We start from the raw sequence: 44,772 nt of genomic DNA on the forward strand, positions 1-44,772 counted from the left end.
GTTCCGGCCTTCTGCAATAGGCCGGAACGACGCTTTTCGCGAAGCCGGTAGCTGTCACCGCGGATGGTGATCACTGTCGAATGATGAAGCAGGCGATCAAGGATCGCGGTCGCGACCACGGGATCGCCAAACACGCTGCCCCATTCGCCACCGAGCGGTTGGAGGTGATCAGGATCGATCCCCGCTCATAACGCCGCGACACCAGCTGGAAGAACAGATGCGCGGCGTTGGCTTCGAACGGGAGATAGCCGAGCTCGTCGATGATCAACAGTTTCGGCCGCGACAGGGTCGTCAGCTGCTTTTCGAGTGAACCGTCGTCATGGGCCTTGGCCAGCATCGCCACCAGCGTGGCCGCCGTGACGAACTGGACGCTATGGTTCTGCCGGATCGCCTCGCGCCCGAGAGCCACCGCCAGATGTGTCTTGCCCGTACCCGGAGGTCCAAGGAACAGGACCGTGTCGCCATGCGCAATCCAGCGGCAGGTCGCCAGCTCCCGGACTTGGCGCTGATCCAGCGAAGGCTGCGCGTCGAAGTCGAAGCCATCGAGTTCGCGCACAAACGGGAACTGCGCGATCTTGCCTGCCATGGAGATGCGCCGCTCGTCGCGCCGCGCGATCTCGCGCGTCACCAGGAAGGCCAAAGCCTCGCGCAAGGTCATTTGCGAACGCGCCGCTTCGTCCAGCAGCGTATCGAGCTGATCCCGGATCGCGGTCAGCTTCAGCCGGTCGAGCTGAGCCACCAGCATCTCGTGATCGACCGTCGTCATCACCAGCTGCCTCCCACCAGTGCCTCATATTCGGCCAGCGGCCGCAACAGAGCGGAAGGCGCAACGATCTCCGCCGGCGCCGATCGCACCGGCGCAGCAGCGCCGACCACGCCGGCAAGATGCGCCCGCTCGACAATCCGTTGGCGACGCCCGCGGCACAAGGCATGATCCGCCACCACCTCGCCCGCATGACGCACGATAACGCGGCCGCCCAGCACCACGACTTGGACGCTCTCCCCGATCAGCCGCCAGGGAACCGAGTAACTGTTCGTGTCCAGGTCGATTGCGCAGTCCGCCTGGACCTTGCGCACGAGATCGCGCAGCTGCCCAAACGGTGCCCGTCCGCCCAGAGGGCGAAGCGCCATGGCTTCTTCGGCAAAGCGCTCCGCAGGAGCCACGCCGGTCGTGCCATGCACACGACAATCTCGCGTGTCCACCGGTCCAGATGCGCCTCGAACGCCGCCCAGTTCTCGAACCGGCGGCCGGCAATCGCATTGCGCTTGACATAGCCGACCCCGCGTTCGTCCTTCCCCTTCGTACGCGCCCGGTAGGGCGCACAAGCCCGCGGCGTAAATCCCCAGTAGCGGGCAAAGGTGTGCAGCCTCACATTGAACCGCACCTCCCGCGTCGTCGCATCGTGATGTTCGACCAGCGCCTTCGGATTGTCGAACAGTACTTCCGTTGGAACCCCGCCGAAGCGAAGGAAGGCTCCTTCCATCCCCTCGAACCAGTCCGCCTGGCGCTCCCGAAGCGAGGGACGGATATGCAGCCGACGCGAGTAACCCAGCGTTGCTACAAACAGGTGCACCCGAACACGCTCGCCGCCGACCCACGCCCGCGTGTCGCCAAAGTCGATCTGCATCTGATGTCCCGGCGCCGTCTCAAACCGAACCGTCGCGCGCTTCTGCGCCCTCAACTCCCGACGCCAACCCTGCACCCGAAGCTCCACCGACCGAAGCCCTATAACGATCCCATGTTCGCTCTCCAGTTCCTGGCGCACCACATCGGCGTTGCCGCCATGGCGGAAGAAGCGCTCCCGCAGCCAATCGTCCAGCCCGTCAAACGCGGTCCGCCGCACAGGCTTGCGAAACGGAAAAGTCCCGCCCTCGCGCAGATACCGACGCACCGTGTTGCGCGCGCATCCGAATTCCTTCGCAAGTCGCTTCGCTCCCCAGCCAAGCTCATGCAGCCGCAGCATCGCTGCCACTTCTTCAGGCTGAAGCATCTCCTCCCCCCGCATCGTTCTCGACAATGCAGGAATCGCCGAAATCTCAACCGTCATCCATGCCTCCTCTCATAACCGAGGGGTCAGTTCTTCATTTCGTCAGGGGGTCAGTTTCTCAATTCGGCCGACAGCCTTCAACCTTGACAGGGAACATGAGAGACTAAGACGCTTCACGTACCCGGCTTCAATTAGCAGATCCCCATGAGGTGACGGACGATCTGAGCGACGAAGACCGGCTACGCGTATGGATCTGCATTCACCGCCAGCGGAAAAAGCGGGGACCTTGCCCGGCCTGATAGCCCCGGGCGAGCCTGCAAACATTCTTGGCCCCACCCTCCGCGAACTCGACAAACTGGTTGACGGATTTGAGGTCTCGATCACACCAGCAAGCTGCGTTCGAACGGACGTATGCAACTGGTCCCTGTGATTGCTGGGTCTGAGGGCGGCCCATCACCTGATATGCAACGGTACGAGGGTTAAGCCGGCTGGCCGGCGCAGAGCCTCGTGCATAGGACACGGGCCACATGGACCGTATCAGATGGAAGGGCGGTGTTCAGCGAGCCGGATCCGGGCAGCCGGCACGGGGGATGATGTTAGGTACGATGCGGCCGCGGCCGAGCCGCCGCCGGCAGTCGGGCGAAGAACAACTGAGCTACTGACAATCGGAATTTCAAATTCTGCCCCAGAAACCGTATATTGCGCACAACCAGCGTTCACGATCGCGATCGTGCACAAGCTTCCAACCAGACCCGCGCAATGACAGCCCGTCGCCTGAAGATAGTCGGCGAGGGCCGCCAAATCGCTCGCAAGCGTATCCTCCGTCACATGCGCGCCGTCTGCGCCGACAATGCAGACGCTTGTCTCGTCGAGAGATACATCCAGCCAGTGTGCTCCTTCAGGATTGCGTGTTTGCTCGGGTACGGAGCCGCCCCTCAGTTCCCGATCGAGGAGCGATCCTACAATTCACCTATTTGGAGATCGCTCGCTAGGTTACCCGGTCTGTGAACCCTGCAAACCGATGCTTCAGATGCCGCCCATGCAGAGATATTTCATTTCGAGGTAGTCCTCGAGGCCATGGCGGGATCCCTCCCGCCCGATGCCGGACTGTTTTATCCCACCGAACGGCGCTGCTTCCGAAGACATCCGGCCGGTATTTACCCCGACCATTCCATATTCCAAGGCCTCGGCCACACGCCAGACACGCTTCAGGTTGGAGGCATAGAAGTAGGCCGCGAGGCCGTAGATCGTGTCATTGGCCTCACGCACGGCCTGATCCGCATCTTTGAAGCGAATAATCGGTGCCAACGGCCCGAATGTCTCTTCTTGCGCGACGGTCATCTCGCTGGAGACACCGGGTCAGGACCGTCGGTTGGAAAAACGTGCCATTCGTGCCGATGCGTTTGCCCCCGCATCGAATTGCGCCGCCTTTGGCGACCACATCGGCAATATGGGATTCGATCTTGGCCAAAGCGTGCTTGTCGATGAGCGGTCCGATGTCCACTCCGGGAGCGAAACCGTCACCGACTTGAAGTTGGCGAGCCCGTTCCACGAATTTCTCGACGAACTCGTCGCGAACGCCCGACTGGACGTAAAGGCGGTTCGCCGAAACGCAGGTCTGGCCGGCATTGCGGAACTTCGCCTGGATCGCACCGTCAACCGCGGCATCGATATCGGCATCATCGAAGACGATGAAAGGTGCATTGCCGCCGAGCTCAAGGCTGACTTTTTTGATCTGGTCCGAGCACTGGCGCATGAGAAGGCGCCCGATCTCAGTCGACCCGGTGAAGCTGATCTTGCGGACCTTGGGATTGGTGCAAAGTTCGCGGCCGACCGCGTCACCTTCGGACGCATAGATCAGGTTGACGACGCCTTCGGGAAAGCCAGCCTGATGGGCGAGGGCGAACATTGCGCCCGCCACGAGCGGCGTCTGTTCAGCGGGCTTGAGGACGATCGTGCAGCCCGCCGCCAAGGCTGGCGAGATTTTGCGCGCCACCATCGAGGCCGGGAAATTCCACGGCGTTATCGTGCCGACGACCCCGATGGGCTGCTTGATCACCAGCATTCGGCGGTCCGTCGATGGTGCGGAGATCGTCTCGCCATAGACGCGATTGGCCTCCTCGGCGTACCATTGCAGATACGCCGCAGCATGCGATATCTCCGATTTGGCTTCGGCAAGCGGCTTGCCCATCTCCGCGGTGAGAATTGCGGCGAGATCGTCGGCGTGGTCGATGATCAACTGATGCCATCGCCATAGAACGTCGCTGCGCTCACGTGCGGTCAACCCTGCCCATCCAGGCTGCGCGACATAGGCCTTGTCGATCGCAGCGCATGTCTCCTCGACACCCATGTCGGGTAGTTCTGCCAGCACTTCGCCAGTCGACGGGTTGAGGATCTCGAATGCCCGCTCGCTAATCCGCGTGCCAAGTGCCGGCAGGCGATCAATGGGTCCAAACAGGTCGGGGGATCTCAGGTGACGGATCATCGGCAGGCACAGGGGCAATACCGGATTCCTCCTCAACGCAGCAGGTGTATATAGCAGGTGCGGTGTGTACTCCGCGACGTCCAGGTTCCTTATAGGGCCTCGGCCAGACAGCTAGTAGACCACGGTACCCAACTGGAAGGGAGAATACCTGATTTCGCTAGAAGATGCCTCGCGGTTCTACTAGTCGAACGATTGAACAACGGACATCGGCTTCGCCATCCGCGCGGAGTGGATGCTGGGGGCCTGCGCCTACAATCTGCGGACCACGATCGGCGTCCTCTATCCACTCGAAGAGAGGCTGGCCTGAGGAGGAGCGCACCCCAATAATCGACCGCCTGAACCGGCAAATGCCTGGCAAGGCCCGCGAAAACCGCTCCTCGCGCCTTTAAACAGATCCGTTTGCCCCACGGAACCGATTTCGTCCCCTAATGAGAAGGCGTCACAAGGGGAGAAGGAAGGTCGAAAAGGGGTCTTGGGCTTATCCTTTGCCCCCCAGCGGCGGGCCAACGTAATGGCGGGCTCGGCGAAAGCAGCTTCTTCGCCGCTGCCTTGACCTGGTCGAGCGTCACCTGATCGATGAGGGCGGCGCGGCGCTGGATGTAGTCGATGCCGAGATTGTCGAGCTGCAAATCGACCAGCGTGGCTGCGATCGAGCTGGAGGCATCCAGATGTTTGATGGGTATGCGCCGATCAGATATTTCTTGCTCGCCTCGAGCTCGGCCTCCGTCGGCCCCTTCTCCGCCATATCCTTCCTGACGTACGATGCTCAGGGTCTTGGCGGCGCGGTCCGAGCGTGTCGTGTCGTAAGCAGCAGCGCACGAGAATGCTCGTTATCGACCAGATAAGAGCGGAGGCCATAGGCAAGGCCGCGCTTTTCCCGCACCTCATCAAATAGCCGCGAGGTGAAGGCGCTGCCACCGAGAATCTCGTTCATCAGCTTCGCGGCGAAGAAGTCGGGCGCACTCCGCTTGACGCCTGGAAAAGCCAATCGCAGCGAGGTCTGCGGAAGATCGTAATTCACCTCCACCTGCTGTCCGAGTTTTGCGGAGACATCGGCAATGGGGGAAAGCGTCTGCTTCTCGCGCAAATGGCCGAACGCCTGGTCGAGCTTGTCGCTTACCGTCTTGGCGTCCATGTCGGCAACCACTGCAACATGGAGCCCGTAGCGAGCGAAAGTCGCCTGGTGGAAGGCGCCGAGATCGGCCGGCGTTATGCCGGCCGAGGCTCGCTTTGGTACCTTCGTCCGGCCTCGAATAAGGGTGCGTGCCGTAGATCGCGCGCCGCCATTTGCGCTGGGCGATCGTCTCGGGGTCGCGCTCATTGGCGATGATGCCGCAGAAAATTGGGCGCGGATAGGGTCGACCGCCTCCTGGTCGAAGCGCGGTCTGTTGACCGCGAGCCTTAGCAGATCGATAGCAGCATCCTGTTGTTCGGAAAGCATGCGCATCGACCCATTGATGCCGTCGCGTTGCGCGCCGAAGCTCATCTCGACGCCGGCATGGTCGAGCTTGACCTGGAAGGCGTCGCTGTCGAGATCGCCGGCGCCCTCGTTGAACAGGCCGGTCATTAAATTGGCGAGGCCTTCCTTGCCGCCGGGTCCTGCGCGGTGCCGCCGTCGAAGACGAAGCGGATGGCGATGATCGGCACCGTATGATCCTCGACCAGCCAGGCGGTGGTGCCCTTTGCCGATTGACTTCCTGGATATTCATCGCGGGGGCGGCGAGCGCCGGCACGATGAGGAAGAGGATGGAGAGGAAGAGGGTGGCGAAGGCGCGCCGAGGGAAGACCGGCCGGCGCATTTGCATGGGGATGGAGCTCATGATCAATTCCCCGCCTGTTGCTGCGGCAAAAGATAGCCTGTCGTCGAATGGTCGAGCACCAGATAACGCGCGGCGACCGCCTTGACCTCGTCGGTGGTGACCTTGCGGACGCGGTCCGGCCTCTCGAGCACGTCCTTCACATTGCCACCGGTGGTGAGCGTCTTGCCATAAATGTTGGCAATGTGGTCCAGCTCGTCGTGCGCAAAAATCACCGAGCGGATATAGCGGTCTTTGGCCTTGTCCAGCTCGTCGCTGGTGACGCCATCCTTGGCGATCCGGGCGACTTCGGCAACGGCTGCCGCTTCGAGATCGACGAGCTTTGCATCGCCGCGCGGCGAGCCGGAGATGGTGAAATTGGTGTCGTCTAGCATCGTGCCCTGGAAGGAGGCGCCGGCCGCCGAAGCTATGCCTTGCTTGGCGACAAGCTCCTGATATAGCCGGCTGCGGTTACCGCCGCCGAGGATCTCGGCCAGCAGGTCGAGCGCCTCGGCCTCGCCGGGCTCTGCCGTATGATAGGACGGCACCACCCATTGAGTGGAAAAGCTCGGCACCGAAACGCGCGCATCGGTCAGCGTCACTGTGCGCCTGGTGTTCTGCTCCGGCTCGACCGGGCGGTTGCGCGGGGGCAGGTCCGGCCCGCGCACAACCTTGCCATAGGTCTTCTCGGCCAGCGCCTTCACCGTCTCAGGCTCTACGTCGCCGGCCACCACCAGCACGGCGTTGTTCGGTCGGTAGTATTTGTTGTAGATGGTGAATGCGTCGGTGCCGTTCAGCTTCTCCATCTCCTGCATCCAGCCGATGACCGGAATGCGGTAGGGCTGGTTTTGCCGCAACGTCGCGTTGACCTCCTCGTCCAGCAGAGCATGCGGGTTCGTCTCTCTGTGCCAACGGCGCTCCTCCAGGATCACGTCGCGCTCGGTCTTGATATCATCGTCGTTGAGGATGAGGTTGAACATGCGATCGGCCTCGAAGCCCATCATCTCACCCAACGCCGAGGGCGCCACCGTCTCGAGGAAGGTGGTGTAGTCATAGGCGGTGAAGGCGTTGTTGTAGCCGCCGATGGCTGAGACGGCTCGGTCGAACTCGCCGGCGGCGTGGTTGGTCGTCGCCTTGAACATCAGATGCTTGAGGAAATGGGCAAGGCCGGATTTGCCGGGTGGCTCGTCGGCGCTGCCGATCTTGTACCAGATCATATGAGTGACGATCGGTGCGCGGTGATCGGGGATGACCACCACTTCCATGCCGTTGTCGAGCAGGAAATCCGTCACCTTGCCGCCGTCGGTGGCGGCCAGAGCCGGAGCGGTCGTCACCAGGGCCAGCGCGGTGGCAATGAACGCCCTGCGCAGCAAGGGGGACGATCGATGGCTGCGGTTGTGGTGGCTGGTCGAAAGGCAAGGTTCGAGGCAAAGTGATTTGTTCCTCATTTTGATGAAGGCGCTGCGTCCCAGTCTCCCCGCGTGGGAGGATCGGCGGGCAGCGCCGAGCCAGATGAATAAGCTCTTCAGGGGACCAAGCCCTACTCGAGCCTCATCTTTGGATGGACCCAGGAGACCTGCGGCGGTATTTCTTGGTGAGGTGATCATGGGACGGATTCTCCTTGGTCCGCGACGCCTTGCGGATGACCAAGCATGCACCGTGCCAGATCAGAAAACCGTTCGAGGCAGTGGACAAATCGGGCTCTGCCATGTTGCGCATCCGACATTGTCGGACATCGGACAGGGCCGAACGCGACGCGCGCGCGGCTGAGAATATCTTCTTCGTGCGGAAGACGATTGGGCGGGCTGCCGGGGAGGGGTATAGGATGCGCTTCGAATGGCCGCTGCACTGACGGTGAGAATGGAGATGTTGGTCACCCCAGCGGAACCCTGTCCTCGACAGCCAGACCGGGTCGATGCTGAAGGGCAGAGGCGTGAGCACCCCAGGCCAACTCGAGCGCGGAGCCTGCTCGCGCGCTAGGACGGATCTGATCCAAAAAACGAAGATCGTAGGCCTCGGGCGGGAAAGAAGGATGGGGTGGCGCGCTTCTGGCGTAATGCGCCTGCCGCGAGGCCGTCGAGCCTGATGAGTTGCTGCGGGAAAGGGGAGTGTTTGCGCGGGACCTTGGTCAAACGTAAGAAACAACCGTCGAGCTCGCCGTGGATGGGGTCATGCAGGCACGTTTGTCGCTGGAGGACAGCTGCACGGAAGCTGTCCGCGCTTGCCGTCGTCGCTGGGTACCACACAGGAGAATTTGGCGGTCGCGATCGAATTCATTTGCGTAAATACCGCCTGGCTGTGCTCGGTTTGCCGGCGAATAGATTTTGCCTTCTTTGCGGCTGCAAACGCATCCCTGGCGGCGTGGTCCCTAAGGTCAAGAGCATCGGGTGAGTAACAGCCTGATCCTGCTCAATCTGATGCGCGCCAACCGCCTCGCCGGATTGTGGAACCGCTCGCGGGTAGCTTCTACCACAAACAGCAAGGTCATGAAATCAAGTAGGAAGTCGTCGATCGCTTGGGCGATTGTTTCTGAGTTGCCCTTGAACTGGTCCAGCAAAACGCGCGCTTTATCGATCGCTTCCACGCTGGTGGCTTCGATCAACCCCTCGACCCTCTTGAAACAATCCAATTCGAAACTCCTTCAAGCGCTTGCCAAGCCGTTATGCACGAAGGTAGCTCCGTGAACTACCCGGCTTTTGACCTGGCGGCACGAGCAGCGGTCGGCCTTACGTGCCGTGCCTCCAAGCTCCAGCGATAGACGTGGAGCTGAGGGGCGTTGGAAGGATCGGGCGCTTCCGGCCATGCTCGAGCGGTAGTGTAGGACAGTGCTTGCTGGCGACTACGGCCAAAATGGAGTGCGCCAGCTGATCGGGGCTTAACAATTTTTCGCTTTCTGCTGCGCCCAAGTCTCGGCTATGAGTCGGGGGGGGGGAGTGGCGGGCCCACGTTGCAATTGTTAAGGAGGAACACGTATATGCCGACTGGAACGGTAAAGTGGTTCAACAGCACCAAGGGGTTTGGATTTATCCAGCCCGACAATGGCGGTCCGGATGTTTTCGTCCACATTTCCGCTGTCGAACGCGCGGGCCTCTCGACCCTCGCTGACGGCCAGAAGATCAACTATGAGATCGAGCAGGATCGCCGCACTGGCAAATCCTTCGCTGGCAGCCTGAGCAAAGCTGGTTGAAATTTTCTCCTGCGTCCTGGCAAGAGTCAGCGCGTAGGTCGGGAGGTCCTCACGGCCGCTCGATAGGAGCGAGCAAAAACTGAGGGCAGCAGATTGCTGCAGGCGTCGCGAATTCCTCATGAAACAAAGTTGTTTGAAAGGAAGGCGGGGTTGGCCCCGCCTTTTTATATGACGCGCAGATTAAGCCGATGGCTGCAACGCTCCAGAACGAATCTCGATTGCCGAAATCAAGCCGCGACCTTCTTGCGGGTTCGCTTCGTCGGCGCCGGCTCCGGCGCTTCCGGCGCTTTCGGTTTGCGGCCGAGCCCCATTGTCTTGGCCAATGACGAGCGCGCCGCGGCGTAGTTCGGCGCGACCATGGGATAATCCGCCGGCAGGCCCCATTTGGCCCGATATCCATCCGGCGTCAGCCCATAGTGGGTCGACAGATGGCGCTTTAACGATTTGAATTTCTTCCCGTCTTCAAGGGAGATGATGTAGTCCGGTGTCACCGACTTCCTGATCGGGACTGCAGGCGTAAGGGCAACCGGCTCTTTTGCAGAGACACCTTCCGCCGTCCCTTTCAGAGCCGCGTGCACTTGGCCGATGAGGGCAGGGAGATCCCCCACCGGGATCGGATTGTTGGAGACATAGGCTGAGACGACATCGGCCGTGAGCTCGATGAGGGTGTCGATGTTTTTTTCGGCTTCTTCTGTCATGAAACTCTCCAGGCGGCGTGAAACACAGTCGGCGAAGCGTCGCTTCATAGTGGCGGTCGCCGCTGAAAGCAACCAAGGTCTCGACAGGATTATTGCGATGCTCGTCCAGCAGCGAGATCTATAGCGCGGTATCGCGCCGTCATGACCGTTGATGCGTTCCGTTGTTGGCGACCTGCCGCGGTGCTTGCGCATTTTCAGGCGCGTCTCGGCCGTAAGCTTTGCGCCAGACGACCAGTAATCTCGAAACGAAGCGGGCTGTTTCTGTTCGCCATCCTCTCTTTGGCTGTGAAGTCGGTGGCAGAGCAGTGGCCGCTTCCTGGTGGCGCGTGGAGGAACTATCAAGCGTTGATTCGCAATGGTCGAAACGATGTAGATTCATCCGGTGAGCCGCTCTCGCAGCAGGATGTTAGGGATTGGCCCGCTGGTAAACCGAGGACATCACGCCGCTGCTTTGCTATTGAACCGCTATCGTTGTGACAACACATTCCGCAATGGTGGGCGGGTGTAGAGGAGGCGCCTGTTCACGCAAAATAGCGGTTCAGCAGGTCGGGAGGAACGAATGAGCTCAGGAACTTTCAGCAGCCCACTTTCGTAAGGCGTGCAGCGCACATCGTGCAAGAGATTGCCCGTCCTGCGGATGCTATCGATTTTCTCAACGAATGGCCAGAAGATCGCAGAGACCGGATCTACGAAGCCGCTCTCAGGGCGTGCTTTGATGCATACAACGGACGAATACCTGCGAGCGCAGCGCGCAAGACTTTTTTCCGCTTTGGGGAACAGGTCGCCATATTGGAAGATGCAACCTCCGCGATGCAATGGCTCGCTGCCTGCATGTCGGGCAGTGGAAAAGCGCAAGTGTAGGCGTCGCAGTCGTATGTGAGGCTGGGGCGGGTTACGCCGACGAGGTTATTGTATCGAGATTTCGCCGGCATCTGGAGCGTACTATAGCGAACAAACAATATTTTGCGCGCTATGGCGATGTTAATCATGTTGTTGTAAACCAGCTTCTCGCGACAGGACTGCAACGCTTCCGGTGTGAAAATCACTGCGTGGGACTTGGTTCTCTCGAATTCATGACGGTAAATTGCCCTGTAATTATAGCAAAGCAGTTGGCCCATTGAAGCTGATAAACGAAGCCAAAATTGTGCTCCGTCGCCTGCCAATATTCGCTCGATGGAGGCTATAGGCCTCACAAGCCAATCAAAACAGCTACTCGGGCGCCCTTTGAAATTCGTGTAATTTTGCTCACCCGAAACGGCCCTCTACAGTCGCAATAAGATCCTCCCGCAAAGGTGCTACAAGACACTATCGCGGATCGATTTGGGCCCACGTCGATCTGGCGAAGGCAGGCGGAAGTCGAGCAGGACCTGCTGCGGAACAGATAACCGGCCCCAAACCGAATCGGACACGGTGGCCCCGATTTCTTCATAGTTGAAGGCGCAGAGAGAACCGAAGCACGGCTCCGGTCTCCGGCGCCGCCGCTTGCCGAGCAGCGATCCTCCGCCTCCCTGAAATCCAATCGAGAAGAGCGTTCAATTCCGGGACGGTCCAAGCTCTGCCGCGAAAACAGGTGTCAGACCACCCGGTCCTCTCCCGCAACTGATCTAGCGCAGGGCGTTCATGAGCCGCATATCCCAGAGTGGCTGCGTGCACGACGCAGCGAGATCATTTATGAAAATCCTATTCAGTACGATGGCTGTCCCCTTGCTGACAGCCATCGCTTTTGCTGCGGATTCGATCCCCGCAGACCTCAGAGAAACGGCACTGGCCACTTTCAAGGCTTTGCCACCCACCACGCCGGTAGTCGCTAACAACCCGATCACCCCGGAGAAGATCGCCCTCGGCAAGGCACTGTTCTTCGATCCACGCGTCTCGGCGTCAGGCGTCTTGTCGTGCAACTCGTGCCACAACTTGGCCACCGGCGGCGACGACAATCATGAAACCTCGATCGGCCATGGTTGGCAGAAGGGACCGCGCAACGCGCCGACTGTACTGAACGCTGTCTTCAACATCGCCCAGTTCTGGGACGGTCGTGCCGAAGACCTGAAGGCTCAGGCGAAGGGACCGGTCCAAGCCGGCGTCGAAATGGCCAATACACCGGGTCAAGTCATCGCCACGCTCAAGTCGATGCCGCAATATGTCGAGTGGTTCGATGCAGCTTTTCCGGCTGAAGCCGATCGGGTCACCTTCGACAACTTCGCCAAGGCAATCGAAGCCTTCGAGGCGACACTGGTCACGCCGGCCCCCTTCGACAGCTTCCTGAATGGTGATGAGCTTGCCATGACTTCCGAACAGAAACAGGGCCTGGCGCTTTTCATGGACAAAGGCTGCTCGTCCTGCCATGCCGGCATCAACGTTGGTGGGGAAGCCTATTACCCATTCGGCCTCGTGGAACAGCCCAGCGCCGAGGTCCTGCCGGAAAAAGACAAGGGCCGATTTGCGGTCACCAATGCAGCCGACGATTCCTATGTTTTCCGCGTGGCGCCGCTGCGCAACGTTGCACTCACCGCGCCATACTTTCATTCGGGCAAGGTTTGGGATCTGAAACAGGCCGTTGCCATCATGGGAACCACCCAGCTTGGCGTGGTACTGGCGGACGAAGAAGTCGACCTGCTTGTTGCCTTCCTCAACTCGCTGACCGGAAAGGCACCCGAGGTCGCCTATCCCATCTTACCCGCCGAAACGGCGACAACACCCCGGCCTACAACGCAGATCTTAGGAAAATAAACGGCCAGCTGACTGCGGAACATCGCAATTGACAATGATTGCGACTTTTACTGGACGAGACGAGTCGCGACGTCCATGAGAACGCAAATGGCTCGTTTCCAAAGTGCAGACACTGCTTCCGTCACCAGCTCGTTGCGATGGAATCATGTTTGGGATCTGGCGTGCGACATGCCAAAGAAGGCGTCTGACGCATGAGGCTCGCGCGCTGTCGATACCGCGCGGCGGCCGGCCATCGCGCTGGCGGCCGAATTGCCGCGCGCCGAAGTGATCGGCCCCCTTAGGGCGAAGGGGCAGCCACTCCGTCCTCCATGTCCAGCGATTCTTCGACTGCTTCCGGATTCCGGGCGATGGTCCAAAGGAGAGTATTCGCCGCTGCATCCGGTTTCGAGCGACCTTGCTCCCAGTTTCGAAGCGTTGCCAGATCGAGGCCATACCTCACGGAGAATGCCTCCTGAGAGAGCTTCGTGCGATCCCGGACTTCGCGAACACTTATCGGCCGCGGCGCATGAACCTTCGCGATCACGCCTGCGGACGACAGTTCATTCTTCAGTGCCAATAGGTCGTCGACGCAAGGAACCGTCACGAACGCCTTGCCGTGATCGACCATCTCCGTGAGTATCGCGTGGGCCGTCCTGAGCGGCAGCTGTCTCTTAACGAGAATCCGGGCGGCCTCAGGAGTATTCGCGCCGTGAAGAAAACTGAGGCTCAGTCGGACGGGAGAGCCTGACGACACCGGGACGACGTCCCGGGTTCGCACCCGTTGTCCGTACCGCTCCATGAATTTCGATTTAGTCGACATTAAGCTTCTCCGCGATCACTCGACCGAGCTTGCGCAATTTGGACCATCCCCACTGGAGGCATCGCGATAAAAGTACGCCAAACAACGCTAAGGGAGAACAAGCAGTGATCTGATTTCGTTCGACGCTCGTTTTCGAGAGCCGTTCTGTGCGGCGCGGCGATCAGGATGAGATTCTCTCCCAGATCGCCGCGCTATAGTTCTGGGTCGTTCGCAATCAACACATGGGATGCTCTTTTCTCATGGGGAGGCTTTGCGCTGCGGGTGGTTCGGGAAATGTTTCAAGAAAGGTGCTTGGCGAGCGTCCAGATCTTCTGGCGTCGCCATGGTGCATGCCGCACCATGCGCTGGATAATTCCATCATTCGGCGGTGGACAAGGCCTGATAGAGATCGTCGATTATGTCTTGCGGGTGCTCGAGCCCACCTCGGCCGGCAACAAGCTACGCCTCCTCCAAATCCTCCATTTCATAGGAGGCAGCGGGCGCGATATGGATGTGAAGCAGCTTTCCTTGCCGGGTCATGCATCGCTTTCGGAAATTCGTCTCGCACGAAAATCTACCGCCAAACTGGCCTGATCAACAGCATGGTATGGCGTTTTCCCAGTCCAGTAGGCTTTGCAACGAAACGCGGTTCAGCCCAAGGGTCGGTTTCCTCGCCAGCACGCCACGTCCCCGCCGTTTTAGCCACCGTGTCCCGGCAACGCGTCTTGTACCTGCCTGACAACCGCTCGCAGGACCTCAACGCCCTTCTCGATCTGCCGAATGCTCAAGGCGGCATAGCCCATGACAAGCCCCACGCGATCGATGTGGCCTTCGTCCGACTGCCGCTCGTAAAGGGGCGAGATCAGGTGTAGCCCCAGGCCCGCGCCTCGGGCGGCTTCGACCAGGGTCGTTTCCCGCGATCGCGGCAGTTCGTCGAACCAAACGACGACGTGCAGACCGGCCTCTGCTCCCTGGACAGCGATGCGATCTCCGAAGCTGCGCCGCAAGGCGCCCAACAACGTCTCCCGACGCTCGCCGTTCAGCCTGCGCACGCGCCGCACATGGCTTTCGTAGCCGCCACTCTCGATCAAAGAGGCCAGAGCCTCCTGTTCAGCTACCGGCGAATGCCGGTCCGCGAATTGTTTGGCGGTTGCGAAGACCTCCTGCAATTCCGGCGGGACGACGAGGTAGCCGATACGCAGCATCGGCGAGAGCGTTTTGGAGATCGTGCCGAGGTAGATGACAGCCCCGTGGTCCTCGAGACTGTGCAGCGGAGGGACCGGATTGATGTCGTAGCGATATTCGCTGTCGTAGTCGTCCTCGATCACATAGGCGTTGTTGTGCCGCGCCCATTCCAGAAGCTGATGGCGGCGCGCGATCGGCATGACGCCGCCCAGCGGAAACTGATGCGATGGCGTGACATAGGCCAGTCGCGCCCCGATCCCCGCCAGCAACTCCGTCTTCATCCCGTCCTCGTCGACGGTGACGGGGATGGGCAAGGCACCCGTACTGGCAAAGACCTGACGCGCCATCCTGTAGCACGGGTCCTCGATGACGAAGCGGTCGGCACGATCGAGAAGCAGGCGAGCGCACAGATCGAGGCCCTGCTGCGAACCGTTGATGATGATGATCTGCTCGAGGTCGCAGCTCAGCGTTCGGGCGCGCCAGAGATAGCCCTGGAGCGCCTGGCGCAGCCGGCGCGAGCCGCGAGGGTCGTCATAGGCAAGACGCAACGGGCGCTGCCCCATCGCCTCGTTCATCGCACGTTTCCAGACCAATGCGGGGAAGTCTGACGTCGCCAGGTCGCCATAGCGGAAATCGACCTTCAGCCCAGTCGGCAGATAATCCGGCCAGGGCGGCGTGACGCGCAGTCGGCCCCCATAGGCGGACAGAAGAACCGAGCCGACCCGTTTCGCAGGCGTGCGGCTTGTCTCAGGACCGATCAACGAAGATGCAACGCGGGGTCGTGCGCCTTGACGGACGTCGATGAAACCTTCCGCAGCCAGTTGCTCATAGGCGACCGTCACCGTCGTTCGCGAAACCCCAAGGTCATTTGCGAGGCCTCGGGATGAAGGCAGCTGACTGCCGGTTTCGTAGACACTTCCGAGGATCTGCTCGCGAAGAGCCTCGTAGATCTGGCGTGCACCCATCGCGTGCGTGCGACCTGCAGAACCGGCACTTGAAGACTGGACCATTTCATTCATCGCCAACTGGATATTTCACATTGGCCAGTTTGCCGTCAATCTTTCGGAAACCCAAGAAAGATCTTAGAGGCCGAATGACCCGCTCCTATCAATCCGAAACCGATGCTCTCACGCGGTCGCTCAACGACACCGGTCCCGGATTCGCCACTCGGGCGATCCATCATGGCTACGATCCGGCCGGCTTTTCCAATGCCGTTCAGCCGCCAGTCTTCTTGACCTCGACCTATGGATTCGAAAGCGTGGCAGCTAACGAGGCCGCCGCCGCGCTTGGCGGAAGGCTCTATGCGCGCGAATACAATCCGACGACGGAGATCCTCGAACAACGGCTTGCCAATCTGGAAGGAGCCGAGGCAGGTCTGGTCGTTGCCTCGGGGATGGCGGCTTTCGGGACGCTGATCCTGTCGCTCCTGTCCCAAGGGGATGAACTCATCGTCCACAGGACGCTTTATGCGAACACGCTTGCCATGGTCGAACAGGCGGTCCCCCGCTTCGGCATCAAGGTCGTCGCGGTCGACCTGTCCGATCCTCAAAATCTCGATGCCGCGATCACCGAGCGGACCCGGCTTGTTTTCTTCGAGACGCCGGTGAATCCGCTGAGCCGCATCCTTGATCTCGCTGCCATTGCCGAGCGCGCCCACGCGCGCGGTGTAAAGGTTGCAGTCGACAGCACCTTCGCCTCGCCCGCGCTCCAGCGGCCGCTCGAACATGGGGCCGACCTCGTGCTCCACTCCCTGACCAAATACATCAATGGGCACGGCGATGCCCTTGGCGGGGCCATTCTCGGCGACGCGCAAACGCTCCGCACGCTGCACGAAACGGGCCTGCGCTACATCACCGGCGCAGCGCTCTCGCCCATGTCAGCCTTCCTGATCCTGCGCGGTCTGAAGACGCTCACGCTGCGCATGGAACGGCACAGCGCCACTGCCCTTGCGGTGGCTCAGGCGCTCGAGGCGCACCCGGCGGTGGCATGGGTGAGTTATCCCTTCCTCGACTCGCACCCTGATCAGGTGACGGCGCGAAAGCAGATGTCCCAAGGGTCGGGCATGTTGGCCTTTGGCCTCCACGCTGGGTTCGAGGGCGCGCGGCGGATGATGGACCGGCTCAACCTGATCACCCGGGCTGTCAGCCTCGGCGATGCCGACAGCCTCATCTATCATCCGGCAAGCCTGACCCGTGCTCGTCAGCCGATCCGCAAGGATGCGCATCTGGCCGATGGAGTCGGCGAGGACCTCATGCGTCTCTCGGTGGGTCTTGAAGACGTCGATGACCTAATCGCCGACCTGCGGCGGGCTCTGGACGCCTTGTGATGACCTGTCGTCCGGCCAGTCCTGCGCTCACGCACAAACCTGGAGCCTTGCCATGGCATTCCTGAGCGGTCTTTCCGCGTTTCCCATCACGCCCGCCGATCGTGACGGCCGCGTCGATACCGTTGCTCTGCGCAAGCTGATTGCCAGGCTTTGCGCCGCTCGGGTCGATTCCATCGGTCTTCTCGGCAGCACCGGCACATACATGTATCTGACGCGCGAGGAACGGCGACGGGCGCTCGCCGAGACCTTGGACGAAACCGGGGGACAAATGCCGGTCGTGGTGGGTGTGGGCGCGCTGCGCACCGACGAAGCAGTGAGGCTCGCGCAGGACGCTAAGGCCCTTGGGGCTGCCGCGGGGTTGCTTGCCGCCGCCTCTTACACCCCGCTCACTGATGACGAGGTGTTCGAACATTTCTCGACGGTGGCGTGCGAGAGCGGCCTGCCGATCGTCGTCTACGACACTCCAGGAACGACGCATTTCCATTTCACCCCAGCACTCGTCAGCCGCCTGGCAAAGGTGCGGGGGATCGTCGCTATCAAGAATCCGACAGACAAGGGCGATGCGATCAAGAGCCATCTGGCCGACCAGAGGCGCACTGTGCCGGAAGGGTTCTCGATCGGCTACAGCGGCGACTGGAACGCCGCAGAGGCCATGATCGCTGGCGCTGACACATGGTACAGCGTCCTCGCCGGCATCCTGCCCGAGGTCTGCGTGAAGATCGTCACGGCGGCGCAGCAGGGCGATGCGGCCGAAGCGCGACGGATCGATGCCACGCTTGCGCCGCTCTGGAGCCTCTTCAAGGAGTTCTCGAGCGTTCGCGTCGTCTATGCACTTGCCGAATTGCTCGACATTTGCCGTGCCGACCCCCCGCGTCCCATCCTGCCTCTGCCCTCAGCAGCGAAGCGCCAGATCGCCGCCGCGTTGGAACGCTTACCATCGGATGTCAACCGGTGAATAGCGAACCCGGCGGCCAGTGAAAGGAACTGTCATGTATTTACCCGCGCATTTCGATGAACCGAGCCGAGAAGTCCTCTACAAACTGATCGAGAACAGTGCACTTGGCATGCTGATAACCCATGGCCGGAGCGGTCTCGACGCCAATCACATCCCCTTCGAACTCGACACGTCACAGGGAGAAAACGGTACCCTTTACTCCTGCGCGATTAATACACGTGCCGAAGGAAAGTGCACATTCTCGCTCGAGTGACTTATTTCAAAGGATGTGATCGCGTTTTGGCACATTCACGGCCGACATGCGGCAGCCGGTCACTCACCACATGGTGAGCAACCAGGAAACCCTCCGGCCTACACTTTCTACCGGAGCGCACGTGCTGCATCGACCATGTTCATGAGGGCAGGGCGGACCTCCTCCCATTTGCGTGTTTTGAGGCCACAGTCCGGGTTTACCCACAGTTGGGAATCCGACAGTCGCTCGCGGGCAAGCATGACGAGATCCGAAATCTCGCCGACTTCCGGGACGCGTGGTGAGTGAATGTCGTAGACTCCGGGACCGATTTCGTTCGGATATTTGGAGCTCGTGAAGGCGTCCAGCAGTTCCATCTTCGAGCGCGACGTCTCAATCGAAATGACATCCGCATCCATTTCAGCGATCGCGTCGATGATCTCGTTGAACTCCGAGTAGCACATGTGGGTATGGATTTGAGTCGCGTCCTTTACACCCGTTGAAGCGATCCGGAAGCATTCGACAGCCCAGTCGAGATAGTCTTTCCAGTCAGACTGGCGCAGTGGCAATCCTTCGCGAAACGCGGCCTCATCGATCTGGATCATCCTTGCGCCGGACCATTCGAGATCCGTCACCTCGTCGCGGACGGCGAGCGCGATCTGGCGGCATGCCTCGGAGCGGGGTACGTCGTCGCGAACAAAAGACCAATTGAGAATGGTCACTGGTCCCGTGAGCATTCCCTTCACAGGCTTTTCCGTAAGCGACTGGGCGAATTGCCACCAGCGCACCGTCATCGGATTGGGCCTCGATACGTCGCCGAAGATTATGGGGGGACGCACGTAGCGGGACCCATAGCTTTGCACCCAGGCATGCTGGGTGAAGGCGAAGCCGGACAGCTGCTCGCCGAAATGCTGTACCATGTCGTTTCGTTCGAACTCACCGTGCACCAGCACGTCCAGCCCGATCTCTTCCTGCCAGCGAATTGCAGCCTCGATCTCCTTCTTCAGGAAGGTCTCGTAGTCGACATAGCTCAGCTGGCCCTTCGCATGAGCGGCCCGCGCCCTGCGTACCTGCGGCGTCTGCGGGAAGGACCCGATGGTCGTCGTCGGGAACGGCGGCAGCCCGAGCGTGCCGGCCTGGACTCTGGAGCGCTCGGCAAAAGCGCTCTCTCGTCGCTTCATGCTGTCGTCAATGCTGGCGATCCGTCCCTCAACAAGCGGGTCATGGATCTTCGTGGATGTCACGCGAGTGGCGGCAGCCTCGGCAGACGCTTTCAACGCGCCTGCCACCGCATCCCTGCCTTGGGACAGGGCCCGGGCAAGCAACACCAACTCGTCGGTCTTCTGGGCCGCGAAGGCGAGCCACGACCTGATGTCCGCGTCGAGTTCCGTCTCCATGCGCAGGTCGATCGGCACATGCAGCATCGAGCAAGAAGGCGCGATCTCGACGCGGTCCAAGGGCCAGCCGGCGACGATCGGTTTGATGCGGTCGAGAATGGCGGGCAGGTTCGCACGCCAGACGTTGCGGCCATCGATCAAGCCAAGCGAGAGCACCAGATCCTTCGGTGCGAGCCGACCCACCGTTTCCAGCTGCTCGGGAGCGCGCACGAGATCAATATGCAGCCCGGCCAGGGGCAGAGAAACCGCGGTTTCGAGATTGTCTCCCAGCGGCCCGAAATAGGTAGCCAGCATGATCTTCAACTCGGGCGCGGCTTTTGACAGCTGGCCATAGGCGAATTCGAACGCAGCTCGTTCGTTCGGGTTCAGATCGAGGACAAGCGCTGGCTCATCGATCTGCACCCAGTCGGCTCCCGACAGCTTCAGCCTCTGCAGGAGTTGCTCGTAGACGGGCAGCAGCCGCGGCAGGAGCGCGATGGGATCGAAGCCTTCGGCAGACGATTTCGCCAGCTTGAGGAAGGTGATCGGTCCAAGGATGACTGGGCGTGTGTGAATGCCGAGAGCTTTAGCCTCGAGGAAGTAGTCGACCGGTTTCGTCGACGAGAGGGCGAACATCTGATCATCGTCGAGTTCCGGCACAATGTAGTGATAGTTGGTGTCAAACCACTTGGTCATTTCCATCGCGGTTACATCAGGCCGATGAGCCGCCTGGTGGTGACCAGCGTGTCCACAATCCTCCGTCTGACCCTGGTTGCCGCGCGCCATTGCGAAGTAGATGTCAAGTGGGACCTCGCCGCTATTCCAGCCGTAACGGGATGGAGCGGCGCCGACCATGGCTGCGGTGTCGAGCACATGGTCGTATAGCGAGAAGTCGTTCGACGGGATTTTCGACACGCCGCGATCGTGCTGCTCCTCCCAGCTAGCGGCACGGAGCGCCTTCGCCGTCGTGAGAAGGTCGGCGGCGGAAGATTTTCCGGACCAGTAACTTTCAAGCGCGAATTTCAGTTCTCGCCGACGACCGAAGCGCGGCACGCCGAGCGTTGCTACAGGAATTTGCTGAGAGACAGTCATGCCAGACCCCGATGGTTGGGGCGTCGGTGACAAGGAAGGCGCTAGCAGGCCGGCACGAACGCCAGGCTGCAGCGGCCACCGAGACACCCCGCCCGTGGACGTAATTCGCCGTGGCAGGTCTCCTGGCTCGCGGGGTCATAGCCTCTACCCGTCTTCCCAAGGCTATTCGCCTCAGTGACATGAGTGGGGTTGGCTCGCCGCTAACAGTTGCGGGGGCAGCGCCGGCATCGCACCGGCTTCCCTCTTAGCTCCGCTGCGGCAGCGCCGTACGGAGAACCACGACGCGGGAGACAATTACAGCAGTTCGCTTCTTTGTCAACTCCGCATAAAGAAATGTTTATGTCGTTATGTTAAATTTCCGTTGGCATGTTCCAAAGGTCGCCTCGAAAGCGAAAACTGTGGAAGCCTTGAGCGGCCGGTAAATCAAAGCAATGACGCACGGCGCCCTTGTCCAGGAGGATGGGAGTTCGTCGGCTGCCGGCAGCAAACATACCGGCAAGCGCCGTGGTGCTGCTTAGCGCATCATGCGAACCACCTCGGCGTCGAACTTCGGCTCCGAGGTTCCGACCGCTTCGTCGCTCGCGACCATATTCGGCTCAATGGCGAGGCTGTTGCCCATGTGGAAGCTGTTGGCCGTGATGCCCTCGGTGATATGACACAACGATTCCGGGGAGAGCACACCGAGGCTAGGCGCAGCGGCGTGTTGCGAAGTGATCGACGCCAATGTCTCGAACTGCTTGTTCGCAGCCCACCGGCTCAAGGTAACCCGGCTCAAACCACCGGGCCAGCTCAAGTCCTGTCCAAATGAGGCCTGAGCGGCAAATCGTCGTGCACGCGCACGGTTTGGCGTTCGATCTTGTGATGCGTCTTGGGCGGACAATCGCCACTGTGCAGCGCGCAGAAGCGGTCCCCAATTGGGAAGCCGAGGGCGGTGAGGGCAAGCCAGCGCCACAGGCGGAAGGGGACTTGGACCTGTTTGCCCTGCTGGACCACAAGTTCGCGACACAGGGCCTCAAGGAGAAGACCAAGAGTGATTATGCGCGGGACCTCGCCAAATTCATCAAAAGCAGCGGGCAGTCAAAGTTCGGCGCCGATTGACATGGAGATAGCCATCGCGGCGGACCGCCCAGGCGGACCGCAAGCCGGAATACAACCGGGTGCAGGCGGCCAAGCTCGTCCACAAGATGGCGTCGGGCACACACCGGCGATGGGAGAGCGGACCGTGGAGTGCAGGAACTTCACGCCTATCCACGCTCCCGTGGACGTGTCCTGCGGCACATCGGCAGCGATATTGAGGAGGCAGTTGAGCTTCTGGTCGAGCACTCTTACCTGCCACTACCTACGCTTAACGTCATCTCGTACTGAAAACGCACCACGCAAGGTCGAGATGTAACATGCGCCCTTCGTGGATGGTTCTAAGCTTCCTCGGGCGCGGTCAATCTGTGATAACGGTCGCTTGGAACCTCCATCACCGCGACGCGATCAAGGTTGGCGTATCGCGCTCGGTAGTAACCTTCTTCCTCCACTTCGGCGAAACTACACTGGGGAACGTCAAAGGTCGCAGCTTCCAATCCGAAGAAAGTCGTAGCGGTTTCTTCATCCAAGAAGTTCCACTCATCTTCTCCGTCGTCATATGTGACGCGAACATAGGAGGCCATGCGCACGGCTTCCTGATCACCCATCTCTGCGATGATGGCATCGCATTCTTTCTTCAGCTTTCCTGAAACCTCACCCTTATCCCAGTCATCCAAAGCCCGATAGATTTCTGGATGATAATACTCTGGCATCTCCTCTACATCGTCACCGATAAGCTCAATGGTGCGGACATATTGCGGATTTATCAAGAGTATTTTGTTGTCAAGGCTCCAACAATACAGCCATGGCCTGCTTGTGTTATTTCTACGCAGATTATGAAGTTCCTTCAACTGACGTAAAATCGATTCACGCGCCTTTTCATCGATAGGATATTGGCGGCTGCCAACAGTCGTCTTGATTCTGAGCGTGCCGTATCGCGTTTCGGCATCGGCAATTGCAAACGGGCTCGTGCGCCACTCCTCGACATCAATCTTCCAGCCCAGCAGCTCCTCGACCGTGCATTTCAACGTGAGACAAAGGTCCTTGATCTGCTCGACGTTCAACTGCGTTTTGCCTGTTTCCCAACGGGCCACAGTCTGTTGCGTCGTTGCCATCTGCTCTGCCAAATCTTTTTGAGTCATGCCCAGTCGAACCCTAAGCTCTTTCATGTTCATAACTCACCTCGCGTGTTCAACACACGCATTGTGGATGAATTAATCTAACACGTCAAGCGTGTTCAAAAATCGCAGCATGTGTTTTTAGGGCGTCTTCGAGGCTCCGGCAGCCGTTCGTGACCACTTGCGCAAGACACAGGGCTGGTACACAGCACGAATGGGCGATCAAAAATTACTGCTGCGATGCTCGTCATCAGCCAAGCTGCCGCCGCACCTTCCACTAGGGTGCCAAGGTTCGAAATGAGTGCAGCCGACCATAGCGAACGGAAGGTCTTGTGCTCAAAAGGAACGAGTGAAGATGTTCTCTTCGCCATTGTGGGAAGCCTCGGGATTGACCGCGGGGCTGGATTTGTTTCGCCTCACTCAACCATGGCCTCGCCGTACAAGCCAAGCTGCCACAGTGCGCGCCTGCTAACCCAGAAAACTTGGCGGCCTTACAGGCATGCGCAGGACGCGCGAAGCCGCTCAAATCTCCCCAGATGGGTCAGCCATCGAAGACCGGCATCACTTGCCCGTTGAGCGGCTATACGATAATGCTCCGCGCTAAGCAGGAAGCGCCAAAAATTCGAGCGGCGACTTCATTCTCCTATTCAGGAAGGAACTATGAGGCGGCAGACGCGACCATTCACCGTGGAAGTCAAACAAAAGCGCAATTATCAAAAATCCGCACGTTCCATCTGGGGCAATTTCGACATCGCCGCGGCGATGGCCGAGACAACAAAGGAAGTCGAGCTGTTAAATCGTCAGCTTGTTGACTCTACTGTAGTGGTCCTTGATGCTGAACCTTTGCACGAACCGCGAGTGGAGCATTTCATGGCCAATCCCCTGGACACCGAGTCAGCAGTAGTTAGCGAACCGGCAGACAAAACGGAAACGCCAAAACCGAAGGCGAGAGCGCGGCGGTCGAGGAAGCCAGAAGCTGAGGCGAGCTCGCCTGCCCGCAAGAACGGCGCCAAGCCGATATCCGCGGCCACTGAAGCACCGCCGTCAGCGCGAACAGGCCGAAAGAGCTACTCCGCGAAGGATCGTGCCCAGAAGCTGGCGCAGATCGAGACCTCGATCGGCGGCGGCGCTACTCTCAAGAGTGCGGTGAAGCAAGCCGGCATCTCGGAACAGACATATTATCTTTGGAAGAAGGCGGCGGCGCCGGCGGCGGACAGTGACGGGCTGAAGGATCTCGTCGCGCTCGAGGAAGAAAATAAGCGGCTAAAGAGCCTGCTTGCCGATCGTCTCCGCAAGGAGAATGCGGAACTGAAGAAAAGGCTCGGGCTGGATTAAGGAGGGTGGGCAGCTGGTTCTTGGCTCGCCACCTACAGCAATCCCGCCTGCTCGGCCTCGCGGCGCAGATTCTGCCGTGGCCTTGGGCCGATCTGCTGGATGACCAGCCCGGCCGCCAGCGAGCCGAGATCGCCGCAATCCTTCAGGCTGCGGCCTTGCGTGTAGCCGTATAGGAAGCCGGCAGCGTAGAGGTCGCCGGCGCCGGTGGTGTCGACCAGCTCGCGGATCCTGGCCGCATTGATGGTCACGGTCTCGTCGCCGCGCACGATGACCGAGCCCTTTTCCGAGCGGGTGACAATGGCGATCTTGCAATCCTTGCGGATTTGCGCCAGCGCCTCGTCGAAGGACGCGGTCTGGTAGAGCGACTTGATCTCGTGGCTGTTGGCAAAGACGATGTCGACGGTGCCGGAGCGCATCAGATCGAGGAATTCGTCGCGGTAGCGATCGACGCAGAACGAGTCCGACAATGTCATCGACACTTCGCGCCCGGCGGCGTGGGCGAGCTTAGCCGTCTGCCTGATCGCCTCCTTGGCGCGCGGCGGGTCCCACAGATAGCCCTCGAAATAGGTGACCGCGGCGCCCGACGCCTTGTCGGCCTCGACGTCCTCCGGGCCGAGCTCGACGCAGGCGCCGAGATAGGTGTTCATCGAGCGCTCGCCGTCCGGCGTGACGAAGATCATCGAGCGCGCTGTCGGCGGTTCGCCGTTAAGCGGCCTGGTGTCGAAGGCGACACCCTGGGCATGGATGTCATGCGCGTAGATTTCGCCGAGCGCGTCGTTGGAGACCTTGCCGAAGAAAGCGGCGCGACCGCCGAAGGAGGCGACGCCCGCCGCCGTGTTGCCGGCGCTGCCGCCCGAGGCTTCGATGGCCGGGCCCATGCGGCTGTAGAGCAGTTCGGCGCGCCTCGTGTCGATCAAATTCATTGCGCCCTTGATGATGCCGTTGGTCTCCAGGAACGCCTCGTCGCACTGGGCGATGATGTCGACGATGGCATTCCCGATACAAAGCACGTCATAGTCCGGCATCAATTCATGTCTCCGCCAAAAACCCACCGGCTTTCTGCCACGCCGGGCGCGGGCGGGTCTGGCCAGTGGGAATGGGCTTTCCGCTTGCCAATCCGTTCGGCGCCAGCCCTCACGGGGCGGCAAGTCCTGCCTCGCGACGCAATTCGTCGGCCCTGTCTGTCTTCTCCCAGGTGAAGTCAGGCTCTTCACGGCCGAAATGGCCATAGGTCGCGGTCTTGCGGTATATAGGGCGTAAGAGATCAAGCATCTTGATAATGCCCTTCGGTCTGAGATCAAACAACTCAAGAATGAGGCGCTCGATCCTTCTTTCCTCAACCCTCGCTGTCCCGAACGTGTTGACCATGACAGAAACCGGACTGGCCACGCCGATTGCGTAAGCAAGCTGCACCTCGCAGACGTCCGCAAGTCCGCTAGCGACGATATTCTTTGCGACATACCGGGCCGCATAGGCAGCTGAGCGGTCAACCTTGGACGGGTCCTTGCCCGAAAAAGCGCCGCCGCCGTGACGACCCATCCCACCATACGAATCGACGATGATCTTGCGTCCAGTGAGACCGCAGTCGCCGCGCGGCCCGCCGACTACGAACTTCCCCGTCGGGTTGACCAGAATTCTGATGCCTTCCGTCTCCAGGTGGGTCGGCAGGACAGGCTTTATGATTTCCTCAATGACGCCCTCGCGGACCGTCTCTTGCGAGACCTGCTCGTCATGTTGGGTCGATACGACGATGGTATCCAGGGCGACCGGGCGCAACCCCTCATAGCGCACTGAGACTTGGGATTTCATGTCAGGACGCAACCAGCCAAGCTGTCGTGCTTTCCGGACATCTGCCTGTCGTTTCGTCAAGCGATGAGCGAGCTGGATCGGCAAAGGCATCAAGGTATCGGTTTCGCGGCATGCGTAGCCGAACATGAGGCCCTGATCTCCCGCTCCCTGCTGGAGGTCCTGCCCTCGTCCCTCGTCAACGCCCTGGCTAATGTCGGGCGATTGCTCGGTGAGTGCATGAACGACGGAGCAACGCCGGCCGTCAAAGCCGACGGCCTCATCGTCGTATCCAATATCGAGAATCGTATCGCGCGCAACTTGGCTATAATCCACCCGCGCATCGCTGGTAATCTCGCCAGCCAGAACGACTATCCCTGATTTTACCAACGCTTCACAGGCGACGCGCGCCTTGGGATCGGTGCGGAGGATGGCATCGAGGATGGCATCCGAGATGTTGTCGGCCAACTTATCCGGGTGTCCCGCGCCAACCGATTCGGAAGAGAACACGAACTGCCTAGCCATGAAATGCCTCGTTTCGGGTGTTGGAGTTGTATGGGGCATTTTGCTTAGCCCACCTTGCGCTGTTGGTGATCCCCGGGACCTCGAACGCAGCGCACAAATCGGCAACGTCTCTTCGCACGCAGGCATGGAGATCTTCGTCATCAGGCCGCCGGAGGACGCAGTCAATGAAGCCAGCAATTTGCACCATTTCCACATCGCGCATGCCGATGGACGTCACTGCTGGCGACCCCAAGCGAATTCCGCTTGTGACCGCCGGATCCCGCGGGTCGCCAGGCACCATTTAAAGTTCGTAATGATGCCTGCCTGCGCTAACCGCTCGGCATAGGCCTTGCCTGATAGTGGTCGATCGCGAAGATCAAGGATCAGCATGTGATTGTCAGTGCCCCCGGTGACCAGGTCATAACCTCGGTCCAGAAGCGCGTGGGCCAGAGGCCGCCAAGCGAGACCGTCCGCAAGTGTCGGGCGGCGCGATGGCGCCGTCGGCGGAGTTGTCCATGGTGGTTTCGCGCTCCAATTGGATCTATTTCACGGTCAAGCATGCGATCCCCTTCGACGGCGCGTCTTGTGTCGCTTCGAGCCGTTGAAGGTCTCGTTTGTGATAGCCATCGCTGTGGGGCAGGAGATCAACCAACAACTGAACCAGCCCGCCGTCCTTACCTGCTGCTTTGAGATGGTACGAGCACCACGGGCGTTGTTCGTTGCAGTAAAGAAAGTCGGCTCTGGCCAGCAGCCGGACGTGTCGTACAACGTGCTCACGACGCAGACCCAGAATCTCCGCTAGCTGGCAGACAGTTAGGTCCGCGTGCGCGCAAAGACCTAGGATTCGAAGGCGATCTAAATGCGCTGCCGTCCGTAGGCGACTGACCAGTGTCAGCATTGGTCAGGACCAAGCCACTTGGAAAGCCTAGGCACTCGTCCTACTGAATTTGTCATTTCGCGTTCTCCACAGATGTTGCGGCTTTCGAACCAAATTATATGGTTGATTGTCCACCGACCGGACAATGTCGGTGGCCGTGAAGATACTGTTTTGAGCCGATATGGCTGTGTCGAACAAACAAGATGGGCGCTCTTCTTGCCATTGCCTTTAGCCGAAATTGCACGCAGTTCGGCGGGTCGGAGAATAAGCGGCGCCACGGTTTGGACCCCACTGACCTCAGACGTTGCAATAAGCCTACCATTCACAGCGAACCGGAGTTGCTAAGAGTCAATGAATTTCCTTGAAGGATCTGTTGCAACGTTTGCCCAGCCCGCTCGTGCTCCCGGTTTGCAGCGGTCAATCTCGAGCAGACTGACCGTGATGCAAAGATGACAAAGAAAGTTCACTTTCAATCCGATCTTCTTCCGGCGCCAAGGGATACGGCCTGTCCCCTTGTAGTAAAGCGTAGTGAGAAGATTCCATGTGCGGTCAGCTTGATCCTGGATTTTACGCTCGCTGGACTGCTTGATTTTGCGGGGAATGGTGACCCTATCGTCCAGCACGTCCTCCCAAACGAGCTGAGCTCAAGGAGGCTCATGCCGTCGAATGGTGAGATTTTGCGAGGCTCATCGGCTTTGAAAAATGTGTCGATCAAGTGCCGCATATCAGCCTCGTAGGCCTTCAGATCGAGGCTTTCGTTGCTGGCCAGACGCACAGTGTCCCGCGCATTCAGGTAATGCTCGACCTGTTTCTTGATGCGGGCAACGTGGGCGTTGTTGTAGCCTGCGGCATCCATTTCATCCGCGATATTAGCATACGCCCGCAGCAGCCCTGCGGTTGCCTTGTACAGGGCCGCGCGCTGAGGTTCGCGCTATTTAAGGTCTGACGCGATTTCGGTGTTGCCGCAGAAGAAGTGGATGTATTCCAGTTCTCCTTTCGGCGGCTCCACACGCTCGCAAAGCAGGACAATGCGTTCCAGGGCTTGATCGAGACATTCTTTTCCTTTTTTCAGACGGTCCTTGAGCAGCACATCCGGAGCCGGCCCGTCGTCGGAATGATCAAGTTCCGACGTATAGACCGCGATCGCATTCTCAATCTTCTTGAACAGGCCCTTGTAGGCGACGATATAACCGAAATCCTTGTCCTCCCGATTGGTCCGGCAAATCGCTTGGAACAGGCCGTGGTCCTGCATAGACGTCAGTCTATGTAGACATAGGTGCAGCGCATCGAAAGCTGTGAGCAGCTTGTCGACGACCACCAGCAGCTTCATGTTCGCCGGCTCCTTGGTGAAAAGAGCCTTGGCCGCCTCCTCGTACACCTCGGTTTTGGACAAACCGCCCTTGGCCTCAACGCCCTTCAGCAACTCGGTGTAGGTGTTGTAAATGACCTGCCGGTCGGTATCGGTGTTGGCGCCCGTCCCTTCCTTTGTGATGTCCTGCGCATTCGGATTGTACGATTTGATCAGGGCGCACTTGTTGCGGAACGGGTCTTTTGAAAAAGCTCGAAGTACTTGCAGGCTTCGTAGATGCTGGAGGCGACGAGAATTGCGTTGCCGCGTTCGCTTGACAGGCGGGGCTTCACGCTGAAATCGAAGACGATGTCGCTGACGACACGATCCATGCGGGATCGCGAGCTGAGCACGTTTTACATCGTGCCCCATTTCTTTTTTAGCTCATCCCTTTGCCAGTCATTCAGGGCCTTGGTTTTGGCATCGAACCACTGATCAATTTTGTCCTCTGAACCCAGGCGCTGTCCGGGGGCCGAGCGTCTCAGTGCCGTTTTCGCGGAAGGCTGACAGCGCCAAATCTTCCCGCCGCTCAAACAGCCCATAGAGGAACATTTCCACAGCATGCACGGTCGCTATGGCAGCAAGCCGCCGATTATTGGCGCCGCCTTCCAGCTGCAGCTCTTCTGCCTTGCGGAAGAAGTCGCGCCGCACCAAGACAAAATCCTCTGCCCACGGCTCTGCCTGCCAGCCTCCCAGCACGGTCTGACCGGAGACCAGCCAGGCATCTCCAGCCGCCAGCACGTGGGGCACGTCATCGACAAAATCGGACCGGCGAATAGCCTCCATCGCGAGTGTCGTGGCGATGACCTCGGGATCGTCGTCGCCCGCGTCGCGCGGAAGCGCGCCTGTGTCCAGGAATAACTTGTGTGATCAGCCATGACACGGCCTTCCGAATTGCGTCGTGGTAGCGGTCATCGCCAAGCCGCTGAAGGGCGACTGTCGCAAGGGCCGTGGCGCGCAGGCCGGGCCGGGGAACCCCTTCTCTAGTTTCATTCCAGTAGCCCCCACCCTCCTGGCGGCGCACGAGGCGATCAGTCAGGACCGCAATTTCCCGGCGCAGATCGCCGATAAGTTTCGGGCTTCGCGAACAGCGCCAGAGTGCGTAGCCGATATCTTCAACCGGGGCGGCAGCTTCTCCCTCGCCAGTGCCGAGCGCGATCATATGCGTTGCGCATTCGGCCAGCGCGCCGTCAAGGCGCCCTGCTTCCGTCGCGCTGCCGTAAAGGTCCAGGAACCACGCCAGCGAATAAGACCAGTCGGCAGGCAAGTCCTGCCCATTGTGATCCCTTGCGACGACGGCCACGACGGCGTTGCGGCCTTCGGGCGTGCGGGGCTCTATTCCAAGGATCGGGTATAATTCGGGTGTCGGCTGCTGAAGGATACGCGCCGGCACGAGCGACAGTGCTTTCTCCAGCGAGGGAGGAAAATCCTCCAGTTCTTCGGCCAGTTCGGCAGCTTCTCTCCTTCGTCCCTCGCGGCGCGCTTCTACATATTCTGCCGCAACCACGGCAACGGTGCGCTGAGCCCGTTCAGCGGTGCTGGTGGCAATCAGCTCGGCCGGAATGTCACCATCCTTGATCGCCCAGTGCGTACGGTGCTATTCGAACTGTTGAATGCCCAGCCGGTCCGCAATTCTCAACACCGCTGACCGGTCGAGAAAGGCATGTTTCGGATCGGGCTCGAAGGTGAAGGCCAGTTCGTGTCCGCGCCGAACGATATTGCGTATGCGGCTGTGCCGGACCACGCGCACGTGCGGGCCTCCCGCCCCGACTTCGTACATCAAAAGCGCCGGGATTTCCTCCAGCCGGCGCAATGTTTCAGGGCGCGAGGTCGATAGCCTCGGCCTCGGCGCCGCTAGATTCCTTGAACCGGTCAATGGTTGACGTGAACGGCGGCGTTTCCCACCACTCGCGTGGCCCGAGACAAGCAAGTTAAACATGGCACACCACCGACCTCACGCCGCCTTCTCCATAGACCACTTCACCCGTTCGCCGAGAAAGGCGGCGAACGTTTTCACATTCATATTGCCGCTCGCCTCCTCCAGCCCTGCGAGGTAGGCCTTCCGGTCATCGACTCTGACGACTGTCCAGGGGTAACCGCCTGAAGCCAGCATCGCGTTCATGAGGAACCGCGCCATTCGTCCGTTGCCGTCCGGATAGGGGTGCACATAGCCCACAAGCCAATGCCCCAGCACGGCACGCACGGAGGCGTCCTTCTCCGCCTCCAGCAGGTCGAACAGCTCATTCATACCATCGGCCACCGCTTCGGTACGCGGCGGCACGTGCTGCGAGCCGCGCAGGTACACAGGGTGATTGCGATATCCCGCAAGCGCGCTGGCTTTGAGGATGCCGGCGGTCACTGACGGCGCGAACAGCTCCCGGTACCACTCCCGGTGAGTGTCCCGCGTCAACGCGCCGGCTGGCTTGCCGTTGATGATCGCGGCAACAGAGTCTTTGACCTTCTGGAATGCGAGGTAGTAGCCACGCGCGGCAAGCGCATCTCGGTTCTTGCGGTCCTCTTCATCAATCTCCGGATTCCAGCTCCCCTCGCGCACCCGGTCGATGAGTTCCGGGGTGACGCTGTACCCTTCTATCGACAGCGAATGGTAGGCGTCGCTTTCGTAGATATCCTCGACGAACTTCATATAGGCGTCTTTGTCGGACGGCAGTCCGGGTGCCTTCGGGAATATCTCGATGATGGCTTCGCGCTGCGATTGCCAGATCGCGCGCAGGCGGGCGACCAACGGCGGTACGCCCGCCGCAATAGTTGTCACTCCAATTTGTCCCGCGAACGGATCGGATTCGCGCACGTCATAGCCGGCGGCTTTGAAGGCGGCCACGATTTCATCGGCAAAGGAGTCGCGTCCTACGCGACGGAAGGCCCCCGCAAGCCGTCCCGCCACGGCGGAATGGCCGCCATCAAGCAGCAGGGCCAGAACGGTTGATACGTCGCGCACCGACGCCATGGCGATCTGCATCTCGATAGGGGCGCGCCGGAAGAACGCTTCCGGCACCCGGGTAAGGGCGGCCTCGACAGTGAACACGCGCTGGCCGTTTTTCTCTGTCAGTTCGGCCGGCATCTCCTTGACCTTGAGGTCATAGAGCGAAGTGCCGAACAGCAGGTCGATTTTGTTATTCGTGCCTTTGGGGGTGTTCACCACCACCTGAGGCGGAATAGTGGGCGCTTCCGCGTGCAGAAGCAGCGACTGCTCCGGTGAGAGGAACCAGTCCTTGCCGAACCGGTCATTGCAGTAAAGGCAGCAGAACTCCCAGAAGCTCGCGTACCAAGGGGTGGTGTCTTGCTGCCGTGCCTGCGGGCCGGTCGACATGAGCCAGCCTTTGATAACATCGCGCAGGAACCCGTTCTGCAGCAGCCGCTCCCGGTGGACGCGGGTCAGCTCATCTGATTTGAATATGCGCCGCCCACCCTCCTGCAGCTCTTTGAGGACGGCCAGTGATACAGCGAGTTTTTCATGGGGATTGGCCATGGCCGTGCCTTTGCAACTTTTTTATAGCTGTGCGATTACAAGTATATAGTGCTAATAGGCGACAAGTCAATGATGCTGTGGAGTTGCAAGTTTTTTAAGTCGTGCGATAACAAGTTTTTTATGCGATAATCGGCAAATGCGATCGTTTCCATAGCCGCGCGAAGGATCGTTACCCGGATGGGCCGAGACCCAGCTCCCCCGCAGGCTACGCAGGGGCTCGGGGCGAGCCTAGAGCCTGGCCCTCCGAAGCGCTTCGAAGGAGGACGCGCCTCTTTGAAAAACTCGCCCGTTGTGCATCGTGGGTACCCGTAAACGCGAATTCTCAAAGGAAAGACGCTCCTTACCTCTCCCTCTCGCCACGATCATCACGGCCGCGCCCGCGCTCACTACGCCGCGACGCCCGCGAGATCGCTGCACGCATCTGATCGGCCACCAGACCGGGTTGCAGATGAAGGATGTCCGTGACGCTGTCGTGTGTTTGCACCATCACCGCAGTGACGGCAAGGCAGCTGCGCACGCCCATGGAGGAGAGCGTCTCGATATCGCGCGCGATTCCGGCACCCCCACTGGAGTCCGATCCGCCGACGACAAGTACATGCGATGCCTGCGTCAGCGCCCTTTCATCCGTTAGAATGAGCGTTCGAAACGCAGGATTCCGCCGACACTGCTCTTCTTGTTGGCGTTGGTCCAATTCATGTTGGAAGCGCCGTCCACCTTGCCGACGGCGAAGTTACCGTATCGGCCATAGTCGAGTTCCGCCGTAACTGTGAAATCTGGAAGAAACGCATAGGCGACGTTTGCAGCGACACCATGGTTCTTGAGCTGATCACCGGAGAGCTGAAGGTTGAACGAAGTTGTCTCGTTGAGCTTGTAAGTGGCGCCAGCCCAGAAAGCCCAGTTCCCGCCCCAACTCTTATAGAAGCCGCGACCATGAGCGTCGATGGCGTTCGTGGAGTCGTCGTTGAGCTTGCCGTTGGAACCGTAGCCGAGCATTCCGAACAGCAACAGTTCGTTGGTGACATTGATGTCGACACGGACCTTGGCGGCCACCGATTCGTAGTTGCTATCATAAGCGGCAACGCCGGTGATCGCGCCCCAGCCATGTGTGTATTTCAAGCCGCCGACTACGTGCGGTGCGTAGCTGTCGATTGTGCCGACCACGCCCGAGCCTTCTTCGAGCGAAACCACGGCCGAAAAGCCGTTCCCGGCGTCGAAGTAGTACTGAACCACATTGGTATCGAAAGCGCCGTACGGAACCGGCGTCTGGTTGAGTACGTCACCCGCGCCGCCAATAAACATGTCGAAGGCCGACCAGTCCTTACCAACTCGGAGGCCACCAAGCTGAATCCAGGCGAACGTCAAGGTGCTGTCTCCGTTGAAGGCATGGGACCGAGAACTGTCCGAAACCGAAGTGTGGCGGTTGCCGAAGTTCATGCGGGTTTCGGTGTAGGTCTTCAACGTGCCGAGTTCGGTCTCCTGGCCGGTCCAAGTTTTCAATGTGAAGCGCGTGTTGTTTTGCCATGTGCCCTGATGCTCACCAGTCCTCACATCCGAGGTTCTTGCGTGATCAACCAATCCGACATGGCCCAAGCCGACGTCGTAACGGACATAGCCGCCGATGCGCACGCAGGTCTCAGTGCCTGAAATGTAGACGTAGCCCGAGCCGTAGACGTCGCAGACTTTAACGTACTCAGTCGGGTCAGGCTCGGCAACGGCGGTCACGGCGCGAGCGTCGGAAACGGCAATCAGTGCCGCAGTTGAGCCGAGGAGGAGGCTCCTAATGTTCATTGTTGATCTCCGTTCAAAGAGTAAAAGGAATGGACGTCAGTGATGAACTCTTGCTAAGGGAACAGTCGATAACGATGCGCAGTGAGTTGAATTTGAGCAGTTTTGATGCGCTCGTCACGCCAGATATTCATCAGAAATTGAGAATATGGTTGGGTGTTATTGTTACAAATATGCGATTGTTATTACAAATATAATAATCGCCGAAACGACGCCATCCAACATTTCTGTACAAATCATCCCCGTCATCTCCGCTAGTTGTGGGCGGGCCGTCACAAAGGCTTCTACTGCAAATGACGTGCCATCCTGACGACGCAGCTGCGGCTTGAAGCTCAAGTGTGCCGGCGGACCTTGGTTCGCTCTTCCTTCCTTTTTGCCTTGCGGATCAATCCAAGCACGAACGGCAGACGTTTCGGCTACGGTTCGTCTGTTCGCTTCGCGACAGTTTCGTTCAATGGCGACAGCTTTGTTTGCTGTGAGCCCCGACGTTGAGACATCATGCGGCGGCACCGCTCGGTACGACGCCGTCATTTTGGCGAGCGCGATGATCGGTAATCACGCGCTGACGCGCAGCCTTGCCTCCACCACGGAGTCAGTAGGCGCGCCGGCCTTGGCATTGCGGCCGACCTGACGGTCGCGTCGAGCAGCCTCTCGTCCTGATAGACGGCGCGCCACAGCTAATGCTTCTTGCCAGCAATTCACACAACGAGCTCATCGAGATGCCAGAGATCACTATGGGGCTGCGCTAGCTGGCGAGCAAAGTCTGGTCCAACGCCGTGTTATCTCGTTGGATGCGGCAGCCGCGCTCAGCAGAATCTACTCGACCAGGCGCAGGCTGAAGGGAAGGGATGGTGGAACCAAACGGTGCTCGTGAGGGTCGCGGCGGGAACAGCCATGGCCAGTCGCTGACCGTCCAGCCAAGACTGAACGGCCGCTATTGCTGAGAAATACAAGTTTCGAGCCCAAAGCGGAACGGACTGACATAGCGCAAAGACACAGGCGAGCGCAGCGGTAAGGTTGGCGGTTATCAGCATGGGACGGTAACTGTTGCAGACCACAAAATATCGCGAGGCCAGCCTGCCTTGGTACACTATCTATCCGACTGTGTCAGAGTTCTCTGGGGCGGTCGGCGCCGAGGCTTATGAGGAATGGCTCAGGAACCTGCCGGCTGACGATCCGGTGTCGCTCTATTTCCACGTTCCGTTCTGCCGATCAGCTTGCTGGTATTGTGGCTTCCCCACCACCATCACCCGCCATGATGCGCCGATCCTCAACTATCTGGCGGCCCTGCGTGACGAGATCCGTTTGGTCTCGGAGCGAGCGCCGCAGACGCTGCCCGTGAGCGACATGCATTTCGGCGGCGGAACGCCGTCTCTCATAGGACCAGCCGAGTTCCTGGCTCTGATGGAGTTCCTGCGACGCCGCTTCGCTCTCACGAAAACAGCTACGGTTGCCGTCGAGATTGATCCGCGCACGTTCACGGCCGACATGGCCGAGGCCTTAGGAGCAGCCGGCGTGAACCGTGTGAGTCTCGGCGTGCAGAGCTTCGATCCCATTGTTCAAAAAGCAATCAACCGGGTTCAGAGTGAGGCGCAGACGTCGGCTGCCGTGGAAATGCTGCGCCGGAATGGAGTAAGCCGCATCAACTTCGACCTCATCTTCGGTCTCCCGCATCAAACGGTGCAGTCCTGCGTCGAGACCGCGAGGGCGGCGGTCGCAATGCGCCCCGACCGGCTTGCGGTGTTCGGCTATGCGCACATCCCGTCGCTTATAAAGAATCAGCGCCTCATCGAGGAGGCAGTTCTTCCGGGCAGCGCTGCCCGGGCCGAACAGTATGCGGCCGTGGCCGCGACGCTGATTGCCGCCGGCTACCGCGAGATCGGGCTCGACCATTTCGCCTTGCCGGACGACGAGCTCGCGCTGGCACAGAAAACGGGTCGCCTGCGGCGTAACTCGCTGGGCTACTCGGCCACCACCTGCAGAACCCTGATCGGTTTCGGCGCGTCGGCTATCGGCCGCGTCGGCGAGGGGTACGTCCAAAACGAAGTTACACGGGATTCCTACATCCAGCACATCGCAGCTGGCCGTCTGGCGACGTCAAAGGGCTATCGCCTCACCGACGACGACCGCGTGCGAGCCGCAATTATCGAGCGACTAATGTGCGATCTCGAGGCCGATGTGCAGGCAATCTGTGCCGCCCACGGATCTGATCCGATCCGTCTTCTCGATTCAGCTGAACGCTTGGCGATGCTGGCCGAGGACGGGATAGTGGACCTCGAAAACGGTTTTGTCCGCGTACGGCGGGAGCATCGCTTTGTAATTCGCGCTGTCGCTGCCGCGTTCGATGCTTTTCTCGATCGGGATGGCCGTAAGCATCGCCACAGGTGAGGGCAAGCATCCAACCGGAAGCTAAACTCGACGCCCTCGGCCGAGGCCTGTCATGAAGCGCGCGTCAAGGATGCGAAAAGCAGAGCTGATCCGCCTATTTCATCTCATCTTCAATGACATCGACCTCGTGGCTGCCACCGAGGCGTTTCCATATTGATCGCGGTAGGTGCGGGGCATCTGGGTGTTTCGCGGTCAGCGCATGAATATCCCCGCCATGTGATGGGTCAGGAAATCGCGGTGGCTGCAATCAGCCCGTCCATCGATGACAGACCGCGGCCACGCCGCTTCGCGAGGCCCGTCAGGTCGCCCCAGGCCAGGGCAACCAGTTCGTCCACGGGCAGGACTCTCGGCTCGAAGCGCTGCGGCAGGTCCCGGGCGAGCCATCCGGCCAGTGCGTCACGTTTCCGACCTTTGTCCATGAGGGCAGCGCCGCGCCGGATCTCGGCGATCGACACAACGCTGATAAATGAGCGATCTTCATCGAGCCCGTCATCCATTCCAGCACGCGCGCGTCAGGGCTCGGCCTCGTCACCTCGGAGAGGCCATTAGTGTCGAGCAAGAGCCTCACAATGGCAGACCATGCGGTTCATCGCGTAGCCGCTCGATGTCCAGTTCGGCGTTGCGCAGCGGCGATGCGCAGCGAGTGCCCAGAAAACAGCAGCCAGCTCCCCTTCCGGAAGATCGGAGCGGACGCCACGCAAAAAGCGCCAAATCCTTGGCGCCGGCGGTCTGTGTGTTTGCGCGCTGGCGGCTTTGGTGTACTCCTGTGCCGTTTCGACGAGGCTTCCAGCCGGACCGGCAGGGGAGGAGGCTTTGGCGGCGCGGCCGGCACACGGCCCACCTCGAGGACGAGATCGACGATGTCGGGCAGATCCTCGGTCGCCTCACAAATCGGTGAGGTCGTCGGGACACCGTCTTCCACTTTTGTTGATCAGCCGCCTTCCTGGCCATGTTCCGAGACAATAAGGCGCCCGTGCGCCGCCGCCTCGATTAACCCAAGACGCGCAAGGATCTTTTGCCGGAGACAACGAGGTCACCATCCTGCGGTGCCGCGTTGCGTCACAGTCGGCATGAGATGTGCAAAGTGGACCGTCGTCAAACGTCAAACAGAGGCGTTGGTGACTGGACTGAACGACCAGAACGGGCTGCTTGCGCCCTTTCGGACTTCACAAAGTTCGAAAATGGCGTCGTTTCAGGGCATAATCGCCGCTTGTCAAAATGTTTGCGACAAGTCCGGTGAAAGCCTACCGAGTATCTTGTGCTTGGGGGCGGTTAGTTCCGATAAACTAAGCGGCATACACATGCTAATCTATTTGATTTACGGGCCGACCTGCAGCGGCAAAACAGACGCGGCAATCCAAATTGCACGAGAGACCGGATGGCCGGTCATTGCGCTGGATCGTGTACAATGCTGTCCTCAAATCGCCACCGGCAGCGGGCGTCCCTCGGATTCCGAACTGCAATCTACCCAGCGGATCTACTTGGATTCGCGCCCGCTAACCGCGGGCATCATCGACGCCGAGACCGCCCATCGTAAGCTGATAATGCAAGTGGATGAGCGTAGTTCCCAGCCGGGGCTCATCCTCGAAGGCGGTTCGATCTCCCTTCTCAATTTAATGGCGCGAAGTCAGCATTGGGATGGCGCTTTTCGGTGGCATGTAAGGCGGTTGCGGCTCGGCAACTCGGACGCCTTTCTGGAGAGAGCCAAGCGTCGGGTCACAGACATGTTTGTCACGAGAGAAGGACAACCTTCATTGCTGCAGGAACTTGCGGATCAGTGGAAGGAAGATGCAGTCCGTCCCACTTTGGAAGACGTTGACGGATATCGTTGCGCCATTCATTTTGCGAGAGAGCACAGCTTGGCAATCAGCGAAATGCCGTGCCTTCGCAAAGAGCTCCAACAAGATCTTGTAGAGGCGATTGCGAGAGAATATCTCGAATATGCGCGTTGGCAAGAACGCGACTTTCCAGAATGGCAAACTGAGTGAGCAAGCCTCCCCGGACCTCGCCTGCGATGCGGGCACGGTAGCTCCTGAGAATTGCGCTAAGTGGTTTGCTGAAGCAAGCTAGTGCCAGGCGACATTAGGTCCGTGTGGCAGCGGAAGGATTGCTTTCGCCACGGTGACTGCGGAGGAGGCGACATGGCTGCACTGCTCATTTCAGGCATGGGACGGAATGTACCGATGACAAAGTGCTGCGCGCTTCGTAGCGACCGCTACCGTGGCTGACTCGCGAACTACTATCCGCCAGCCCAGTCTGTGGCGTCGTCTCGGCTTTCATCGCCACCGCCTTCGCCCAGGAAACGCCCGAGGCCGCAAGCGTCGCCGTGGCAGTGCGGCACCCGGCAAGATGGGTGGTCATCGGCCCTATCTGATCGACGGGGAGCACCGTGCTTTCGTCCTGGGCGAGGTTGAGCGAGATGCCAACATGACGCTTCATCAATTGACGGCGGCACTGGCTGAACGTGGTCTCCTGCGAGCGTCGGTCGCTTCCTGCACCGCGAGGGCAAGAGCTTCAAAAAAACCGTTCTGCTGGCCGAGCAGCTCAAGCCAAAGCTGATGCGCGGGCGTGCGCAATGGATGCGCTATCAGACCCGCATTGACCCTACGCGCCTGGTCTCCCTGGATGAAACATGGGTCAAGACCAACATGGCGCCGTTGCGCGGCTGGGGTGTGCGCGGCAAGCGGCTGATGGCCCACGCACCATATGGCCATTGGAAGACGATGACCTTCATCACCCCGCTGCGGCAGGATCGGGTGGAGGCGCCTTGGGTCATTGACGGACCCATCAATACGCAGGCCTTTCGCGTCTATGTCGAAACCGAACTCAACAAAACACTGAAGCCGGGCGACATCGTCATTCTCGACAATCCCGGTTCTCACAAGGGCCAAGCCATCCGCGAAATCGTCAGGGCTGCTGGCGCAAGGCGGGTCAAGCCCGCGAGAGCGGCAATTTTGTTCCGGCTATCACCCTCTCGTCGAGAACGGCGTGACGGAAGCGATAAAGTTGCGCCGGCCGGCCGCCGGTTTCTGCGGTTGTCTCACCGGTTTCCTCGACCAGCTCCTGCTGCTCGATTAGCCGGCGAAAGTTCGGCTTACGTACGAGCCTGCCGGCAAGCGCCTCCACGGTGCGCTGCAGCTGCAAAAGCGTGAAGACCGGCGGCATCAGTTCGAATACGACCGGCCGGTATTTGATCTTGGAGCGCAGCCGCGCAATGCCGGTCGCCAGGATGCGACGATGATCGGCGATCATCGATCTGCCCGAGACCGAGGTGGGCGCAGCGGAATGTCCGGCGCGTATTGCTTCCTCCACCAGGGCGGCTTCGTAGAGCAGCTCATAACGTTGAAGCGCGAGTTCCTCGTTCCAATGGCGGTCGTCAAAGCCGAAGGCGATCGCCGCCCGCCGTCGTCGGTCGAGGCGTGTCGTACCGTCGTCAGTGCCATCCGCCCATTCCATCAGGCGCGGCCGCAATTCGTCCAACACGACCGCCGGTGTGCCGGAGCGGTGATCCTCCCACGGGAAATAGTCGTACCAGCTTCCCCAGTGTCGCCCGGCCGGGTCGCCAGCTTCGTCTTGGTGGGTGAGCGCCAGATAGCTGATAGAGACCACGCGGTCGTCAGCGCCAACCCTGTCGCGATCGGCGAAGGTGTAGAGCTGTTCGATATAGCCGAGCGGCTGGCCGGTCTGTTGTTCCACCCATCCCCTGAGGCCCGACTGCAGCGAACGGTGAGCAAGCTCGAACGGGCCCGAGGGCAGGGCGTTTGCCTGCGGGATGGTCAGAACGCAGGGGGCGCTGCTGTCCATGGCGACCACAACGGCGATCAAGTCCGCATTGACGTCGTTGGCCTTGCCTCCAGCTCCGCCTTTCCTAATCCCTTTTGCGCGATCGTCCATGGTCTCCGACGTTGTTGAGCAGAGCCCCTGCCGCGTAGCGGCTGAACCGATTGAATTCCGTTTTTGTCTGATAATTGTCGGCGCGTCAACACCACCTGTCGTGGCGATTTTAGCTCTTCGCAGCTGCACAAAAAGTGCCAACGCGACATCCGTGCTTGGGGAAGGAGGCCCATTGAGTGCGCCGATTCAAAGCTCGTCGATCGACATTCCGACGTTGTTCTCGTCGGCGACAGCGCGGCATGGTTCTCCACGGCTTGGCGTCGACGCTGGGCGTGACGCTGGAGATGATGATCATGCACGGTCAGGCCTGCGCTCCTGGAGCCGGCGCAAATGGTCGTCGACCCGCCGTTCGGTTCCTTTTGAAGAAACCCGGAGCAGGCTTTCCGCAATGCCTGATAAAGCCCTTCCAGTGCGCCCGCGCCAGCATCATCGCACTCGCACTCCAACACAACCTATGCGAGTCAGTAAATCGACTCGCCGGCACTATTGTTTCAGGGGAAATGAATCTAGTTTCAAAGGGTTCGGCCGATAGGCCGGGCACAGCTGCGGCCTTCACGGCCTTTTTGACATAAACGCGTCGCCCGATTGAGATTATCTTGACGGTAGCGCAGTGCGCCATCCATGCCAGTCGAGATGATCATGGGCAAATATCGAGACCATCGCGAGCCACGCCGGCATCGCTATGACGATGACCCCGTTTCCTTTTCGGAACGGACTTCCGAGCCAAGCTATTTTCAGCGCCCGCCGCCCGTGACGGCAGATCCTGTCGATGCGGAGGTATTGTGGTTCACAGTCAGCAAGGGTTTTGGCTTCGTCAAACTGTCGGACGGCACGGAGGCCTATCTGCACGTGCGAGTGTTAGAGGCGGCCGGAAGCCGGGATGTTGCCGCGGGGACGCCTCTCAAGATCACGGTCGAAAAAAGTCCAAAAGGTCATCAAGTCGCGCAGGTGCTGGAGATCGGCGATCACCGCTCGAAAACTCCGTCACATACGCGCGTCGCTGGAGGGACCTTCGTTGAAACCGGTGCGCAGCTGGAGAGCGGGGGCACGGTCAAGTGGTACAAACCCGAAAAGGGCTTCGGCTTCATTGCTCCTGACAACGGTGAGAAGGACGTCTTCGTTCATGCCACCGCCCTGACGCGCTCAGGGCTCAGCGTGCTGGTGGCGGGACAGAAGGTGTTTGTCGAAGGCGGGCAAGGCAAGAAAGGCTGGGAAGTCCGGAGCATTCGCCTTGCCTAGACGGCGATGCATTGCTCGCCTCGAAGGAGATGCCGGAGAGCGTCGGGCGGCCGCCATACTGCTATCCTATTGGCCCCCATCGGGTTCCCGGATTGAGCAAGTCCGGATCCCTATTTTATGCCGCTGCCAGCGTTGTGTTCGCCATGTGCACGCGCGCTGCCGCTGCCAGCAGGTCGGTCTGGGTGATCAGCCCAATAATGCGTCGCTCGGCATCGACGATGACCACGGCATGGCTGCGGCCGTCGGTGAGCACCGGCAGCAGGCTCATGGCCGGCGTATCGGGAGAGGCGGTGCCAGCCTTCGACATCACAGCCCTCACCGCGTCGGTCGCCTTCGTCAGCTCGCGCAGGCCAACTACACCGACCAGCCCGCCCTCGGCGTCGGTCACCGGCAGCGTCCGGATGTTGTGATCGAGCAGCAAGTGACGCGCCTGGTCGGCAGGCGCATGTTCATCGACCGAAATCACATCGCGCGACATGATGTCCTCGCACAGCAGGGTCCGGTGGGAGCGCACCATCGCCTGCAACTCGACCTGCCGTAGCAGCCGCTCAAGATCGTTGCGGTCGATATCGAAGGTTTCCTCCAGCGCGCCGAGCGCGGCATCGATATCCTCGGGCTGGAAGCCGACCCGCTCCCGCGCCGGCGGATCGATGGTTCCATGCGCGCTTTTAAGGGCGGGAGCCGCCACATGCGGATAGTTGCGCCGCGACAGTTTATGGATGCCGTAGCCGAGTGCGACCAGCACGATCGAGTTCAGCGCTACCGGAACGAAGGGAAACAGCAAGCCCGAGCTGAAGACGGCCGGTCCGCCGAACACCGCAGTTAAGGCGGCGGCGCCACCCGGCGGATGCAGGCAGCGCGTGAACGACATGGCGGCGATCGCCAGCGCCACCGCAATGCCGGTAGCAAGGACGGGTTCATGCACAAAATGCGCCACGATCACCCCGACCAGCGCCGAAATCGTATTGCCACCGACAATCGACCAAGGTTGCGCCAGCGGGCTTGAAGGCACGGCAAAGAGCAGCACGGCCGATGCTCCCATTGGAGCAACCAGCAGTGCGACATGTGGGCCAGACCCGTTCGCCAGCGCACTGATCACGCCAGTCAATGCGATGCCGATCATGGCCCCGATGCAGGCGAGCAGCCGCTCGCGCAGCGTTGCACCGGCAAGGATCGGAACAAAGAGACGAAACGCCATGGCATACCCTTGGGCGAGTGGTCGGAACTCCGCGCTCCGCAATGCAGGCAAAGCCACAGATTTGGAAGTTAAGCCAATTCGGAAAGTCGGCTCACGGGGGAAAACTTTTGCGCGAAGCGGCCATTGCCAAATGGGTGCAGACATTTTGATCAGCCAGAGGAGGCGGACGGCACGCTGATCCGCTCGAGCGCAGCTAGAGGCCAAGGGCTGCCGTGCCGCGGGCAGCCGGAAATGGGGATGGTCGGAGGTCGAGCTGGGATGGACACTAAGGAATTCAGAGGCTTCGAAAAGCGTGCTGACAGTGTCGGCATGGCAAGACAAATCAGGCCCTTGTCGCTCCACTTCCGAGGCGAACTCCAGCGGAGTACGGCTTCTACGCGGTGCTTGCTCTGCCTGTCCTTGCCACCATCGGATTCGTTGGCTGCTGAAACGTCCACCTGTAGCCGCTGAGAAGACGACTGCCGCCAGTGCCGTCGTGGAACCGCCATATGACGGCGGCTTGGTTACAGAGCCGGCTCGTGTCGATCGGGCGGGGGAGCCTGATGTGACGTACATGGTCCCAGAAAGTGGCCAATGAAGGTGCTGGCATCGTCAACGTGATCAGGTCACGTAATAGCGGTAACACAACCGCGACCACGAGCCTCTCAGGCGTTCGATAAGGCGGGAAAATCCGATCGCCGGACCAAGCGCGATTCCGCCACACTGCCACACACGAAACCGATCAGGTCACGTTCCAGGCTCGCCAGAAGATTGGAGCCGAGGCCACCTCGGCTGAACTCTGCCATGCCGCGGCCGCCACCTCTTCCAGCCGCGGTAGAAAACGTGGGTCAGCAGCGCCGGCATGGGCGAGCAACTCCCAAAATCGCGAGCAGCGCCATCGGCTCCGCAAGCGGCCGCAGATGTCGGCCGATGAAGCGGAAGGGCGGCGGTGCGATGGAAGCGCCGTGCGACAGCCTATCCAGACCTGTAATCGTGATCAGGCTCATCTGGGTCTCCGGACGCCAGCGTTGCAGATGGTTTTAGGCAAGCGTGAGCAGGCCGTGGGTCCCAATCCGGTCAGGCCGACCACGATCATGGCCGAAAGAACGAGTTCCAATTGAAAGAGCTGACGACCATAGGCGATCAGGTATCGGAGCCTTTCGAACGATGCAATGAGTTCTACCGCAACCAGGGTCTGCCAGCCGTTGGCAAGGCCTTGAGCCCTGTAAAGATCGACGGCACGGCGGAAGGCAGCACGAGTTTCGACCAGCGGCTGAACGAAAGGACACGGCCAGACCCCGTCTCACGACGACGCCGTTGCGCTTCGCCGCCATCAGGCTGGGTAGAGGACTTGCACGTCTAAAGCTGTCGATCATGCTCGGCACACAAAAAAGGGCGGCATTGCTGCCGCCCTTTCCGCTGTAGGTTGATAGGGGGCTGGATTAGAAATCCATACCGCCCATGCCGCCCATGCCACCGCCGGGCATACCAGCCGGCATGCCGCCGCCAGCCGACTCCTTCTTCGGAGCCTCCGCGATCATGGCTTCGGTGGTGACCAGCAGGCCGGCGACCGAGGCCGCGTCCTGCAGAGCCGTGCGCACAACCTTGACCGGATCGACGATACCCATGGCGATCATGTCGCCATATTCGCCGGTCTGGGCGTTGTAGCCGAAGGTTGCCCCCTTGTTCTCAAGGATCTTGCCGGCAACGATCGATGCTTCCGCACCGGCGTTGGCCGCGATCTGGCGGGCCGGAGCCTGCAGCGCGCGGCGCACGATGTTGATGCCGGCGGCCTGGTCGGAGTTGGCGCCGGTTGCCTTGATGCTCAGCGAAGCGCGCAGCAGTGCGACGCCGCCGCCGGGAACGATGCCTTCTTCGACGGCCGCACGGGTCGCGTTGAGGGCGTCATCGACGCGGTCCTTCTTTTCCTTGACTTCCA

General features: G+C 60.2%; 33 protein-coding genes, 10 pseudogenes and 1 riboswitch. Of the genes and pseudogenes, 13 read left to right on the plus strand and 30 right to left on the minus strand.

All coding sequences use genetic code 11. From position 1 onward, the window contains the following. From istB to NKJ08_RS26125, 6 genes and pseudogenes are all read right to left on the minus strand, one after another. A pseudogene (gene istB, locus NKJ08_RS26100) lies at positions 1 to 766 on the minus strand (IS21-like element helper ATPase IstB); the annotation flags it as partial. Beyond that, positions 766 to 2,048 (minus strand): annotated as a pseudogene (gene istA / locus NKJ08_RS26105) (IS21 family transposase). The pseudogenes istB and istA, both read right to left, overlap by 1 nt. Before the next feature lie 966 nt (positions 2,049 to 3,014). Continuing rightward, positions 3,015 to 4,473 (minus strand): annotated as a pseudogene (locus NKJ08_RS26110) (NAD-dependent succinate-semialdehyde dehydrogenase). 478 nt (positions 4,474 to 4,951) lie between these two features. Further along, positions 4,952 to 6,293, minus strand: a pseudogene (locus tag NKJ08_RS26115) (M16 family metallopeptidase). 2 nt (positions 6,294 to 6,295) lie between these two features. After that, a complete protein-coding gene (locus NKJ08_RS26120) occupies positions 6,296 to 7,642 on the minus strand; it encodes a M16 family metallopeptidase (protein ID WP_352784033.1) in 1,347 nt (448 codons plus the stop codon). Between the two features lie 1,001 nt (positions 7,643 to 8,643). Beyond that, positions 8,644 to 8,871 carry a hypothetical protein gene (locus NKJ08_RS26125; RefSeq protein ID WP_352784036.1) on the minus strand — a complete coding sequence of 76 codons (228 nt, stop codon included), beginning with the start codon at positions 8,869 to 8,871 and terminating at the stop codon, positions 8,644 to 8,646. Between the two features lie 372 nt (positions 8,872 to 9,243). Between NKJ08_RS26125 and NKJ08_RS26130 the strand changes: the two genes are divergently transcribed. Then, entirely contained in the window at positions 9,244 to 9,456 is a 213-nt protein-coding gene (locus tag NKJ08_RS26130) for a cold-shock protein (RefSeq protein ID WP_352784038.1), read from the plus strand. 227 nt (positions 9,457 to 9,683) lie between these two features. Here the strand turns inward: NKJ08_RS26130 and NKJ08_RS26135 are convergent, their stop codons facing one another. Then, complete coding sequence (locus NKJ08_RS26135; protein WP_023679671.1) at positions 9,684 to 10,154, minus strand: Ros/MucR family transcriptional regulator; 471 nt, start codon at positions 10,152 to 10,154, stop codon at positions 9,684 to 9,686. A gap of 612 nt (positions 10,155 to 10,766) precedes the next feature. Between NKJ08_RS26135 and NKJ08_RS26140 the strand changes: the two genes are divergently transcribed. Together NKJ08_RS26140 and NKJ08_RS26145 are read left to right on the plus strand one after the other, a co-directional pair. Beyond that, on the plus strand, positions 10,767 to 11,015 hold the full coding sequence (locus NKJ08_RS26140; RefSeq protein ID WP_352784039.1) for a DUF982 domain-containing protein: 249 nt from the start codon (positions 10,767 to 10,769) through the stop codon (positions 11,013 to 11,015). A gap of 810 nt (positions 11,016 to 11,825) precedes the next feature. After that, positions 11,826 to 12,881 (plus strand): cytochrome-c peroxidase, encoded by a 1,056-nt coding sequence (locus NKJ08_RS26145; protein WP_352784085.1) that lies wholly within the window; start codon positions 11,826 to 11,828, stop codon positions 12,879 to 12,881. Between the two features lie 277 nt (positions 12,882 to 13,158). Here the strand turns inward: NKJ08_RS26145 and NKJ08_RS26150 are convergent, their stop codons facing one another. The 3 genes and pseudogenes from NKJ08_RS26150 to pdxR all read right to left on the minus strand — a co-directional run bounded on the left by NKJ08_RS26150 (position 13,159) and on the right by pdxR (position 15,854). Beyond that, positions 13,159 to 13,488 (minus strand): helix-turn-helix domain-containing protein, encoded by a 330-nt coding sequence (locus NKJ08_RS26150; RefSeq protein WP_023679674.1) that lies wholly within the window; start codon positions 13,486 to 13,488, stop codon positions 13,159 to 13,161. Positions 13,489 to 14,121: 633 nt separating this feature from the next. Next, positions 14,122 to 14,199 (minus strand): annotated as a pseudogene (locus NKJ08_RS26155) (MOSC domain-containing protein); the annotation flags it as partial. A 158-nt stretch (positions 14,200 to 14,357) separates the two neighbouring features. Then, positions 14,358 to 15,854: a MocR-like pyridoxine biosynthesis transcription factor PdxR gene (pdxR, locus tag NKJ08_RS26160; protein ID WP_502906356.1), complete on the minus strand. Its 1,497-nt coding sequence runs from the start codon at positions 15,852 to 15,854 to the stop codon at positions 14,358 to 14,360. 83 nt (positions 15,855 to 15,937) lie between these two features. Between pdxR and NKJ08_RS26165 the strand changes: the two genes are divergently transcribed. The 3 genes from NKJ08_RS26165 to NKJ08_RS26175 are packed head-to-tail and all read left to right on the plus strand — an operon-like array spanning position 15,938 to position 18,378. Further along, positions 15,938 to 17,170, plus strand: a complete 1,233-nt coding sequence (locus NKJ08_RS26165) for a trans-sulfuration enzyme family protein (RefSeq protein ID WP_352784041.1) — start codon at positions 15,938 to 15,940, stop codon at positions 17,168 to 17,170. 52 nt (positions 17,171 to 17,222) lie between these two features. After that, positions 17,223 to 18,125, plus strand: coding sequence for a dihydrodipicolinate synthase family protein (locus tag NKJ08_RS26170; protein WP_352784044.1), 903 nt, complete (start codon positions 17,223 to 17,225; stop codon positions 18,123 to 18,125). A gap of 34 nt (positions 18,126 to 18,159) precedes the next feature. After that, on the plus strand, positions 18,160 to 18,378 hold the full coding sequence (locus tag NKJ08_RS26175; protein ID WP_352784046.1) for an FMN-binding negative transcriptional regulator: 219 nt from the start codon (positions 18,160 to 18,162) through the stop codon (positions 18,376 to 18,378). Between the two features lie 107 nt (positions 18,379 to 18,485). On the opposite strand, the gene metE is transcribed toward NKJ08_RS26175, so the two are convergent. Both metE and NKJ08_RS26185 read right to left on the minus strand, forming a co-directional pair. Next, the gene (metE, locus tag NKJ08_RS26180; RefSeq protein ID WP_352784048.1) at positions 18,486 to 20,822 is read right to left on the minus strand and encodes a 5-methyltetrahydropteroyltriglutamate--homocysteine S-methyltransferase; all 2,337 of its coding nucleotides are present in this window, start codon (positions 20,820 to 20,822) and stop codon (positions 18,486 to 18,488) included. 95 nt (positions 20,823 to 20,917) lie between these two features. Then, a riboswitch (cobalamin riboswitch) is annotated at positions 20,918 to 21,118 on the minus strand. A gap of 218 nt (positions 21,119 to 21,336) precedes the next feature. Next, entirely contained in the window at positions 21,337 to 21,615 is a 279-nt protein-coding gene (locus NKJ08_RS26185; protein ID WP_352784050.1) for a hypothetical protein, read from the minus strand. Positions 21,616 to 21,665: 50 nt separating this feature from the next. On the opposite strand from NKJ08_RS26185, the gene NKJ08_RS26190 reads away from it, so the two are divergent. Then, positions 21,666 to 21,920 (plus strand): hypothetical protein, encoded by a 255-nt coding sequence (locus NKJ08_RS26190; RefSeq protein WP_352468275.1) that lies wholly within the window; start codon positions 21,666 to 21,668, stop codon positions 21,918 to 21,920. Positions 21,921 to 22,237: 317 nt separating this feature from the next. On the opposite strand, the gene NKJ08_RS26195 is transcribed toward NKJ08_RS26190, so the two are convergent. Together NKJ08_RS26195 and NKJ08_RS26200 are read right to left on the minus strand one after the other, a co-directional pair. Further along, positions 22,238 to 23,071, minus strand: coding sequence for a helix-turn-helix transcriptional regulator (locus tag NKJ08_RS26195; RefSeq protein WP_352515945.1), 834 nt, complete (start codon positions 23,069 to 23,071; stop codon positions 22,238 to 22,240). A 62-nt stretch (positions 23,072 to 23,133) separates the two neighbouring features. Next, positions 23,134 to 23,385, minus strand: a complete 252-nt coding sequence (locus NKJ08_RS26200) for an MFS transporter (RefSeq protein WP_352458261.1) — start codon at positions 23,383 to 23,385, stop codon at positions 23,134 to 23,136. 289 nt (positions 23,386 to 23,674) lie between these two features. Here NKJ08_RS26200 and NKJ08_RS26205 point away from each other — a divergent pair, with 289 nt between their 5' ends. Further along, complete coding sequence (locus NKJ08_RS26205) at positions 23,675 to 24,349, plus strand: transposase (protein ID WP_352784053.1); 675 nt, start codon at positions 23,675 to 23,677, stop codon at positions 24,347 to 24,349. A 32-nt stretch (positions 24,350 to 24,381) separates the two neighbouring features. Here NKJ08_RS26205 and NKJ08_RS26210 read toward each other — a convergent pair whose 3' ends face one another. The 11 genes and pseudogenes from NKJ08_RS26210 to NKJ08_RS26260 all read right to left on the minus strand — a co-directional run bounded on the left by NKJ08_RS26210 (position 24,382) and on the right by NKJ08_RS26260 (position 34,138). Next, positions 24,382 to 25,374, minus strand: a complete 993-nt coding sequence (locus NKJ08_RS26210) for an adenosine kinase (protein WP_352784056.1) — start codon at positions 25,372 to 25,374, stop codon at positions 24,382 to 24,384. Between the two features lie 109 nt (positions 25,375 to 25,483). Then, positions 25,484 to 26,659, minus strand: coding sequence for a methionine adenosyltransferase (metK, locus tag NKJ08_RS26215; RefSeq protein WP_352784059.1), 1,176 nt, complete (start codon positions 26,657 to 26,659; stop codon positions 25,484 to 25,486). 61 nt (positions 26,660 to 26,720) lie between these two features. Continuing rightward, positions 26,721 to 27,094 (minus strand): annotated as a pseudogene (glyA, locus tag NKJ08_RS26220) (serine hydroxymethyltransferase); the annotation flags it as partial. An 890-nt stretch (positions 27,095 to 27,984) separates the two neighbouring features. Then, a complete protein-coding gene (locus NKJ08_RS26225) occupies positions 27,985 to 28,371 on the minus strand; it encodes a hypothetical protein (protein ID WP_352784061.1) in 387 nt (128 codons plus the stop codon). Positions 28,372 to 28,446: 75 nt separating this feature from the next. Then, the gene (locus NKJ08_RS26230; RefSeq protein ID WP_352784063.1) at positions 28,447 to 29,235 is read right to left on the minus strand and encodes a type I restriction enzyme subunit R domain-containing protein; all 789 of its coding nucleotides are present in this window, start codon (positions 29,233 to 29,235) and stop codon (positions 28,447 to 28,449) included. Between the two features lie 63 nt (positions 29,236 to 29,298). Continuing rightward, positions 29,299 to 29,649 (minus strand): hypothetical protein, encoded by a 351-nt coding sequence (locus tag NKJ08_RS26235; protein WP_352784066.1) that lies wholly within the window; start codon positions 29,647 to 29,649, stop codon positions 29,299 to 29,301. After that, the gene (locus tag NKJ08_RS26240; protein WP_352784068.1) at positions 29,615 to 30,370 is read right to left on the minus strand and encodes a prenyltransferase/squalene oxidase repeat-containing protein; all 756 of its coding nucleotides are present in this window, start codon (positions 30,368 to 30,370) and stop codon (positions 29,615 to 29,617) included. Before NKJ08_RS26240 ends, NKJ08_RS26235 begins: the two co-directional genes overlap by 35 nt. Positions 30,371 to 30,460: 90 nt before the next feature. Further along, positions 30,461 to 30,643 carry a hypothetical protein gene (locus NKJ08_RS26245; RefSeq protein WP_352784071.1) on the minus strand — a complete coding sequence of 61 codons (183 nt, stop codon included), beginning with the start codon at positions 30,641 to 30,643 and terminating at the stop codon, positions 30,461 to 30,463. 174 nt (positions 30,644 to 30,817) lie between these two features. Beyond that, on the minus strand, positions 30,818 to 32,350 hold the full coding sequence (locus NKJ08_RS26250; RefSeq protein ID WP_352784073.1) for a Fic family protein: 1,533 nt from the start codon (positions 32,348 to 32,350) through the stop codon (positions 30,818 to 30,820). Between the two features lie 403 nt (positions 32,351 to 32,753). Further along, positions 32,754 to 32,984, minus strand: a pseudogene (locus tag NKJ08_RS26255) (bifunctional hydroxymethylpyrimidine kinase/phosphomethylpyrimidine kinase); the annotation flags it as partial. After that, the gene (locus tag NKJ08_RS26260; RefSeq protein WP_352474851.1) at positions 32,978 to 34,138 is read right to left on the minus strand and encodes a porin; all 1,161 of its coding nucleotides are present in this window, start codon (positions 34,136 to 34,138) and stop codon (positions 32,978 to 32,980) included. The pseudogene NKJ08_RS26255 and the gene NKJ08_RS26260, both read right to left, overlap by 7 nt. Positions 34,139 to 35,182: 1,044 nt before the next feature. Between NKJ08_RS26260 and hemN the strand changes: the two genes are divergently transcribed. Further along, positions 35,183 to 36,523, plus strand: coding sequence for an oxygen-independent coproporphyrinogen III oxidase (gene hemN / locus NKJ08_RS26265; protein WP_352784076.1), 1,341 nt, complete (start codon positions 35,183 to 35,185; stop codon positions 36,521 to 36,523). 227 nt (positions 36,524 to 36,750) lie between these two features. Here the strand turns inward: hemN and NKJ08_RS26270 are convergent. Next, positions 36,751 to 37,091, minus strand: a pseudogene (locus NKJ08_RS26270) (PIN domain-containing protein); the annotation flags it as partial. A gap of 733 nt (positions 37,092 to 37,824) precedes the next feature. On the opposite strand from NKJ08_RS26270, the gene NKJ08_RS26275 reads away from it, so the two are divergent. Together NKJ08_RS26275 and NKJ08_RS39090 are read left to right on the plus strand one after the other, a co-directional pair. After that, the gene (locus NKJ08_RS26275; RefSeq protein WP_352474847.1) at positions 37,825 to 38,511 is read left to right on the plus strand and encodes an isopentenyl transferase family protein; all 687 of its coding nucleotides are present in this window, start codon (positions 37,825 to 37,827) and stop codon (positions 38,509 to 38,511) included. A gap of 570 nt (positions 38,512 to 39,081) precedes the next feature. Then, positions 39,082 to 39,450, plus strand: a pseudogene (locus NKJ08_RS39090) (transposase); the annotation flags it as partial. A gap of 4 nt (positions 39,451 to 39,454) precedes the next feature. Here NKJ08_RS39090 and NKJ08_RS26285 read toward each other — a convergent pair. Next, complete coding sequence (locus tag NKJ08_RS26285) at positions 39,455 to 40,417, minus strand: NUDIX hydrolase (RefSeq protein ID WP_352469024.1); 963 nt, start codon at positions 40,415 to 40,417, stop codon at positions 39,455 to 39,457. A gap of 147 nt (positions 40,418 to 40,564) precedes the next feature. On the opposite strand from NKJ08_RS26285, the pseudogene NKJ08_RS26290 reads away from it, so the two are divergent. After that, positions 40,565 to 40,777 (plus strand): annotated as a pseudogene (locus NKJ08_RS26290) (3-methyl-2-oxobutanoate hydroxymethyltransferase); the annotation flags it as partial. A 279-nt stretch (positions 40,778 to 41,056) separates the two neighbouring features. After that, positions 41,057 to 41,656: a cold-shock protein gene (locus NKJ08_RS26295; RefSeq protein ID WP_352784078.1), complete on the plus strand. Its 600-nt coding sequence runs from the start codon at positions 41,057 to 41,059 to the stop codon at positions 41,654 to 41,656. A gap of 115 nt (positions 41,657 to 41,771) precedes the next feature. Here NKJ08_RS26295 and NKJ08_RS26300 read toward each other — a convergent pair whose 3' ends face one another. The 3 genes from NKJ08_RS26300 to NKJ08_RS26310 all read right to left on the minus strand — a co-directional run. Beyond that, positions 41,772 to 42,854, minus strand: a complete 1,083-nt coding sequence (locus tag NKJ08_RS26300; protein ID WP_352784080.1) for an HPP family protein — start codon at positions 42,852 to 42,854, stop codon at positions 41,772 to 41,774. Positions 42,855 to 43,681: 827 nt separating this feature from the next. Beyond that, the gene (locus NKJ08_RS26305; RefSeq protein WP_352492851.1) at positions 43,682 to 43,840 is read right to left on the minus strand and encodes a hypothetical protein; all 159 of its coding nucleotides are present in this window, start codon (positions 43,838 to 43,840) and stop codon (positions 43,682 to 43,684) included. A 435-nt stretch (positions 43,841 to 44,275) separates the two neighbouring features. Next, on the minus strand, positions 44,276 to 44,772 hold a 497-nt coding region (locus NKJ08_RS26310), incomplete at its 5' end, for a TCP-1/cpn60 chaperonin family protein (protein WP_352784083.1).

It is taken from the genome of Mesorhizobium sp. M0244, from assembly GCF_040321795.1.
Classification (GTDB): Bacteria; Pseudomonadota; Alphaproteobacteria; order Rhizobiales; family Rhizobiaceae; genus Mesorhizobium.

Coding starts and splice junctions, on each gene's coding strand:
- NKJ08_RS26205 (WP_352784053.1), top strand. CDS start 23,675: ATGAGGCGGCAGACGCGACCATTCACCGTGGAAGTCAAACAAAAGCGC.
- NKJ08_RS26250 (WP_352784073.1), bottom strand. CDS start 32,350: ATGGCCAATCCCCATGAAAAACTCGCTGTATCACTGGCCGTCCTCAAA.
- NKJ08_RS26230 (WP_352784063.1), bottom strand. CDS start 29,235: ATGGGGCACGATGTAAAACGTGCTCAGCTCGCGATCCCGCATGGATCG.
- NKJ08_RS26260 (WP_352474851.1), bottom strand. CDS start 34,138: ATGAACATTAGGAGCCTCCTCCTCGGCTCAACTGCGGCACTGATTGCC.
- NKJ08_RS26150 (WP_023679674.1), bottom strand. CDS start 13,488: ATGGTCGATCACGGCAAGGCGTTCGTGACGGTTCCTTGCGTCGACGAC.
- pdxR (WP_502906356.1), bottom strand. CDS start 15,854: ATGGTCCAGTCTTCAAGTGCCGGTTCTGCAGGTCGCACGCACGCGATG.
- NKJ08_RS26130 (WP_352784038.1), top strand. CDS start 9,244: ATGCCGACTGGAACGGTAAAGTGGTTCAACAGCACCAAGGGGTTTGGA.
- NKJ08_RS26195 (WP_352515945.1), bottom strand. CDS start 23,071: ATGAACATGAAAGAGCTTAGGGTTCGACTGGGCATGACTCAAAAAGAT.
- NKJ08_RS26200 (WP_352458261.1), bottom strand. CDS start 23,385: ATGGCGAAGAGAACATCTTCACTCGTTCCTTTTGAGCACAAGACCTTC.
- NKJ08_RS26295 (WP_352784078.1), top strand. CDS start 41,057: ATGGGCAAATATCGAGACCATCGCGAGCCACGCCGGCATCGCTATGAC.
- NKJ08_RS26275 (WP_352474847.1), top strand. CDS start 37,825: ATGCTAATCTATTTGATTTACGGGCCGACCTGCAGCGGCAAAACAGAC.
- NKJ08_RS26285 (WP_352469024.1), bottom strand. CDS start 40,417: ATGGACGATCGCGCAAAAGGGATTAGGAAAGGCGGAGCTGGAGGCAAG.
- NKJ08_RS26300 (WP_352784080.1), bottom strand. CDS start 42,854: ATGGCGTTTCGTCTCTTTGTTCCGATCCTTGCCGGTGCAACGCTGCGC.
- NKJ08_RS26145 (WP_352784085.1), top strand. CDS start 11,826: ATGAAAATCCTATTCAGTACGATGGCTGTCCCCTTGCTGACAGCCATC.
- NKJ08_RS26235 (WP_352784066.1), bottom strand. CDS start 29,649: ATGGAGGCTATTCGCCGGTCCGATTTTGTCGATGACGTGCCCCACGTG.
- NKJ08_RS26305 (WP_352492851.1), bottom strand. CDS start 43,840: ATGAGCCTGATCACGATTACAGGTCTGGATAGGCTGTCGCACGGCGCT.
- NKJ08_RS26225 (WP_352784061.1), bottom strand. CDS start 28,371: ATGGATGCCGCAGGCTACAACAACGCCCACGTTGCCCGCATCAAGAAA.
- metK (WP_352784059.1), bottom strand. CDS start 26,659: ATGGCTAGGCAGTTCGTGTTCTCTTCCGAATCGGTTGGCGCGGGACAC.
- NKJ08_RS26165 (WP_352784041.1), top strand. CDS start 15,938: ATGACCCGCTCCTATCAATCCGAAACCGATGCTCTCACGCGGTCGCTC.
- metE (WP_352784048.1), bottom strand. CDS start 20,822: ATGACTGTCTCTCAGCAAATTCCTGTAGCAACGCTCGGCGTGCCGCGC.
- NKJ08_RS26175 (WP_352784046.1), top strand. CDS start 18,160: ATGTATTTACCCGCGCATTTCGATGAACCGAGCCGAGAAGTCCTCTAC.
- NKJ08_RS26170 (WP_352784044.1), top strand. CDS start 17,223: ATGGCATTCCTGAGCGGTCTTTCCGCGTTTCCCATCACGCCCGCCGAT.
- NKJ08_RS26210 (WP_352784056.1), bottom strand. CDS start 25,374: ATGCCGGACTATGACGTGCTTTGTATCGGGAATGCCATCGTCGACATC.
- NKJ08_RS26135 (WP_023679671.1), bottom strand. CDS start 10,154: ATGACAGAAGAAGCCGAAAAAAACATCGACACCCTCATCGAGCTCACG.
- NKJ08_RS26245 (WP_352784071.1), bottom strand. CDS start 30,643: ATGTACGAAGTCGGGGCGGGAGGCCCGCACGTGCGCGTGGTCCGGCAC.